Raw genomic sequence first — 57671 nt, 5'->3', positions numbered from 1 at the left:
TTGAATCTGGATGGCAGCGGAACCTCTCAATTGAATACAGGAATTGGTTTTTTTGATCACATGCTGGAGGGTTTTGCCCGCCATGGTTTCTTTGACTTAAAGGTTCAGGTAACAGGGGACCTGATTGTTGACACTCACCACACCATTGAAGACGCCGGGATTGTGCTGGGTAACGCCATCCGGATTGCCTTGAGGGATAAGAGAGGGATCAAGCGTTACGGAAGCTGCATTCTGCCCATGGACGAAACCCTGGTGCTCTGCGCCATTGATTTAAGCGGAAGACCCTATTTTTCCTTTGAAGGAGAATTTACCGTAGAGCGGGTAGGATATATGGATACTGAAATGGTAAGGGAATTTTTCTATGCTGTTTCCTACAGTGCAGGCATGAACCTGCATATGAAGATTCTTTCCGGCTCCAATAACCATCATATGATTGAAGGGCTGTTTAAAGCTTTCGGAAGGGCGCTGGATGAAGCCACCAGGAAAGATACCAGAATTAAAGATATTATGTCAACGAAAGGTAGTTTATAGGTGAGAATATGGAACATAAAAACCTGATTGCCACCATTTATCTGAAAAACGGCATGGCAGTAAAAGGAAAAAATAACCCGGAAATCGCTGGAGATCTGCGGGAACTGGCGAAAACATACAATGACAGCGGTGTGGATAAGCTTTATATTTTCGATTTGTCAACCAGTGACACGGAACATGAGATCAATTTGCATACGGTAAAAGAACTAAGCCGAATTGTAGAAATTCCCATCTACGGCGCCGGCTGCATTTCCCGGTTAGAGGATATTAAGAAACTGATTTACGCCGGCTGCAAAGGCATCATCTTAGACAGCGGCAGACATGAAACCATTGCATTGGCCAAAGAAGGCGCCAAACGGTTCGGACGGGACAAAATGCTGGTTTCCATGGAAAATGTAGATTTAATTTTTAAGCACAGAAAAGAAGTTACCGAGCATGTCCATAAACTTGTTGTGTTCAATGAAGGGATTATTGAATCCCTGGAAAATATTACAGACCTTCCCTTCAGCGTGATTATTGAGGGATATGACAAAGACCGCTGGGTGGAAATTCTGAAAAAGGATTCGGTAAGCGGAATCGGCGGGTCTTACATCAGCGATCCAAATACTTATGTCACCGAATTAAAGCAAACGCTTGCGGCAGAGGGCATTGAGACGAAAAAATTTGAAACTTCTATGGAATGGTCAGAATTCAAGCTGAATGCTGACGGCATGATACCGGTAATTGTGCAGGATTATCAGACGTCAGAAGTGCTGATGATGGCGTATATGAATGAAGAAGCCTTTCACACAACCTTATTCCTGGGTAAAATGACTTACTACAGCAGGAGCAGAAATGAACTTTGGATCAAAGGGGAAACCTCAGGACACTATCAGTATGTGAAATCTCTGACTATAGACTGTGACAAAGACACCCTTCTTGCCAGAGTCTCTCAGGTAGGCGCTGCCTGCCATACCGGAAATACAAGCTGTTTCTTCCAGGAAATTGTGAAAAAGGAGTTTACCACCAAGAATCCGCTGAAGGTCTTTGAAAGCGTTTATGATGTCATCAAAGATCGAAAAGAGAATCCCAAGGACGGCTCCTATACCAACTATCTCTTTGAAAAAGGAATTGACAAAATATTGAAAAAACTGGGGGAAGAGGCCACCGAGATAGTCATTGCCTCCAAGAATACGGAAAAAGAAGAGATTAAATATGAAATTTCTGATTTCCTTTATCACATGATGGTGCTGATGGTAGAAAAGGGCGTTACCTGGGAAGATATTGTAGAAGAATTAAGTCAGCGTTAGGCGAAGAGTTTCAAAACGGAAGGTTTACATAAATATATTATGTTGACCTTCCGTTTTTCAATTTTTAATATATTTTAAAACAGGAAGAAAACATGTATTTTTCCGGACATAAGATACTACAATAGAAATAAGAATAATATTCCAGGAGACATTATGACCAAACAAATGCAAGAGACAGTAGCCCAAAGAAGAGCCTATGTAGATGAAATCCGTTCTTCTTTTTATCCGGATCATCCGGAAAAACAGGGAAAAGAATCTTTCCGAAGATATTCCTCCTTTTCCGAAGAGCAGGAGGGAGAGATGAAATACTCAAGCTTGGGGATTCGCACGGTAATTGCAATTCTGATTTTTGCAGTTTATATATACTGTGATCAGAGACAAATTACTTTTCACCAGTATCAGACCCGGGATGTGCTGAAGCAGATTGAATGGAATCCGCTGCCTACAGAGGAGTTAGAGGATATGATAAAAATTTCGTTGAAATCAAAAGCTTGAACTGCCAGGAGATATCCGCTTGAAATTTTCCCTTAAAATGTATATAATATGGGGGATTAAGCAACACCCGACAACCTTCTGCAATTTGTGAATTGTATCAAAAAACCGAAAGGAAATATATGAAAAAACTAGCGTTAAATGATGAAATATTACTAACAATCGAAAAACCCGCAAGGTACATTGGGAATGAGGTCAACAGTGTGACAAAAACTCCCGGCAAAGCGGATATCCGTTTTGCCATATGTTTTCCGGATATTTACGAAATCGGTATGTCCCATCTGGGCATCCAGATTCTCTATGATATGTTCAATCAGAGAAAGGATGTCTGCTGTGAACGGGTGTATTCCCCCTGGAGCGATCTGCATCAGATTATGAAAGACCAGAAGATTCCGTTATTTACTTTAGAAAGCCAGTCTCCGGTAAAGGACATGGATTTTCTGGGAATTACCATCCAGTATGAGATGTGCTATACGAATATTTTACAGATTTTGGACTTAAGCCAGATTCCATTTCTGGACATAGAGCGTACCTGGGAACACCCCATTGTCATCGGCGGCGGACCCTGCACCTATAATCCGGAGCCTTTGGCAGACTTTTTTGACCTGTTTTATATTGGAGAAGGGGAAACCCGGTACGATGAATTGTTTGATTTGTACAAATCTTCCAAAGAAAGAGGCTGCACTAGAGAAGAATTTTTGCGCAAAGCATGTCAAATACCCGGAATCTACGTGCCTTCACTCTATGAAACAACTTATCAGGAGGATGGAATCATCGCTTCTTTTTGCCCCAAATACGAAGATGTTCCGGCAACAGTAAAAAAAGAAATTGAGATGGATCTCAGCCATACTGCCTATCCCCGCAAGCCGCTGGTTCCATTTATCAAGGCGACCCAGGATCGCGTAGTCCTTGAAATCCAAAGGGGCTGTATCCGGGGCTGCCGGTTCTGTCAGGCTGGCATGATTTACCGGCCCACCAGAGAACGCAGCCTGGATATGCTGAAGGAGTGCGCCTCTGAAATGCTTGAAAGCACTGGACATGAAGAGATTTCTTTAAGCTCTTTAAGCTCCAGTGATTACAGCAGCCTGGGAAGGCTGCTGGATTTTTTGATGGATTCCAAAGAACAGGGGGTAAATATTTCTCTTCCCTCCCTGCGGATTGACGCTTTTTCTTTAGAAGCAATGAAAAAGGTTCAGGATATCCGCAAAAGCAGCCTGACCTTCGCACCGGAGGCAGGTTCCCAGCGTCTCAGGAATGTGATCAATAAAGGACTGACAGAAGAAGTGATTTTAGAAGGCGCCGGACTGGCCTTTGAAGGAGGCTGGCAAAAGGTGAAGCTGTACTTCATGCTTGGGCTTCCTACGGAAACAGAAGAGGATCAGAAAGAAATTCCCCGTCTTGCAGATAAAATTGCCCGGCGGTATTATGAAATTCCCAAGGACAGGCGTAACGGTAAATGCCAGATTACCATAAGCACTTCATTTTTTGTGCCGAAGCCATTCACGCCTTTTCAGTGGGCTTCCATGCACTCCAAAGAAGAATATCTGGCAAAAGCCAGAATTGTCAATGAAGGAATGAAAGAACAGCTAAACCGGAAGAGCTTAAAGTATAACTGGCATGAAGCTGACGTTACGGTACTGGAAGGAGTGTTTGCCAGAGGCGACAGAAGAGTGGGGCAGGTTTTGCTAAAAGCATACCAGAAAGGATGTCTCTTTGACGCCTGGACAGAAGCCTTTGACAATCAGAAATGGATGGAAGCCTTTGAAGAATGCGGAATTTCCATTGATTTCTACAATCTGCGTAAAAGGAGCCCTGAGGAAATCCTGCCTTGGGATTTTATTGACTGCGGAGTGTCCAGAGAATTTTTACTGCGGGAATGGAAGCGGGCCCAGCAGGGAGAGATAACCTTAAACTGCAGGCAGCAGTGCAATGGCTGCGGCGCCGCATCTTTTGAAGGAGGCGTTTGTTATGAACATCAGAATTAAATTTCAGAAATACGGTGTAATGAAATTTATCGGGCACCTGGACATGATGCGGTATTTCCAGAAGGCAATCCGCCGGGCAAAGATAGATATTGCGTATTCCGGCGGCTACAGCCCCCATCAGATCATGTCTTTTGCCGCACCGCTGGGAGTAGGAATTACCAGTGACGGCGAATATTTTGACATTGAAGTAAACTCAGTCACATCCAGCCGGGAATCCATAGATGCCTTAAACCAGGCGATGGTGGAAGGGGTCTTCATATTGGAATACCGAAAGCTTCCGGATACTGCCAAAACTTCCATGTCACTGGTAGCCGCCGCCGATTACCTGATATATGTGAAATCGGGATATGAGTCTCTTTTTGGATCACTCGAGGAGTTTTCTGATAAGATTAGCGATTATTACGAAAAGCAGACTCAGATTCTCATTACCAAACAGACCAAAAAAAGTAAGCTGGAGATGAACTTAAAGAACCTCATCTATGAGATGAAAGGCATACCCTTACAGAACGTTCCCCTAAAGGACAGGCTCATCCCGGAATACGGCCTGTTCTTAAAGGTTTCCACCGGAAGCAGTGATAATGTGAAACCGGAGCTTGTGGTGGAAGACTTCTGCAGGTTCTGCGGAATAGATTATGATCCCTTGAGGTTTCAAGTGCACCGGCTGGAGGTTTATGCCAGATCCGAAGAGATTCCAGTAAAAGGAGAGCAGGAACGTAAGGATTACCAGAATTATTTAAACCAATTAAAAAAATCGTTTGCCCGGCAGGGGAAAATTTTTCCAGAATTTCTTCCTCTGGGAGAATTGGGAGAAGATATCCTCTGAATACAGGAATTTTCTATTCTTGTTTCTGTGGACGAAAAGATAACCTGAGCAAACCGAAGGAAATAGGTGATTCTCGTGAAAAATATATTATTAATAACCAGATTAAACCGTAACGACAGGGATTATATTGTTACTGCGCTTTATCAGGATAAGAAAATGCTGGAAGTGACATTAGAGTCTGTGGAACAGCAGAGCATCCTTGGAGATATTTATGTGGGAAGAGTGAAAAATATTGTCAAAAATTTAAATGCCGCTTTTATTGAAATCGCTCCTGGAATGCCCTGCTACTATCCTCTGGATGAAATGAAGCAGCCTTTATTTGTAAAAAAAATCAACAGTCCCAACATGGTTCAGGGAGATGAAGTAGTAGTTCAGGTCGCTCAGGAGAGCAGCAAATCCAAGCCTCCCAAAGTCACAACCAACATAAACCTGTCCGGAAAATATCTGGTATTAACCAGTGAAAACAAAAAAATTGGAATCTCAAAGAAAATATCCGAAGAAAAGCGAGAAAAAATAAAAGAGAATTTGAGTTCTGAGCATTTCGAAGAATTTGGAATTATTGTTCGTACCAATGCAGTTTCTGCATCAAAAGAGGAAATTCTGAAAGAATACGAAAAATTAAAACAGGAATATATTAATTTGAAGGAAACGGCTCCTTACCGTACGGTATTTTCTTGCCTAAAGGGAAGTATGCCGGAATACCTTCATATGCTTCAAAATGTCAATCAGTCCTGGCTTACCTCGATCCTTACTGACGACCGAGAGCTTCTGGAGAAAGCCCGGGAATATCTAAAAATCTTCCAGCCAGAAGATCTGGAAAAGCTTACTTATTATGAAGATGCAGGAATGAGCTTAAAGAACCTTTACCGTTTAGAACATTATCTTAAGGAAGCGCTTCTGGAAAGAGTATGGCTGAAATCCGGAGGCTATCTTGTGATTCAGCCTACGGAAGCGCTGACTGTTATTGACGTGAATTCTGGAAAAAGTATTTCAAAAAAGAAAGTACAGGAGCATTATTTAAAGATTAACCTGGAGGCAGCAGCAGAAATTGCCTGTCAGCTCCGTCTTAGAAATCTCTCTGGAATTATTATTGTAGATTTTATTGATATGAAATCCGACGATTCCAAAGAAATACTGATGCAGGCGCTGGAAAGCGCCGTATCCGCCGATCCTGTTCCTGTTCATGTAGTGGATATGACAAAACTGAACCTGGTGGAACTCACACGGAAAAAAGTGAGAAAATCCCTGGCAGAACAAATACAATAAAAATCCGGAAAATGATTGACTTATCCAGGCTTTTGTGGTATTCTTTATGAGTATGCCGCACAGTGAGGTTCAAAAGTCTGTATCAATACAGCACCGTAACTGGCGAGTAATGATAATAGGAGGTGCCATATGTACGCAATCATAGCAACAGGTGGTAAACAGTACAAAGTATCCGAAGGCGATATCATTACCATTGAAAAGCTTGGTCTGGAAGCTGGTGAGAAAGTTACTTTTGATGATGTTCTGGCAGTAAGCGACGGTTCTTTGAAGGTTGGAGCAGATGCATCCAACGCAACCGTAGAAGCTTCTGTAGTAGCAAATGGAAGAGGCAAGAAAATCATCGTTTACAAGTATAAGAGAAAAACCGGCTACCACAAGAAGAACGGACACAGACAGTCCTTCACCAAAGTTAAGATTGAAAAAATTAATGGCTGATTATTTGAATTGTTATGATTAAAATAACGATTTATGAAAACAGTGAACAGGAATATACCGCTTTTCATTGTATTGGACATGCAGAATATGCTGATGCAGGAGAGGATATTGTCTGTGCTGCAGTTTCTGTCCTGGTGCTTAATACCATTAATTCCATAGAAATGCTTCTATCGGATGAATTTGACCTTAGGACCAATCAAGAAAGCGGCTTGATAGATTTCTCTTTAGGAAAAGGATATTCCAGCGAATCTCTGTTATTGATTCGTTCACTGGTCTTAGGATTACAGGGAATTCAGAAAAGTTACGGAACCGATTATGTTACGCTTACATTTAAGGAGGTGTAGAACATGCTGAATATGAACCTTCAATTTTTCGCTCATAAAAAGGGAGTTGGATCTACCAAGAACGGAAGAGATTCCGAATCTAAGAGATTAGGTGCGAAAAGAGCTGACGGACAATTTGTAAAAGCTGGAAATATTTTATACAGACAGCGGGGAACTAAGATTCATCCGGGCATCAACGTTGGAAGAGGCGGAGATGATACTTTATTTGCTTTAGTTGACGGTGTTCTGCGATTTGAAAGAAAAGGAAGAGATAAGAAACAGGCTTCCGTATATCCAGTAGCAAGCAATGAATAACACTTGCTGTCCAAAAGCGACAAACAGATTTGCATGTAACGGATTGATAGACTCGACTGTATAGCCGAGTCTATTCTTGTAATTACAGGAACCGTACTGGTTTCCCTGTGAGCTATCATTTCACTATCATAAGAAAGGCGAAACTATGTTTGCAGACAGTGCAAAAATTATTATAAAATCTGGAAAAGGCGGCGACGGGCATGTCTCTTTCCGGCGGGAAAAGTACGTTCCCAACGGCGGGCCGGACGGCGGTGATGGCGGGCGGGGCGGAAACCTGATTTTCCAGGTGGATGAAGGCCTGAATACCCTGGGCGATTTCAGACACCGCAGAAAGTATGCCGCAGAAAACGGCGAAGATGGAAAGAAACGCAACTGTCACGGTAAAAACGGCGAAGACTTGATTGTGAAAGTCCCTGCCGGAACCATTATCCGGGATGCCAAAAGTGACAAGGTCATTGCCGATATGTCGGGAAGCAATACCAGTCAGATCATCCTGAAAGGCGGAAAAGGAGGCCTTGGCAATCAGCATTTTGCAACCTCCACCATGCAGGCGCCAAAATACGCACAGCCGGGACAGCCGGGAATTGAACTGGAAGTGAGACTGGAACTAAAAGTAATTGCAGATGTTGGATTAGTCGGATTCCCCAACGTTGGAAAATCCACCCTCTTATCCAGAGTCACGAACGCCCGTCCTAAAATTGCAAATTACCATTTCACCACATTGAATCCAAATCTGGGGGTAGTAGATCTTGATGATGCCGGCGGTTTTGTCATTGCAGACATTCCAGGGCTGATTGAGGGCGCTTCTCAGGGAGTGGGATTAGGACATGCGTTTTTAAAGCACATTGAACGTACCAAAGTCATGATTCATATTGTGGATGCAGCTTCCGTGGAAGGGAGAGATCCCATTGCAGATATCTATGCCATTAACCGGGAATTGGAAAATTATAACCAGGATCTGCTGAAAAAACCTCAGGTCATTGCAGCAAATAAAATTGACGCTATTTTTGAGGAATCGGAAAGCGCATTGCCCGCATTAAAAAAAGAATTTGAATCTCAGGGCATTCCAGTATTTCCCATATCTGCAGTCAGCGGACAGGGCATAAAAGAATTATTGTACCATGTAAATGAACTTCTGTCCCAGACAGATAATGCTCCTGTCATCTATGAGCAGGAATTTTTCCCGGAAACAACGGTATTCCAAGAAGAGTCTTATTCTGTAACATATAATGAAAAAGACAATGTTTATGTGGCAGAGGGGCCGAAAATTGAAAAAATGCTTGGATACACGAACATCGATTCAGAAAAAGGATTTTTGTTCTTCCAAAAATTTCTGCGGGATCAGGGTATTCTGGAAGAGTTGGAAAAGGCCGGTATTTCAGAGGGAGATACGGTGCGAATGTATGGCCTGGAATTCGATTATTACAAATAATCTCAGACAGAAAGGAAGCAACTATGACATTAACCAGTAAACAACGTGCATATTTAAAAACTCTTGCCAACAACATTACTCCTGTTTTTCAGGTGGGAAAAGCAAGCCTGACTCCTGAAATAGTAATTGCCGTTGACGAGGCGCTTGAAAAAAGGGAATTGATTAAACTGTCCGTACTGAAAAACTGCTTTGATGATCCTAATGAGCTTGCAGACACAATGGCAGAACGTACGAAATCACAGGTGGTTCAGGTGATTGGAAAGAAAATCATTTTATACCGTCCGGCAAAAAAGGCTCCGAAGATTCAATTGCCGCGGTAAAGGATCATAGAATGAGCAGAGGAACCACACAAAAAATAGGCATTATGGGAGGGGCTTTTGACCCTATCCACTATGGGCATTTAATGATTGCAGAGAATGCCAGAGAGCAATTTGATCTGAACCAGGTATTGTTTATTCCTACCGGACATTCTCCTCATAAGCTGAAGCAGTATGTAACGGAACCTGTCCACCGCTGCAGGATGGTTACTCTTGCAATTGCAGATAATCCTAAATTTGCTTTGGAACAAATAGAAGTGGAAAGCACAGATACCAGTTACACCTACCTGACTCTGGAAAAATTGAAAGATCGGTGCAAAGCAGCAGAACTTTTCTTTATTCTGGGGGCAGATTCCCTGTTTGATTTCGAACTTTGGAAAGAGCCGGAAGCCATATTGAAAAACTGCAGGGTTCTGGCCGCTTACCGGAAGCATAAACATCAGGAAAGATTCTTCCAGAAGATTGATGAATTAAATCAGAAATATCCTGGGAAATTTTTCCCGCTGGATACGCCAAACTTGGAAGTTTCCTCACAGGATATCCGGCGCCGTCTGCAATACGGAAGAACCATACGGTATCTTGTTCCGAGAGAAGTGGAAGATTATATCCGGATGTACCGTCTGTACGAAGGAGAAGACAGAATCCCAAATGAAGGAGAGGGCAGAACATGAAACGGGCAGAGATTGAAAAGAAATTAAAAAAGGAACTGGATAAAGAGCGGTATACCCATACCCTAGGCGTTATGTATACGGCGGCAGCCCTTGCAATGGCCCACCAGTGCAGCTTAGAGCAGGCAGTCTATGCAGGACTTTTGCATGACTGCGCAAAATGTATCTCAAACCATGACAAGCTGAAGCTGTGTAAAAAGCATAAAATCCCTGTTTCTTCCTCAGAAGAGCAGAGTCCGTTTTTGCTTCATGCCAAGCTGGGCGCTTATTTTGCCAAAAAACGATACAAAGTGGAAAATAAAGAAATTCTTCATGCTATCCAGGTTCATACAACCGGGGAACCTGGAATGAATACCCTGGATAAAATCATATATATTGCAGATTATATTGAACCCAACCGGGACAAAGCGCCGAATCTGGAACTGGTGCGGAAGCTGGCTTTTGAAGATTTGGATGAGGCTATGCTGAAAATCTTGTCAGATACACTGCATTATCTTGAAAAAAAAGGAGGGAAAATTGATCCTCTCACCCTGGAAACCTATCAATATTTCCAAAAGAAACTGTCAACATAATCTCATACAAGGAGGCACACTATGGATATATCCCGAGAAATGGCAAAAACTGCCTGCCAGGCATTAAACGGCAAAAAGGCAGAAGAAGTCCGTGTCATTGACATCAGTGAAATCTCACCCCTTGCCGACTACTTTGTAATCGCAACGGGAACAAATTCAAATCAAATTCAGGCTATGGTAGATGCCGTAGAAGAAGAACTGGGCAAACAGGGACATACCGCGAAACAAATTGAAGGAACCCGCAATTCCAGCTGGATACTGATGGATTACAAAGACATTATTGTCCATATATTTTCAAAAGAGGATCGTCTCTTCTATGATCTGGAACGGATCTGGACAGACGGTAAAAAAGTAGAGACAGAAGATTTGTAATTCCTGTGCCGAAAAATTATAAATGAAACAAAGGCTGCCGCTTTCTTTGATGATTGGGGCAGCCTTGCCGTATCATGAAGTATTTTCTCTGATGACTGGGCAGCTCTTGCCGTATCATAAATATGCCTCTTACTGAAAAAATCGGAATACGCCAAAAACTTTGCCAAGAATGGTACATTCCTCTACAATAATGGGTTCCATAGAATCATTCTCAGGCTGAAGGCGGTAATACCCCTTTTCCTTATAAAAAGTCTTGACAGTGGCAGAGTCATCGATCAGGGCAACTACCATATCCCCATTGGAAGCAGTGGACTGACGCTGAACCAGAATATTATCTCCGTCAAAAATGCCTGCATTCACCATGCTTTCTCCTTTCACCCGCAGCATGAAAGATTCCTCCTTCGGCATAAATTCTGAAGGAACTGGAAAATAGGATTCAATATTCTCTACTGCCAGCAGAGGCTGTCCTGCAGCAACATGCCCGATAAGAGGCACATTCACCACTTCACGCCGCACTAAATTAAACGTGTCATCAATAATCTCGATTGCCCGCGGCTTGGTGGGATCTCTGCGGATATATCCGTTCTTCTCCAGTGTTTCCAGATGAGAATGAACCGAAGAAGTAGACTTCAGATGAACTGCTTCACAAATATCCCGTACTGCCGGCGGATATCCCCGGTTTAAAATTTCACTCTTAATATATTCTAAAATCTCTTTCTGTTTATCACTTATTTTTCCATATGCCATACTCTTAACCTCCTGAACACTTATCCTGATTATCTGATATATTTATCATAACACAAATTTTCTAAAAATTCAAACACATATTCCGAAAATTTGTTCGCAAATTTTCTTGACAAATATATGTTCTTAAATTATAATCCATATAAACAGATGTTCGGAAAAGATGTTCGTTCTGAAAGAAGGGAGGAGGAAAATGAACAAAGGAAATGGCGGAAGCCGTCCGGAACTTGCCGTAAACTGGAAAACAATTAGAATATGCTTATTTCTTTTCATTCTTTCTGCCGGCTTTATTCTGGCATGGAGATATGCAGTGTATGTTAGAAATACAGCGGCAGAAGAGGGGAACTGCAAATCCTATACCAGTATTGAGATACGCCCGGGAGACAGTTTATGGAGCATTGCAGCAGAATATATGACGGAGGACTATGACAGTGTTCAGGACTATGTGCAGGAGATTAAAATATGGAACGGACTGGAAACAGACGAAATTCATGCAGGCAGATTTTTAATTGTCCCGTATCATTTTTCGCAGTAATTCAGAACCTTTAGAGTTTCTGAATAATTATCCGTTCTTATTTTACGCTGTAATTGTCAGAAGTTTTCGAACTTCTGAATGTTTTTCCGCCGTTTTCTACAGGCAGAAACATTACAGATTTGTTGTTTTTTTCAAAAATTTAGATTATAATAAAGAGGATGTCTGTACACAGGAGAATGATTATGATAAGATTTTTTTATGTTATTTTTATGAATCTGTTTCCGGGCGCCTTATATGATTCCAAAGACGCGTTATCAGGCAAACCATCCGGAGAAGTATTCTGACAAAAAGCGTTATGGACTGGTGCGCCATGCCATTAAACTAATGAAGCACAGCGGCCATATTTACACGAAACAATACGGAGAAGAGAATCTTCCGCAGGACGGCGGCTATATCATGTATTCCAACCATCAGGGGAAATACGATGCACTGGGAATTATGAGCGCTCATGACACTCCATGTTCCTTTGTAATGGATAAGAAGAAGTCCTACATGATTCTCGTCCGGGAAATAGTAGACTTTGTTCAGGGAAAGCGTCTGGATCGCAGTGATATAGGCCAGGCAATGACAATTTTGAATGAAGTGGCCAATGAGGTGAAGGAGGGGCGGAAATATATCATATTTCCGGAAGGAGCATACAAATTTAACAATAAGAATCAAATGGAGCCTTTTAAAGCCGGCTGTTTTAAGTGCGCCCTCAAGTCTAAGGCTCCGATTGTACCATATGATCAAAATCTATAGAATGGAGACAGTTATGAAATTTATCATCCAGCGGGTTACCCATGCAGAGGTAGCTGTTAATCAGGAGATTATTGGAAAGATCAGAAAGGGATTCCTGGTTTTTATTGGCATCAGCCAGGAAGATAATCAGAGCATTGCAGATAAGATGGTTCGCAAATTGATCAATATGCGCATTTTTGAGGATGAACAGGGAAAGACCAATTTATCACTACAGGATGTTTCCGGAGAATTATTGATAATTTCCCAATTTACCCTGTATGCTGATTGTAAAAAGGGAAACAGGCCTTCCTTTACGAAAGCCGGAGATCCGGTTCTGGCGAATACTTTATATGAATATATCATATCGGAATGCCGGAAAGAACTTCCCATTGTACAGACTGGTTCCTTTGGAGCTGATATGAAAATTTCTTTATTAAATGACGGCCCGTTTACCATTATATTGGATTCAGAAGAAATCTGTTGAATTTGGCGAAATGAAGTTTTGAAAAAGTCTTAAGCTAACAGAGAAAGAGAAGTTAAGTTTTTATGTATTTCTATAGTTATCAGTTCGCGAAATGTTGATTTTACGAACTGATAAGCCGGAATATGAAATAGTCTGGCTGTTCTTGGTAATTCGTATTTCAGCAGGCTCATTTTTTAATTAGCTTAGCAGGCTCATTTTAATCAACTTTTCATCAGCTTAACTTCCAACGTCTTTTATTTTTTATATAGAAAGGAATTTCTTTTATGGATTATGTTGAAAGAATAAATTTGGAGAATAAACGTAAATTACAGGGATTATTAAAAGAACTTCCTAAATTCTGCGGAGATTTTTTCCGTTATCTGGATACCAGAAATACAGCTTCCAGAACCAGATTATCTTATGGATATGATATCCGCATTTTTTTTGAATTTATACAGGAGAATAATCCGATGTATGCGAAAATGTCCATGCATGACATACCAATTTCTGTATTGGACGAAATGACTCCGGTAGATATCGAAGAATATCTTGCCTACTTATCCTATTATGAAAAAAAAGACGGACAGGCTGTCACCAATGGGGAAAAAGGCAAATCCCGGAAATTATCTGCTATCCGGACCATGTACAATTACTATTTTAAAAAGGAATTTATTACCACAAATGCCCCTTCCATGATTGAGACTCCGAAAAAGCACAAGGAAAACATCATTCGTCTGGATAAGGATGAAGTTGCAGAACTGATTTCCGCAGTAGAAAATGGCAGCTCTCTCACCGCCAGGCAGCTTGCTTCCCATCAGAAGACAAAGTATCGTGATATTGCCATTATGACGCTGCTGCTTGGAACAGGAATTCGTGTATCAGAATGTGTGGGATTGGATCTGAATGATGTGAGCTTTAAAAATTACGGCCTTAGGGTTGTCCGAAAAGGCGGAAATGAATCTATGGTCTATTTTGGAGAAGAGGTAAGCAATGCGCTTTTGGACTATCTGGAAATGGAACGTCCCCTCTTGGCAGAAAAAGCGCTGCCAGAACATGAAAATGCACTATTTCTTTCCTTAAAGTACAGCCGTCTCACCACCCGGGCGGTAGAGAAACTGGTAAAAAAGTACACTGGGGCAGCAAAAATCAATAAAAAAATTACCCCTCATAAGCTGCGAAGTACCTATGGAACGAATCTCTATAAAGAAACCGGCGACATTTATCTGGTGGCCGATGCACTGGGACATAAGAGTGTTGAGACAACGCGTCAGCATTATGCAGCGATTGATGATGACCGCCGCAGACTTGCAGGGAAATTCTCAGGAAGCATTTTTCAGGAGGATTCTTGATCTAGTGTACCGGCACGTTGGCATTTGAACTAACAGTGTGAAGTACCATCTCCTTTGCATTAAGTGCAATAGGGGAATGAAACCCGTAAAAGACTAAAATACTGCCTGCCTGCAGGTATTTTGCAGGCAGGCAGCGATACGAATTACTTCCTATTATTTTTACGAATATCCATGTAGTCCAGAATCATTTTGCTGCAGCCCTGCAGCCCCAAATGGCCGCTGTCTAACGTCAAATGATAGCTTCTGGAATCTCCCCACTTTTTACTGGAATAATAGTTATAATAGCTTGCACGCTTTTTATCTGTTTTATGAATCATATCGGCCGCTTTTTCTTTGGACAAATCATATGTTTGCATAATATGATCCACCCGGAACTCCATATCTGCATGAATAAACACATTCAGGCAATTGGGATGTTCTGCCAATGCATAATCCGCACAGCGTCCCACAATAATACAGGACTCCTTTGCTGCAAGATTCTTAATTGCTTCAAATTGTGCCAGAAAAACCTTGTGGTTTAACGGCATATCTAAAAAAGGAGCCGATGTATAACCACTGACAGAATAGGTATCCATTACCAGCGAATACAGAAAACTGCTGGTAGGCTTTTCGTCATGATTTTCAAAAATCTCCTGGCATAATCCGCTTTCTTTGACAGCCATGGAAAGGAGTTCCTTGTCATAACATTTTACTCCCAATTTATCAGAAAGCATTCGTCCTACATCCAAACCGCCGCTTCCAAATTCCCGGCCAATCGTAATTACAAAATTTCCCATATTAATTCCACCTTTCTGTCGTTCCTGCATTCTCTCAGGTCTTATCACAATTATTATATCATATTTTATTTGAAAATGTATATACAATTTCAAATTTTTACTGAATTTACACCTGTGAGCCAATTGATTTGCCAATAGGTTTTCACTATTTCAGGAAGTACAGCAAATCAATTGGCAACGTATAATTGCGAGGATAACTACAAATCTTTTTGTAAAAGCTCTGAAAAATATTCTGGCAAAGGCGCTGTTACCTCAAGATATATGCCCGTAACGGGATGAAGAAATCCCAGTGTAGCAGCATGCAGAGTCTGTCCCTGCAGCTTCCAGGGAGTTTTTCCGCTGCCGTAAAGATCATCGCCGAGCATGGGATGTCCGATACTTGCCATATGAACCCGGATCTGGTGTGTCCGTCCGGTTTCCAGTTCAAATTCCATATAAGTATGTCTGGAAAAACGCTGAAGCACCTTGTAGTGCGTCACTGCTCTCTTGCCGTTTTTTACATTAACCGCCATTTTTTTCCGTTCCACAGGATGTCTGCCAATAGTTCCCTCAATGATTCCGCTATCCTCTTTCACCCTGCCTTTTACGATTCCCAGATAACGCCTGGTAACAGAATGCTCCTTGATTTGCTCTGCAATTTTAATATGGGCATTGTCATTTTTACAAACGACCAGTGTTCCAGTGGTATTCATGTCGATCCGGTGAACGATGCCGGGGCGGATTTCCCCATTGATGCCGGAAAGACTGTTTTTGCAGTGAAACAATACTGCATTTACCAGGGTGCCGGTAAAATGGCCGGCAGATGGATGCACTACCATTCCTTTGGGCTTGTTAACAATCAATAGCTCTGAGTCCTCGTAAAGAATATCCAGAGGTATATTTTCCGGTAATATCTCGGCTTCCTGTGCAGGAGGAACAGCGATACGGACCATATCATTTTCAGATACACGATAATTTACCTTCTGCTCTTTGTGGTTTACAAGCACCTGCCCCTCTTTTACCAATTTTTGCAGAAAGGATCGAGAACACTCTGGACAGACCGCTTGGAGAAATTTATCCAGCCGTTCCCCTGAATGTTCCTGGGTTACCCGGTATTCCTGAATCTCCAACTCTCTCACTTCTTTTGCTCCTTTTTTGGAAAAGGCCAGAGTACTTCCAGTTCCTCTTCCTTATAATAAAAGAGAACCAGTACAATCAACAGAGCCATGCCAAGGGTTACATAAATATCTGCCATATTAAATACAGGAAAATTAATTAATTCAAAATAGAAAAAATCGATCACATAATTCAGCCGCAGCCGGTCAATCAAATTGCCAATTGCTCCTGCCGTCAGCAATACCAGAATAAAACGAATCCAGCGATACTTTTTTTCCATGGGAATACGGTAATATACCAGAAGCATAAGCAGAAGCATAAGCAATGTGATAGTTACAAACCAAAGCTTCTGTCCCTGCAGCAAACCGAATGCCGCTCCCCGGTTTTCCAGATAATGAAGCTGAAACACGCCTTTTATGATAACAAGGGATGAACCTCCTTTTAAATAAACAGACGCCAGATATTTTGTGAACTGATCTAAAATCAGCAAAATAGCTGCGCCGACACCGTACAAAATATAGCTGTTGCTTTTTTTTTCTTTCATAAATATCCTCTTTTCATTTTGCTTAATGAGAAGCTGCCGGAAAGCGTCTGCTTTCAAGCATGTTTGGACAGAACCTGCGCGAATTAATAGCGGGTTTACTGTAAAATATAACGAATTCCAGCTAAAATTTCGGAATCTGTTAATTCCTTTGTAATATATGCCTCTCCAAGATTTTTCAGCAAAATAAATTTAATTTTTCCGGACTCCATTTTTTTATCTAATCTGGTGGTTTCCAGAATCTCTTCCGGCGGGTATGGAAAGTCTTTCAGCCTGACAGGAAGTCCATAGCTTTCCAGTATTTTTTCTATTTCTTCCAGGGCCTCCAGGGACAGATTTCCCTGCTTCCAGGAAATGTATCCGGCGCTTACCATGCCAAGGGCCACACATTCTCCGTGATATAAGGTAAAATCCGATAATTTCTCAATGGCGTGTCCAATGGTATGTCCGAAATTCAAAAGTGCGCGTTCTCCCTGTTCTTTTGGATCCTGCTCCACCACATCCCGTTTAATCCTGCAGCTTCTATCGATCATTTCTTCCATTGTCTCATAATCCTGAACCATAATTGCTTTGCTGTGGGTCTGAATGAATTCGGTATATTTCTGATCTTTGATAAATCCATGCTTGATTACTTCCGCTGTTCCGGCAGAAAACTGACGTTTGGGCAGTGTTTTTAAGGCAGAAATGTTCATGTATACCAGCTTAGGCATATAAAATGCTCCAACCATATTCTTGTATTGCATAAAATCTACTCCTGTTTTTCCGCCAATGCTGCTGTCCGTCTGGGCCAGTAAAGAAGTAGGCACCTGTACAAAATCAATCCCCCGCAGATAAGTGGCGGCTGCAAACCCTGTCAAATCTCCCACTACTCCGCCGCCCAGGGCAATTAATACATCCTTGCGGTCAAAGGAATTCTGTATCAGATGCTCATATACTTTTCCAACTGTATCTGTATTTTTACTGGCTTCTCCGGCTTCAAATACATAAGAGGTACAACAGGAAAACATATGAGACAGCAATGCTTTCAGCTCTTCTAAATAAAAGCTTCCCACTGTATTTTCTGTTATAATACATACACGGTTCCTGCCGTATCCCAAATCTTTTAATTTCTCCGGAAGAAGCCGGAAATCTTTTTGAATCTCAATATGATAAGAAGGTTTGCCTTCGTAAGACACACAAATTGTTTTTCCCATAACAGTTCTTGATATGCTGCCATATCTTTCCTTTCTATATGTTGTATCATTGATTGCTTATGATTGTTACTTATACTTCTCATACTGTATTTTCAGACGGCCTTTTCTGGTTTCCCCCTGACAGTTCAGAAAACGGAACCGCCCCACAGAACGCACGGAAATCAATTCTCTGGGTTTGCATTCATAAGTAATTTGAAGCGTTTCTTTATTGTTGATAAATACTTTGCCGCCGCGGATCCACTGGCTGGCCTGGGAACGGGAAATTTTGCAGAGACAGGCAATCACACTGTCCAAGCGGTTGGTGGTAATAATTCCCTCTGCCGTTTCCAGTTCTGGTTCAATGTGCATCTCATCCGGCAATGTCTGCACTGCAAGTACCGTTGTACGCCGGATTCTTGTTAGATTTTCAATGATATATTCTGCAATCTTTTCCTGGCAGAACACGTAGCTTTCTGCTCCTTGAACCAGAATATCTCCCAGTCTGGAACGTTCAATTCCAAGGTTCATCAAGCTTCCCAGCACATCCCTATGACTTATCTTTTCTGCAAATTTTTTATTTACTGGCATGATTTTCAGACAACTAATTGGAAATTTCCAGTCATAACAAAGAGCATCAGGTAAAAATGCAATCATCTGACGCTCACTTAATTCATATCCGCCATACAGTTCAAATCCGGAATACAGCTCCGAGCTTTGCTGACGAAAAATATTCAATTCATTTAAATTCAAAAAATCACTGAATACAACAATATCTCTTTGCTGTGCCTGTCTGGATAAATCAATCAAATGCCTGCCCATTAATGCTTCGTCTCTTGTCATATCTGTCATTCCTTAAAATTCCGTCTTAATTGGCGGTACATCAAATGCATCCATAATATTTGCGAAATCACCGGAAATATCTACACTTGGCGGAGTGATAATAAATATGTAATTGGAAATCTTCTGCAAATTGCCGTTAATGGCAAAACAGGAACCAGATGTGAAGTCTATAATACGCTGGGCAATGTCAACGTCCAGCCCCTCCACATTCAGCACAACAGTACGGTTTAGAAGCAGCGTCTCTGTGATTTCCCGGGCATCCTCCACATTGGTGGGCTTGATCACACATACTTCCATGCCGTTCCCCTGCTTCTTGTAGGAACGCATCGGCGTTACCTTCTGAGTCTTTACCGGCCGGGGACGCTTTTCTTCAAATTCCTCTTCTTCATCCTCGGGCTCCTTATCTTTCAAAAAACTCTTTCTTTTGGGTTTTTCTTCTTCATAATCGTCGTCATCATAATAATCGTCGTCATAAAAATCGTCATCATCTGAATTCAATCTCATGACATCTAAGAATTTATCAAGCATTCCCATAATAATCTCCCTTGTTTCTTTCTCCAAAAATGCCGGTTCCAACCCGAACCATAGTAGCGCCTTCCTCGATTGCTACCATATAATCGCCTGTCATGCCCATGGACAGCACAGACATATTTACATTATCAATGTTTTTCTTCCTTATGTCAACAGATAATTCCCTGATTTGGCGAAAATATTCCCGATTGTCTTCTGGATTCTCCACAAAGGGAGCGATTGTCATAAGTCCCTGGATATGGATATGGGGAAGTTTGGCAATTTCCTCCACCAACTGAACCGCTTCCTCTCTGGAGGTTCCGAATTTGCTTTCTTCCTGAGCAATGTTCACTTCTACCAGAATATCTATTTCCACCTGTTTCTTTTCAGCCTGACTGCTGATTTCTTCTGCCAGGCGCAGGGAATCTACAGAATGAATCAGGCAGACCTTGTCAATGATGTATTTTACCTTATTTCTCTGCAAATGTCCTATCATATGCCAGCGGATATCAGTGGGAAGCTGGGGATATTTATCCATAATTTCCTGCACCTTATTTTCTCCGAACTCACGGCTTCCAGCCTGATACGCTTCTTTCAGCATGGAAACCGGCTTCGTCTTGCTGACAGAAATCAGCGTTACCTCCTCTGGTTTTCTTCCGGATTTTTGGCAGGCTATTTTAATATTCTCATGCACTCTGGCTAAATTTTCCTTTATCATACAATTTTCCTTTGTCATATAAATCTCCTTATCCGTTTTTGTGATACAAATTTCTTTAACGTATAATTTCATTTTCTTTCATTGCAGAGGAATCCAGTGCAATATGATCGTAAAGAGAAATTCCGTAATTTGTTCCGGTATTCACAATGGTATATTCCTGATTTTGAAATAAAATTTCTACTTTGCGGAATACCGCATAGCCCCTGTTAATATTGTATACTCCCTGCAGAGAGGCAGTCTCTTCCAGGGTATATTTCTCATTGGAGTCTGCCTTGATAATCACATTCCCTTTTTCCAGCCCTGACCCTGTAATATAATACATGTCTTCCGTCTCTTCCGCCACAGAAACAGCGGTAAATTCCATCACGGTTTTTCCCTTGTCATCTTCATATTGACGCGTTACTCCGTTGGTATTGTCATCTCCACCTTTTGTGAGGAATTCCTTGGGAATCAGGAAAAAAGACTTCTTTGTTAACGCTGTATTGGGAATCTTCAGCCCGCTGGTATCTGACAGGAGTAATTCAATATCAAGATACCGATCTGTGGCAAACCGGGCGGCTGAATTCTGAAAATTCAGAATTAAATACCAATTGTCATCCTGATTCAGGATACGGGAAGCGCCCCATGCGGTCGAATTGTCTTTTTTAAATTTCACCTGTATATTGCTTTCCTTCGCCAAATCCTCTGCCAATTCTTGTTCAATGGGAACCACCAGATTCCATATCTCACTGGTTATCAGTTTAAAAGCGGGCTCTCCGGCTGCCGCTTGTTCTCTGGACAGCAGATTATTCTTTGTGTGAGCGGCAGCATCAAAAATATCTTCTGTAAAATTTTCCACTGTTACATTTTCCAAACCATCTGTATTATATACAACAATTCCCGGTTCTGGCGCCAGATACGCGTGAAAGCCTGCAGAAGAACCCTGATAATGGTCCAGATTTGACAAAGCATTAGAACCGATCGCTTCCAACAATTCTGCCTCCATATCATATTGAAAGGTGTATACATGATAAAAATTCATATTGGAATAATCCAGTACATAATTGGCGGCAGTTTTTTCCAGTTCATCATAAGAGCCTTTTTCCTCAAAAAGCTGCCCGTCATTCTGGCTGGCAATTTCCTTATAAAAATCTCCCGTTTCGTCAATAGAATACACATAAGAACTTACGCCAACCTTGGCGCCATCTTTGCTGTAATAATTAATGTAACCTGATTTTTCTGTCTGAAATATTTTTTCCTCCCTTAGAACTACTCCAGTGAACGTATTATTCTGGGTGATGGTTCCCTGAGTTACTTCATATACTGCAATCTGCTTGGCAGTAAAATACTGAAAAATATTATAGAGCATATACACAAAAATAATAAGGAATACAATAACGCCTATATTCAGATGAGACATTCTATGAAATTTTACAACTTTTTTATTTTTTCTATTTGCCATATTATTTTAGTCCTGTTTGTATAAATATTATACTGCTGAGCTGATGACATCCGTGAGTCTAATGAATGCCAACAATTTATGATTGAAAGAAGAACAGCAAATTTCTTGCAACTACGTATGCTCGAGCATAAAAGTATTCTAACACTTTAAAAGCATAAACTCAATACTACTCCCATAAACTTCCAACATGAATTTTTCCCGGATGGAAATACTAAATTCATGTAAAAGGAGGAATGCATATGAATACCAAAGGTTTAGATTACACACTACTGGCACTGGTAATTATTGGCGCTGTCAACTGGGGATTAATTGGATTATTCCGTTTCGACCTGGTATCATTTTTATTTGGCGATATGAGCTGGCTCACTCGGATTATCTATGGAATTGTAGGAATTGGCGGTCTTTATCTCTGCAGTGTGTTCGGACGTATCCGCTCCATCAACGAAGCTTAGTATCATTTTGAAAATAAGAGAATGGGGCTATCGAATTTATTGCGATAACCCCTTTTCTTAAATGTAACATATCTCTGTTCATGCACTTATAATGATACGATAACCTTCCCTTTGGTACATTCCGGCAAATCACTTTCATTCCTGGAAATGCTTAAAACAAAATTAACATGGAATTTCTCGCTGATAGACTCCAGCTTTGTTATTGTATGGCTGATATCGCTGTCTTCCAATTTGGCAATCGTAAGGAAACTGTCTAAATACATCTCTTCCAAATCGTGATCCTGAGAAATTATTCCGGAAAGAAATCCTAAAAATTCATCACAATTGGAAATCATATAATCTGAAACATTGATCAGGCGAACTTTATTACTTAATTCATACATATGCTTCTGGCTCTTATCCAGATATACAAGATTACCGGTCGCTGACTTAACCGATTCATTCACCTTCTCTAACAAATGCTTTGTTTTTCCTTTTCCCTTTTCTCCAGCTATAATTTGTACCATGACAATCTCCTCCTAGTCTCAACCGTATTTGTACAAAATAGATAAATGCTTTCTGTAAATTCTCCGTTCCATCCCCTATTTTGTATGACAACAGTAATATTCATACCGTAATTATAGTATATATTCACGAAGAATTCAACTGCTATTTCAAATTTCTTTTAGTAATTGTGTCATCTCTTCATAAAGTCCGTCTGAATTCTCCGCTTTAAAAACAATGGAAATATAAGGTTTTTCCCCTTTCTTGCTGTACAAAACCAAGCAGGAACCGGCATTGCTGGTAGTCCCTGTTTTTCCGCCTATTACCTGGATTCCTTCCGGCTGATCTTTTTCTCCGGTCAGAAATTTGTTGGTGGTGATCCACTCTTTTGTCATTGCCTCTCCGGAAGCATTAGTAAACTCTTCAGTATGATTCCGGGTGCCGATAATTTTTTCAAATTCTTCATTTTGGATTGCAGTGTTAAATATCAGGTACATATCATACACTGTGGTATAATGTTCCTCATTCTGCAGTCCATGAGGATTTACAAAATTGGAATTGGTAGCGCCTATGGCTTTCGCTTCCTGATTCATCAATTTGGCAAATTCTTCTGAACTTCCGGAAATCATGTCTGCAATGACATTTGCCGCATCATTTCCGCTGCAGAGGATCAGGCCGTACAGCAAATGCTCCAGTGTAGTGGTGTCTCCCACTGCAAGGCCGCAGGTGGATGAACCGGCTTCTAACTGAAGCTCCTCTTCTGTCACAGTTGCAGTGGCTTTCAGATCTCCGTATTTTAACGCAACATAGGCAGTAAGGATCTTGGTAGTGCTTGCAGGATAGAGCCGCTCATGAACATTTTTGCCAAATACCATATTTTTTTCATTCAAATCGAACAGTCCGGCTGCCTGTGAAAGAGAATCTGTCACATTTTCACTCAGTATATTTTCATTTCCTGCCACACAGAGGTCTTTTGAAAAAAAGTCATATTCACTGTTTCCACTGCTTTCGCTGTTTCCTGCCGCTGTGGTCAGACCATAGATTTTGGTGCTTTCTGTGATATCATAAGCATTTTCTATGTTTACTGGTTCACCGCACCCGCAAATTAGTGCAAAAGACAGAACCAGACCTGTAATTCCTGTAAATTTCTTTTTATTTATACATTTCACGCCACTCTAAATCTCCTCTGTCCAATGATTTGATTAACAATTCTGCTGTGGCAAGATTCGTTGCCAACGGAATATTATGGGTATCACATAAATGAACCACATTGTTTACATCCGGTTCATGGGATTTAGGCGTTAAGGGATCCCGCAAAAAGATCACCAGGTCAATTTGATTGTGTTCAATCTGAGCTCCCAACTGCTGAGCTCCTCCCAGATGCCCGGCCAGGTACTTGTGAATTGACAGATTCGTCACTTCTTCAATCAGCCTTCCCGTAGTGCCTGTTGCAAATAAATCATTTTTGCAGAGAATTCCCCGATAAGCAATGCAGAAATTCTGCATCAGTTTCTTCTTTGAATCGTGTGCAATCAATCCTATATTCATTCTAAAAACCCTCCATTCTGTACTTCAGCGGCTGAAGCCCCACATTTAATACAAGTCCAACTCCGATAAAGAGACTTACCAACGACGTAAGCCCGTAACTGACAAAGGGCAGCGGCAATCCGGTATTGGGCATCAGTCCGGTTACCACACAGATATTGACAAAAGTCTGAAAACCAATCCAGACTGCAACCCCGCCGCATATCAGACGGCCGGATAAGTCCTTTGCTTTTCTTCCAATCAGGATACATTCAATGACAATCAGTAATAACAATAGCAATATTACAATGCTTCCTACAAATCCCAGTTCTTCTCCTGCCACTGCAAAAATGAAATCAGTCTGAGGCTCCGGTATATAATTTCCATTTTTCACAGAAAATGCTGTGTTATTATTCAGTCCCTTTCCCCACAGCTGTCCGGAACCGATTGCCATAATAGAATTCTGCTGCTGATATGCGTCTGTTGCATATTTCTCCGGCTGCAGCCATGCCATAATACGCCGCCATTGATAGTCATCAAGAATCCTCTGATTCGGCTGCAGAATCAAATAAATGAACAAGCTCCCTGCAGGTACCAAAACGGCCAGCACGCCTCCTATTATTTTATAACTTAATCCGCTTAAAAACAAGAGTGCAATAAAAATTACTGCTACAACAATACTGGTAGACAAATCCGGCTGCTCCTCAATCATAAACCAAGGAACAAAAATTAATGCACCAGAAATCAAAATAACAGGCAGAGTATTTATTTTTTCATGATATTTTCCAAAAAACCAGGCAAAAAACAAAATCAGCAGTACTTTAGACAACTCGGAGGGCTGAAAACGGAACCCAGCCACTTCAATCCAACGTCCGGCTCCCTTGGCCTGACTTCCGAATACATGGAATGTAATCAGAGAAAGCAGCCCGATGTTGAAAATGTAAATCAGCCAGTTGAAACGCAAAATAAAGGAGTAGTCAATTAGGGAAACAACTGCCATTACAAGCAGGCCCAACAGCAGTCCGAATACCTGTTTACTCTGAACTGATTTCTGCGCACTTCCAATGATGCTGATCCCAAGCATGGTAAGCGCAATCACATAGACAACCAAACGAAAATTGTAATTTTTAATCTGATATTGTTTTAACATAATCACTGTTCCTTATAATAATAGTCCCTCATAATCACCCCGTCTGTAAGATACTGCCTATCTGGAAGCATTGGGATGCTTCATATCCTTAATCGGAATATTGGCATACAAAGCAGGTACATTCCCGTTATTTCCCTCTGATTCTGTCTGGGTAATCTGAATGTCCAAGCCTTCCGCATCAATCTCCATATATTTCGAAATAACCTGGATAATATCATTTTTAATCATTTCCATCACATCCGGAGAACAGTTTGCACGGTCGGAAACCAACACTAACTTTAATCGGTCTTTGGCAATGTCCCCGGAGGATTTTCTTTTAAATAAATCCATTAAACCCATAGCGGTTTCCTCCTAATTTTTTTTGAATATCTCTTTCAGTTTCCCCCATACACTGGATTTTATTTCCAAATCCAGAAACGGCACTTCTTCTCCCAGAATTCTGTGGCAGATATTTTCAAATGCTTTTCCTGCAAGACAGTCTGAGCCTACCAGGGGTTCTCCCTGATTTGTGGAAATTACAATCTGTTCATCATCCGGCACTGCGCCAATCAGATCAATGGCAAGAATATCTGTTACATCATTAATATTCATCATATCGCCCCGTTTTACCATGTCCATCCGAAGGCGGTTGACTATCAGCTCCGTCTGCTTTACCTCATTGGCTCCCAGAAGCCCAATAATGCGATCCGCGTCACGGATGGCGGAAACTTCCGGTGTGGTTACCACCAGAGCCCGGTCTGCCCCTGCAATGGCGTTTTTAAAGCCCTGCTCAATTCCTGCCGGGCAGTCCAGCAGAATATAATCAAATTCTTCCCTTAATTCGTCGATTAATTTAATCATCTGCTCCGGAGACACAGCAGACTTATCCCTTGTCTGCGCAGAAGGAAGCAGGGAAAGGTTCGGATAACGCTTATCCTTAATCAATGCCTGTTTCATCCGGCAGTTTCCTTCTATTACATCTACCAGATTATACACAATTCTGTTTTCTAACCCCATCACCACATCCAGATTCCGAAGGCCGATATCGGTGTCAATCAGCACAACCTTTTTGTTCAACTGCGCCAGGCCTGTCCCTACATTCGCTGTGGTGGTGGTTTTCCCCACGCCGCCTTTTCCTGATGTTATCACAATTACTTCACTCATCCTACCTATCCTCCTGATTTTTATATACTATTCAAAAGCCCCTTTGTAATCGGCTCAATGTAAATATTCCCGTCTTTGACAATGGCTACCTGGGGTTCTGCCGGTGCCTGCTGTTTTCTGCCCCGCTTCTTTACGGCAAGAGGCGCTTTATCCGCACTTCTTCCAATGACGTCTCCAATTTTGATCTGTATTGGGTCCATCTCCAGCGCTGCTACAAATGCCTGTTCATTTCCATTTGCCCCCGCATAGGCATTGCCCTTCAGCGCTCCCAGCACTACGATATTTCCTTTGGAAATCACTTTCGCCCCCGGATTGATATCCCCCAGGATAATAATGCTGGTTTCACAGTCCAGTACCTGACCAGAACGAAGCGTGCCTTTGTAGAATTCTCCGGTTTTTCCTGCCTGTTCCTCTTCAAAACGTTCTATCTTCTGCCGAATCAGTTCCTCCTTCAAAGCGTCATTATCCAGAATACAGATAATATTCACCGAGGTGTTATCCGTAATGGTCTCCACAATCCGGAATTCTTCTTCCTGAGTTAAGTTCCTTCCCTCAAAAGAAATGGCCATTTTGGCGTTTTTAAAAAATCCTTCTGCATCCTTAAACCGTTCTAAAATGCAATTCAGCAGTTCTTCAAAATCCATGTTACTGTCCAGTATCAGATTAATGCCGTATTTATTGCTTTTTAACACTACTGGCTTCGACAAATTCATCCCTCCAAATTCTAATCTGTAAATCCATTGGCAGTACTCTCGATCTCTTCTGCCTGTCCGTTTAACAGAGTACCTTCATCTACAAGTTTAAAATAATATTTTAAGATATTACTGGATACTTCCGCTGCATTGGCAGAGGTATATCCATAAGCAATACGTGTTGCAATGGCAATCTCTGGATTGTCAAAGGGCGCATAGCCGATAAATAAAGCATGGTTTGCCCGGGTGGTAATCTGCTGTGCCGTACCAGTTTTACCTGCAACCGCAATGGGGAAATCCTTAAAGGATTTGTTATTCTCCGCAACCATACGCATTCCGTTTTGAATTGCATTCCAAGATACAGGCGCAACTTCTGTAATTTCCCGTATAATTTCCGGTTTGAATTCCTTCACCAGTGTTCCGTCTGAGGTGGTTTCTTTATCCAGAAGGGTTAATTTGTAAATCTTGCCGCTGCTGGCTACTGCCGTCAGATATCTGGCAATCTGAGTAGTGGTAAAGTTATGGTTACTCTGCCCGATGGATGAAGTAATCGGATACTCATCTGCAATATGCGGTTCATTTTCCGGTATCTCAATTCCGGTTTTCTCATTTAATCCAAAAAGCTCCGCATATTTCTGTATGGTGGAAATTCCCTTATTCTCATTATAAACGCCGCTGGCAGAGCTCATACGGTATCCCAATTCATAGAAGAAATAGTTGCAGGAATCCCGAATTGCTTCTGAAACATTGATGGAGCCATGGGTGCTTCCCGGATAAATCCAGCATTTAGGCGATGGATTGATTTCTGTAAATTCTCCCTTGGTGGCAATGGATTCACTGACACTGACTGCGCCTTCTGTAAGAGCCGCTGCCGCCGTTACCGGTTTAAAAGTTGATCCGGGAGCCGTCTGCTGCTGAGTGGCGTTGTTATACTGGGGAATGGATAAATCAGCCTGGAGACTGGCAAAATATTCCGAATCTACAGAATTTGCCAGCCGGTTGGTATCATATCCCGGATAAGTGACGCAGGCCAATAGCTCCCCCGTCTGCGGGTTAATCATGACACAGCTTGCCGTACAGGGATCTAATGCAAGCTGGGCAGGAGTAATCTGAAGGTTTTTGATTTTGTCTTTCATAAAATTATAAGCACTTAAATTGCCGCTTTGAAGCGCGGTCAAATCACCTTCGCTTTCCTGCAGAACTCCCTGTTCAAACAACAAAAGGCAAATCTGAGTACCGGATATTATTTCCTGATTAATCATATATTTATAAATTCGTTTGCTGAATTCCCGGTCTTTTTCCAATTCTGCTGTAATATAATTTACAAGTGCATTGTATATTTCCGTGGAATCAGAATACCTGGATTCCGTATCAAACTTTGTAATATCAATCCAGTCCATGGAAATAGCGCGCTTGAGATATTCGCAGAGACTGACGGTATCATTTTTCCAGCCTTCGTAAACTTCATCCTCGGTATCTACCTTGTCGGATAAAAAGATTTCATTTTTCTCCAGCATGGAGAGAATATAGCTCATGTACATCTGCTGTTCTTCCTCCAACTCTCCATAAGGCATAGGAGCGGCAGAAGAAAACTGCTGCTGCAGAGAGCTGAGCACAGACGCCTGCTTACTTAAAAACGCACCGTATACCTGTCTCTCAACTTCTTTGGCATCTTCCTGGCTTAAATGGTTAATATCAATAATATTGTTATTAATCAGCGCAAAATAGACATCATCAATTGGTATCTTAATATCGGAGGCGGAACCCGTGCTGGTATCATATTCCTTGATGTTTTCAATTGTGGCATATAAAATACCCGCCAACTCCTGTTCCAGCATACAGTAAACCGCTTTCTGCAAATCTGCGTCCAGCGACAGATAAATATCCATTCCAGAGGAGGCGTCTACCTGTTCTATCATCTCGGTAATCCTTCCCACACTGTCTGCATAGAACTTTTCAGTTCCCTTGGTTCCCTGCAGCTCCTGATCCATCACCTGCTCAATTCCAGACTTGCCGATGACATCATTTAAGGTATAGGAATCATTTTCTTTCGACAGCTCATCGTATTCCGTCTGGGAAATCTTGCCAGTGTAACCAATAATATGGGAAAAATAAATGCTGTCCACATATTTGCGGATACTGTCTTCCACTACGTCAATTCCCTGTAAACTCTCAGAATTCTCTTTGATTACAGCTACCGTCTCATCACTGACATTCTGGGCAACTGTGGTTTGCACATATCTCTGATAGCTGTTCTGGGAAATGGCGTACCTAAGAATCATAATCTTATATGCTTCTTCTTCTGTATAAAAATCAGGTTCTCCTTCAGGCTTCTCCTTGTCATCCCTGCCTTCCACATAGATGGAAAACTTTTGCTGAAGATATTCTATCACCTGTTCCGGCGTGGCAGAGCCTTCATTATAACCTAACCGTTTATTGTATTTTAATTCGTCTACTTTGTTGTGCCCATAGACATCTGCAAGAAAGCGCTTTAATGCCTGGCCGGACACATTAAAATCATAGACTCCGTTTTCATTTTTCTGAATGCCAAAGGTATTGGTAATGGCGTCGCCTTTATCTTCAATCATATGAATCACGGTATTCAATTCCTGATTCAGCATTTTATTTTTCTGCCTGTTGCTCTCGTAGATTCCGTTATCCTCAATGGTAACAGAATAGGACAGCTCATTGTAGGCTAAAAGCTTTCCATTACGGTCATAAATGCTGCCTCTGGTTCCGGAGGTTACCCTTTCCTTCTGAATGCGCAGGGTATAATTATCCATATATTCCTCTCCGTTGATAATCTGCAGCACAAAAATCCGTTGTACCAATATGGCAAACAAACCAATCATAACCATACTGAGCACAAATAATCTGGAACCTATTAATTTTTTTGTGAAATTTTTGATATACTCAAACAAATTTACTTGCACTCCTTCTTTCGATGTTCTCTAATTTCTGATTAATTCTCAGAATTATAAAATAGAGTATAATGGTTACCAATATCGTATAGACCAGTTCTGGCAGCATAATGTGCACCAGATAATAGTAAAAACGGAATTTTCCCCGCAGGAAAAATAAAAACAGATACACCAGAAGATTATAGGAAAAATCGCTGACTGCAATTAAAATCAGCGGCAATTTAATATCATCCGGAAAAAACATTTTGCGGAAAAATCCATTAATATATCCCAGATACGCATAAATCAGAGCATAAAACCCTATTACGCTGCCAAAGAAAATATCCAACAGAAGCCCGCAGAAAAAGCCGGTCCACATCCCCTCTTTTCTTCCCCGCATAAATCCAAAAGATGATGTTACCACAATCAGAAGGTTCGGTGAAATGGAGGCAAAGGACAAGGTTTGAAACAACGTACTCTGCAGCAGGAAACTTACGGTAATAATTACAAATACAGCAAATTTACGTCTCAGCTTCATTTTATTGCTCCTTTTTTTCGTCCTGAACTGTCTTCTTGTCCAGAATTACCAGCACTTCTTGTAAATGACGGAAGTCAACTGCCGGCGTTATAGTGCCGGAATAAGTCAGATTGTTGGCGTCCCGTTCAATATCACTGACATATCCAATCAAAATTCCCTCCAGGTACTTATCACTGATATGGGAAGTTACCATTTGTTCCCCAGCGGCCACTGCATCATCTTCACACTTCAAATCAGAGAATTCAATGACCTGATGTTCATTCATCGTAGCCAGATTTCCATTGATAATGCATCGGTCTGCCGTAGACAGGGACATACCGCTTACATTACTGGCGTCATCAATGATAGAGCGGACCTTGGCATAATTGGGTCCTGTATCAATGACAATTCCCACCAGCCCGCTTCCGGCAATGACATTCATATCTTTTTCAATTCCGTCGTTGGTTCCTTTGTCGATGGTAAAAATATTAAACCAGTTGCCTCCGTCGCTGCCGATGACCCGGGCTGCAACTTTCTCGTAACTGGGATATTTCTGATCCAGCTCCATCAGCTCCCGCAGATTCTCCAATTCGTACTGCTCCAGCTTAATGTTGTTTATTTCCTGGGTAAGCCGGTCTACTTCTTCCTGCAGTTCTTTATTTTCTGCCATCACATCCCGCAGAGATTTCAAATCATCTGCTTTCGACAGAAACCAGGTTCCAACAGTATTGATTCCTTTTTGCATGGGCACAAACACATACCCTGCCACGGTATTCAGAGGACCTCCTGAAAGATTCAGCGTAAAACTTACGAACATGACTATAATACAGAAAACCGTTAGAAACAGCAGTGTATATTTGGTTGGAATCGAATGTTTTGTTGATTTACGTCTCATAAATGATTACACCTTTATTTATAAATTCTGCTCTTCATGCTAAAAGCCAGTTTCCGGAACTTTTCATCGGAAACAATTTTATTTAAGCCTCTGACAGCGCTCTCTTCCGGTAATTCACAAGTATTTACCCGAATATTGGTAATCTGTGTGAACAGTTCATCCAAACGTTTGATTTTGGATGAACCTCCGGTAATATAGATACCGGAATGAATAATATCCCTGGCCAGTTCCGGCGGCGTTTTCTCCAAAATCATTTTAATGGAATTGCAGATGGAATTCAGATTATCCTTGATGGCCTCATATATGACAGGAGATGAGATTTCCATCTCAATGGGAAGGCCGCTAACCACATCACGCCCTACAATCACTGCGCTTGTCTCTTCTTCTTCCGGCAGCGCACAGCCAAGGGTTTCTTTTAAATACATGGCCGTCTTCTGTCCAATCACTAATCCAAAATTACGTTTTAAATGATTGATAATGGATTCATCAATGCGTTTTCCGCCAAAATGCAGCAAATCGCTTAATACCAGACCTCCCAGGGAAATCACAGAGATCTCGGTAGTGTCTGCGCCGATATTGACAATCATAAATCCAGTAGGAGAATTCACATCCAGATCAAGCCCCACTGCATCTGCAATAGGCTTTTCACAAAGCAGCACGCTCTTTGGCTTAAACCGGCTTTTGTAAAACAGGTCAAAAAACGCCTTTTTCTCCACTTCTGTAATGTCCGTGGGCACGGCAACAATAAATTCTGCTCCCTTGATATGATTCTTCACATGCTTGTCCAACACCTCTCCGATCATGGTCTGCATATTGTTATAATCTGCAATCACTCCATTGACCACCGGAAATGAAACTTTGATGGTATCCGGAGATTTTTCATACATGGCATATGCATCATTTCCAAACGCATACAACTGGTTCTTGTTCACAATCGCAATGGTATTTTTCTCATTGATTACTTTGCCGGTTCCTTTGCAAAATACTTTTAAATTGCAGGTACCCAAATCAATTCCATAAACATTTGTTGACATAATCTACGTTCCTTTCCTCAACCTAAAAGGCCATTTTCTCTAAAGCTGATATATCTGTTATCACCAATGATAATGTGATCCGCAAGGGCAATTCCCAGAATCCTCCCGCTTTCTGCCACACGACTGGTAACCGCATGATCCGCTTCGCTGGGCGTTGGATCCCCACTGGGGTGGTTATGGAGAAGCACAATATGGACTGCTCGGTATTCCAGCGCTTTCAAAAAAATTTCCCTTGGCGATACCAGAGAATTTGTCACAGTTCCCACCGAAACAATCTTATCCCCCAGCAGATTGCTTTTGGCGTCGAACATGGCTAATAACAGATGTTCTTTTGTCTTGTGCCGAAGAGATTCCATATAATAATCTGCAATACTGGACGGCTCATTTAATCTTACGTTCTTAAGTCGGCTGGTTCTGGCAATACGCTCTGCCAGTTCAGCAATACACTTTAGCTGCGCCGCCTTCACCTGCCCGATTCCAGGAATCATCTGCATTTCCTCCGGCAGCATACTGCTCAGATTCAGAAGATTTTTCTCTTTCCGGGATAGAAACAGCTGAGCAAGCTGCAATGCTGTCAGGTTTCTTGTGCCGGTTTTTAATATAACTGCCAGCAGTTCCGCATCCGACAAGGCCTGTGCGCCATAACGGAAACATTTTTCCAATGGCTGTTCAGATTCCGGCATTTCTTTCATTGTAATATGTGTATTCATAAGCTTCCTTTCACTCTCTCAAAGCAAAGGAAAAAAATTTTACATTTTATTTTAGCACAAATATATGGTTGTGTATACTAATTTATTGTTAAAAATTCATAAACATTGCCATAATAATTTGTCACAACTGTACCAGACCGGCTTCGTATAATTTCTGCAGAGACATTAAAATGCCCAGCTTGCCGTGATACCAGGTAAGCCCGCCCTGAAAATAGACGGCGTAAGGTTCCCGCAGGGGTCCGTCTGCGCTCAGCTCAATGGAAGACCCCTGAATAAACGCCCCAGCGGCCATAATGACTTCATCGTCATACCCCGGCATCGCCCAGGGTTCCGGGCTTACATGGCTGTCCACCGGGGCTGCCGCCTGAATGCCCTGGCAGAATGCAATTAAAGCTTCTTCAGAATTTAAGGTCACTGCCTGAATAATGTCGTGGCGACTTTCTGTACCGTTTGGTATCACTGGAAAACCAAGGCCTTCATAGATATTTGCGGCAAAAATTGCGCTTTTTAATGCAGAAGCGGTTACCGTCGGCGCCAGGAACAAGCCCTGATAAAAAGATTGAATCACTCCAAGGGAGGCTCCCACCTCTTTTCCCAGTCCCGGAGAAGTCAGCCGGTATGCGGCGTGTTCCACACATTCTTTCTTTCCCACAATGTATCCTCCAATGGGGGCAAGGCCGCCGCCGGGATTTTTAATGAGAGATCCCACAATCATATCCGCTCCTACTTCCAAAGGCTCTTTTTGTTCTACAAATTCTCCATAGCAGTTATCCACCATACAGATGACATCCGGCTTTTTCCCTTTGATAAAAGAAATTAATTCCCCAATCTGTTCCACAGAGAAGGTGGGCCTTGTCTGATAGCCCTTGGAACGCTGGATGGTAACCAATTTTGTTTTATCTGTCAGCGCTTTTCGGATGTTTTCATAGTCAAAGGTTCCATCGGAAAGCAAATCCACCTGGCGGTAGGTAATTCCATATTCCGCCAAGGAGCCTTTGGAGGGACGGATGCCGATTACTTCCTCTAACGTATCATAAGGCTTTCCCACCGGAGATAAAAGTTCATCTCCCGGCCTGAGATTGGACATAAGGGCCAGGGCCAAGGCATGGGTGCCGCAGGTAATCTGGGGGCGAACCAGAGCTGCTTCTCCCCGGAAACATTCTGCATATACCTCTTCCAATGTATCTCTTCCCAAATCATTATACCCATATCCGCTGCTTCCCATGAAGCATTCTGCGCTGACTTTGCGGGACTGCATGGCTTTTATCACCTTTAACTGGTTATATTCTGCAATATGATCGATTTCCTCAAAACGTTCCTTTAATTTTTTCTCCTGCTTCTGTCCAAAATCATAGACTTTTTCACAGACGCCCAATTCCTGATATATCTTTTTCATTGCCTGTTCCTTTTCATCAGTTCCGATCCTCCGGCAATCTCATTGTCCGGAAAATATCTGAAACCATCCTGCTCCTTTCTGAATATTCGCTGAATTTTTTTGTTTTCTGACAAATACCTGAAACTGCTCACGGGTATATCTGCTTTTCTTTCAGAATTTTTTTCATATAGGCTAAAATTCTGTCATTTTGATCATCAAATTCCGGCTTGGAAATCCAGATTACCTCCCGTTCCCGCCGAAACCAGGTCAGCTGCCGCTTGGCAAAATGCCTGGTATCCCGCTTGATTCTGTATACAGCCTCTTCCAGCGTGCAATTTCCTTCCAGATAATCCAGCAGTTCCTTATATCCAAGCCCCTGCATGGACGTCATATGCTTGCGGCATCCCATTTCCTTTAACTTCGCAACTTCTTCTAAGAGCCCTTCTGCCATCATCTGATCCACCCGCTGTTCGATTCTTTCATAAAGGCGGTTCCTGTCATCATTCAGCACAAAATAGGCGAAATGATAGGGGGAACACCGCATTCTTTCCTGTTCATTGTGCTCTGAGATTTTCTGGCCTGACAGATGATAGAATTCCAGGGCGCGGATTACCCGCCTGACATTATTTTCATGAATGATTTCCGCGGATTTTTCATCTATCTGGGCCAACATTTCATGAAGCGCTGCTGGCCCCCGTGTGCGGGCAATCTGCTCTAAATATTTTCGGTATTCCTTATCCTCCTGCTGGCTGGTAAAATCAATTCCATACAGCAGCGCCTGAATGTAGAATCCCGTGCCGCCTGTAACAATTGGAATCTGTCCCTGTTGATAGATTTTTTCCATACAAGCTTTCGCATATTCCTGAAACCGCACCACATGAAATTCTTCTTCCGGTTCTAAAACATCCACCAAATAATGGGGAATTCCCTGCATCTCTTCCGGTTTTATCTTGGCAGAACCGATATCCATATGCCGGTATACCTGCATGGAATCTGCAGAAATCACCGCTCCGTTTATCATTTTGGCCAGGCCCAGAGACAGCTCTGTTTTTCCCACCGCCGTAGGCCCTGTTAAAATAATTAATGGTCTTTTCATCACAACACCCGCTTAAATTTCTTTTCTAGTTCATATTTTGTCATAGAAATAATGGTTGGCCGCCCATGAGGACAGTGATATGGATTTTCTAAGGTCAACAGCTCGCCGATTAAGGCCTCTACCTCCGGCCTGGAGATGCTTTGGTTCCCTTTTACTGCCGCTTTGCAGGACATGGAAGCTATTTTTTCTGTAATCATCTGCGGAGTTTCCCTTCCATGAAAATCGGCCAGGCTGTCTAATATTTCAATGACCAGTTCCTGTCCGTTCAGTCCAAAAAGATTGCCTGGAACAGCAGTCACGGAATATTCTTTTCCTCCGAAATGTTCTATTTCATAGCCCAGCTTTTGGAAATATGGCATATATTTTTTCAGCAGGGACTCTTCCTGCATATTCAAAGTCAGCAGAATCGGCGGATAGATGACCTGAGAAGTAAATTCTTTCTGTTTCAGAGCCGCCAGGGTACGTTCATACAATACCTTTTCGTGGGCTGCATGTTGATCGATAATGTAAAGCTGGCTGTCAAATTCCACCAGCCAGTAAGTATCAAAAAGCTGTCCGATTATTTTGTGGGCTTTCCTGGAGGCTTCCTCCAAAAGCTTAGGAGGCTGCTTCTTTGTCTCTGCAGGAGGTTTTGGCTGCGCTGCCGTTTTATGCGGGGACGGTCCAAACATAATTTCTTCCGCCGCCAGTTCTGGCGCCATCTGGCCTGACGGCTCCTGCAGGGCAGGTTCTGTCTGAGAAACAGGCTCTGTTTGAGGAAAATCTGCAGCAGGCTTCTCATATTTCGGTTCATAGGGACTGTCCTTTCGGATGGACTGTTTCACAGCCTGAAGCCGCTTGGCCTCAAAAGGCTCCGGCGCCTTGCGGCCAGACCCCATCCTTTCCTTTTTTTCCTGTTTATGCCTTGCTTTTTCTTCCTGCTCCCGTTCCAGACTTACCTGATAAACCAATTCGTTCCGGTTAATGGCCTCCCGAATCAACTGGGTAAGAAATTGATAAATCTCTTCCCCGTTGCTGAACCGCAGTTCCATTTTGGTAGGATGAACATTCACATCCAGTAAACTGCCGTTAATGGAAATGTGCAGAACTGTAAAAGGATATTTATGCTGCATGACAAAAGATTTATACCCTTCCTCAATGCATTTAGCAATCAGGCCGCTCTTAATATAACGTCCATTGATAAAATAATTCTCAAAATTCCGGTTTCCTCTGGAAATCAGTGGTTTTCCGATAAATCCCTGAATGGAAAAACATTCATTTTCTCCCTGAACTTCAATCAGATTTGCGGCAATGTCACGTCCATAAATATGATAAATCACTTCCTTCAGATTAGAGTTGCCGGAAGTATGCAGTTTTGGCTGGTTATTTACAATCAGCTTAAAGGAAATTTCCGGATGGGACAGCGCCAGACGCTCTACCAAATCTCCGATATATCCGGCTTCTGTCTGAGGGGTTTTTAAGAATTTTTTCCTGGCGGGGGTGTTGTAAAATAAGTTGCGCACCAGAAAGGTAGTGCCCTCCGGCGCCCCAATTTCTTCGGAAGATTTCTCTTTTCCCCCTTCGATGACATACCGAACGCCGCTGAAGTCGGAAACCGTCTTGGTAATCAGTTCCACTTGCGCCACTGCCGCAATACTGGATAACGCCTCTCCCCGGAATCCCAAAGAGGATACCGTCAGCAAATCTTCCACATTGCGGATTTTGCTGGTGGAATGGCGGAGAAAAGCCAGAGGAACCTGTTCTGCTTCCATTCCGCATCCATTATCTGTAATGCGGATAAAAGAGATTCCCCCTTCTTTGATTTCTACCGTAATAGCGCTGGCTTTGGCGTCTATGGCGTTTTCCACCAGTTCTTTTACTACCGAGGAGGGACGTTCAATGACTTCTCCTGCTGCAATTTTATCAATGGTCTGCTGATCTAATATTTCTATCTTTGGCATAAGCGCTCCTTTGGTTATCTGAAATAGCGGAAAGTTATTAGTGGGAACATTGCATTCATGATAAATAGTCATTTTCCTTTAGTTTACATAACATTCTTATGTAAACCGCCACCGGTTTTTAATCTTACTCTGAAGCTGATAGAGTTTATTCATCGCATCAATGGGCGTCAGATTCCCCAGATCTAACTCCCGCACTTCCTGAATAATATCATCATCTTTTACTGTATCAAAGAGAGACATCTGTGTCAAATCCACTTCATCCAGTTTTTCCTTCTTTTTTCGGGGCTTATGGGGCTCCGAAATCAGATTTCCGGTCAGTTCTGTAATGTCATGGGCGCTTAATTCCTCTGAAATCTCTTTGGCTCGTTCAATGACGCTCTCTGGCACTCCCGCAAGCTTTGCTACCTGGATGCCATAGCTTTTATCTGCGCCGCCGGGGACTATTTTCCTTAAAAATACAACGTCGTCCCCTTTTTCTTTGACAGCAATACAGTAATTATTCACATTATTCAGCTTGCCCTCTAACTCTGTCAGTTCATGGTAATGGGTGGCAAACAAGGTCTTGGCTCCCAAAAGCTTTGGATTGCTGATATGCTCCACCACAGCCCAGGCAATGCTTAATCCGTCAAAGGTACTGGTTCCACGGCCGATTTCATCCAGCACCAAAAGGCTGTTGCTGGTGGCGTTGCGCAGAATATTTGCAACTTCTGTCATTTCCACCATAAAAGTGCTCTGGCCGCTTGCCAGATCATCTGACGCCCCCACACGGGTAAAAATCCGATCCACAATTCCGATTTTCGCATGTTCCGCCGGAACAAAGCTTCCGATCTGCGCCATTAATACAATCAGCGCTGTCTGGCGCATATAAGTGGATTTTCCTGCCATATTTGGGCCTGTAATAATGGAAATGCGTTTCTTGCTGTTATCCAGATACGTATCGTTGGAGATAAACATCTCATTGTTAATCATCTGTTCCACCACCGGATGGCGGCCGTCCTTAATATCAATCACACCGTTTTCATTGATGGAGGGACGGCAGTAATTATTCCGCTCTGCCACAAGGGAAAGAGCAGACAGTACATCAGTTTTTGCCACTGCCTTGGCGGTTTTCTGAATCCGCAGCACCTCATTCGCTATGCTGTCCCGAATTGCCCGGAAGGTTTCATATTCCAGCGTTACCAGCTTATCCTCCGCCCCCAGAATAATGTCTTCCAGTTCCTTCAACTCTGCGGTAATATAACGTTCTGCGTTGGCAAGGGTCTGCTTTCTGGTATAATAATCTGGAACAAGATTCTGATAAGAATTGGTTACTTCCAGATAATAGCCAAAAATCTTATTGTATTTAATCCTCAGGTTCTTAATGCCGGTTTTCTCCCGTTCCCGGGTTTCTAATTCCATCAGCCAGGTTTTTCCTTCTGTTTTGGCATGACGGAGTTTGTCAATTTCCTCATTGTATCCTTCTTTAATAATGCCGCCGTCCCGGATGGAAATAGGAGGATCTTCCTGAATGGAAGACTCAATTAACTGATAAATGTCTTCCAGAACATCCAGCTCCAACCGAGTTTCGGCAAGCATAGGCGTATCAAATTCTCCCAAAAGGCTATGGATATAGGGAAGCATTGCCAGGGAACTTTTAAAAGCTGTTAAATCCCTGGGATTGGCTGTTTGATAAGTAACCCGGCTGATCAGACGCTCCAAATCGTAGACGGGATTTAGATATTCCCGGATTTCTTCCCGGGTCATGGCATTTTGATTAAAAGCTTCCACTGCGTCCAGCCGTTTTTCGATTTCTCCCCTGTCTATAAGAGGCTGTTCCACAAAACTTCTGAGCATTCTGGCGCCCATGGCGGTTTTTGTCTTATCCAGCACCCACAGCAAAGATCCCCGCTTCTGTTTTTCCCGCAATGTCTCCACCAGTTCCAGATTGCGTCTAGTGGAACTGTCAATAATCATATATTTTCCTGTTATATAAATCTGCAGGGAGGTCATATTGGCCAGAGAATTCTTCTGTGTCTCATATAAATATTTCAAAAGAGCTCCTGCAGCAATGGCGCCGCACTCATAATCCTTAATGCCAAGCCCTTGAAGATCCGATATTTTAAAATGCTCCAGTAAGGTATTCCTGGCTGTTTCATCGCTGAAATACCAGGAATCCAATGCATAAACGGCAATGGAAAGACGCTGCTTTAAATCTTCAAAATCCATTCCTGCCATATAAAAGGCTTCATTGCAGATAATTTCAGAAGGGGCAAATTTATGTATTTCATCCATCAGCTTCTGCTCCTGATCCACTTCCGTCACAAAATAATCCCCTGTGGTTACATCCGCAATGGAAACGCCGTAGCGATCCTCCATATAGACTACGCACATAATATAATTATTCTTTGTTTCGTCCAACGCCTGGGTATCCAGGTTGGTTCCCGGAGTGACAATCCGCACCACTTCCCGGCGCACTAAACCTCTTGACATTTTCGGATCTTCCACCTGTTCGCAGATGGCAACCTTGTATCCCTTTGCCACCAGCCGATTCAGATAAGATTCCACCGAATGATAAGGCACGCCGCACATGGGCGCTTTTTCTTCTTTCCCGCAGTTTTTACCAGTCAGCGTAATTTCAAGCTCCTTAGAGGCTGTCTTGGCGTCCTCAAAAAACATCTCATAGAAATCCCCCAGACGGTAAAAAAGAATACAGTCCTTATAATCTTTTTTGGTATCTATATATTGCTGCATCATTGGCGTATATTCTGACACGATACTGCTCCCTCCTATTTTCTTCTGTATTTTTGGGCAATTGCCTCTGCAACTTTCATTCCATCCATAGCTGCCGACATGATTCCTCCGGCATACCCCGCGCCTTCCCCGCAAGGATATACCCCTTTGATATTGCTTTCAAATTCCTCGTTCCTGGTAATTCGGATGGGGGAGGAAGTTCTGCTTTCCACGCCGGATAAAATAACATCCGGACGGTCAAATTCCGGGATAGAGCGGGAAAACTTATGCATTCCCTGACAGAAAGAATCATGAATCTCTTTTGGAAATAGCTGATGCAGATTTCCAAATTCCCGCTGTCCCATAGCCGCAGAGGAAAATCCGCCGTAAGAGGTTGAGGTTTTTCCCTGTTCAAAATCACCGAAAAGCTGCTGGGGAATCCTGCCGTTGCCCAGCCGAAACGCCTTTTCCTCCAATTTGCGCTGGAAAGTTACGCCGCTTAAGGGGGAAGAACCAAAATCCTTTGGCGTTACGGTTACAATAATGGCGCTGTTGGCGTTTTTCCCATCCCGCCTGCTGTAACTCATTCCATTGACCGCAAGCCGTTCCTGCTCAGAAGATGCATTTACCACATAACCGCCGGGACACATACAGAAGGAATACACCCCTCTGTGATTTTCCAGATTTGCCGTTAATTTGTATGGCGCAGCCGGAAGCTTTCCGGCTGCTTCCTCTCCGTATTGGCTCTGATTGATCAAAGACTGGGGATGTTCCACCCGCAGTCCCACAGCAAAGGATTTTGCCTCCATCTGAAAGCCTGAACGATACAGCATTTCAAAGGTGTCTCTGGCGCTGTGGCCGATAGCCAGCACAGCAAGTTCTGTTTCGAACTGCAGAACTTCTCCGTTCCGAATACAGGTTACTCCTGTTAACGCCCCCTGATGAAATTCCATTCCGGTGACACAGGTTTCAAAAAAGCAGGTACCGCCCCATTGTTCTATCTGGCGGCGCATATCTGTCACCACATGTTTTAGCAGATCCGTTCCAATATGAGGTTTGCTCTGATATCCGATTTCCTCCGGTGCGCCGTGATGGATAAAAATATCCAGCGCCGCCTGATTCCTTCCCTTCACATCCTTCACCAGCGTATTCAGCTTCCCGTCTGAAAAGGTTCCAGCGCCGCCTTCTCCGAACTGCACATTGGATTCTGGATGAAGCCGGTTCTCCATCCAGAACTGTTCCACATCTTTGGTGCGCTTGTCTATCGTCCTGCCCCGCTCTATCAGAATGGGAGCGTATCCGTGCCGGGCCAGCAAATAGGCGCAAAACAGACCTGCCGGGCCGCTGCCGATAATGATAGGAGGATGCGAAAGCGGCCTGGCTCCCCCGGAAGGAAATTGATAACGTACGTCTTTTGCCAGAGTAATCCGGCTGCTTTTTGCCCTGCGCAGCACATTAGATTCCTGTTTTACTTGTACGTCAATGGTGTAAACATAGGAAATCTGACTTTTTTTCCGGGCGTCTATAGACTGCTTTCGAATCCGGTACTCCCCCACTGCTTCTTTCTTTATTCCCAAATCTTTGGCAATTTTTTGCACCAGCTGTTCCTCTGTATGGGAAATTGGAAGCTTTAACTGCTGTATTCTTATCATTTTCTGCCTCTTTCTCTTTGCTTCTGCATGCTGTCATCCGCTGCAGGATGCTTTTTTTGTCCCTTTTCCAACCCAGAGGAAAAAATCTCGTGCTTTGCTGCGTATTTTCCGGCGGTTGCACCGCTTGTCCATGCCCACTGCAGATTATAACCGCCGCACATACCGTCAATGTCCATCACTTCCCCTGCAAAAAAAAGCCCGGGCACCAGCCTGGATTCCATGGTATCGGGACAGATTTCATTCGTATCCGCGCCGCCGGCTGTCACCTGCGCATGATCAAATCCTTTGGTTCCGATAATTTCCGATTCTAAATGCTGTATGAGAAAAGACAGATGATCCAGTTCCTTTTTGCTGCAGCAAACTGCCGGTTTTTCCAGATGTATTCTGCTTTCCTTTAAAAATACAAGGTTCAGCTTCTGCGGAAACAGCCCAATCATCGCTTCCTTTGCCGTTTTCCCTTCCCCGTATCTAAGAAACTGCTTCCGAATCAAATCTTTTGCCTGACTCTTGGAAAAATCAGGAAGGAAATCCATACTGACCTGGACTTGTTTTCCCTGGAGAAGCCCATAGGCGGCATAACGGCTGACCTGAAAAGCAGGAATTCCTGATACGCCGAATTCTGTCAATTGCAGTTCCCCCAAATCTTCCGAAATTTTCTCCTTTTCTATGTAAAGCTTCAAACGGCACTCTGCACGAATTCCTGCAACTTCTTTGAAAAATGGCTGTTTTCCCTGCAATTGAACCAAAGCAGGCGCAATCTCTGTCATTTTGTGTCCAAAGCCTGCAATATATGGAATTCCGCTCCCATCGCTTCCTGTCTTTTTTGCTGCTTTTCCTCCGGTGGCAATGATACATGTATTGCCGTAAAAATTCCCCTGCTTAGTATCAAAGCAAAAAATCCCGTTCTCTTTTTGAATGGAGCGGATGCCGATTTCATATGCAATCCTTACCTTCCGTTTTCGGCATTCCATCAGCAACGTCTCTAAAACGGAAGAAGCCTGGCCGCTGGCCGGATAATAATATCCACCCCGCCGGCTGACCGGGCGGATGCCCAGTTCTTGAAAAAACTCCAAAGTTTCTTTCAGCCCGAACTGTTCGAAAGCCGGCAAGACAAAGGCAGGGTTCTTGCCTCTGTAATACGCAATGCCCTGCTTTTCATTGGTAAAATTACATTTTCCGTTTCCTGTTGCCAGAATCTTTTTTCCAGCCCGATCCATATGTTCCAGAATCAGAACCTCTGCACCGTATTTTGCAGCCTGTATTCCTGCCATAAGGCCTGACGCGCCGGCCCCTGCAACAATTACATCGTATGTCTGCTTCATCCTAACACTCCAAATCACAATTTTTCAATCTGCTAGCTTGTATAATTTTCCAGAAAATTATACAGCTGCGCTTCATCGCCGATAGATTTTCCCTGCTGGATTTCTTCCTGCAAATCATCCGGAAGCTCCTCCATGCGAATATCTGTTACTGCGTACAATGTTTTCCCGTCAGCATAATAAACTGCCACATAACCATCCTCTGCAAGCAGCAGATATTCATAGGGCTCCACCAGGTTCAGGCTTTCGGCAAGCTCTTTTTCCTCTTCCGCCGCTTTCTGCATGGCCAGCAGATTTTCATTCTGCTGTTTTAACAGAACGATACGTTCTTCATAGATTTTCCGGGTTCTGTGATTTCCCGCAAAAAAACCGATACAGAGACAGAATGCTGCACTGATTAAAATTCCAGACAAAAATAAGCGAATACTACATTTTTTTTCCATGACAAACTCCTTTTTCTGGTAGTATTTGCTATTTTTGCTATTTTATACATATTCTTTGTAATCTGTCCCTGCCGGGGTTCTGCCTGCTACATCAAATGTAGTTTTTTTGCAATTTTAATAATCAAATTTCCCATCGGAAAGCTGCGCAGTTCATTTTCCCTAAGTCCTCGCATTAACAGCAGAAGAATCCCATAGACAATAACGCCTGTGATGATGGAAATTCCAGTGGAAACCGCATTGATTTTTATAGTTTTCATCAGGAAATAGTAAATACCGAACACAACAGCGCCCATAACAGCGGCAGCGATTCCCGGAATAATAAAAGTACGCGTAATTTCCTGGCGGTATTTTAAATATTTCCGGATTGCCATTCCGTTTAAAATGCACATCAGAAAGGAAAAAAACATATTCGCCCATACCACTGCGTAAATATTCAAATCCAGCCCGTACATCAGCGCCGCTAGCACGCCAATATGTAACGCCAGTGCAATCACTGCATTTTTTACGGGAACATTCATGCGATTTATTCCCTGCAGGATTCCATTGCTTAACGTTGACAGGGAATAAAATACAATGGTAACTGCACCAATCTGCATCATTCGGGCAGTCATTGTCCTGTCATCCTGAAAGAGAAGCTGCAAAATCGGAGATGCAAGCACTCCCATGCCTACTGCACAGGGAATTGCAATTACCATAATAAAACGTATGGAATAGGCTACCTTCCGCTTTACATGAGAGATATCTTTGGCTGCAAAAGCTGTGGAAATACTGGGTACACTGGAGGCGGATATGGAAGATGCGATGGCAATCGGCACATTGACCAGCACCTTATATTCCCCTACATAGACGCCCCACATGGTGCTGTAATCCTGCGCCTTATATCCCTGCAGCGCAGCAATATGCTTAAACACGCCCATATCCAGAAAAGAAGTAATATTATAAATTGTGGTACTGAGCAGCACAGGGATAATCGTCATAATCAGGACACGGAAAATAGTTCCGTAGCTCTCCACCTTTTTTCCCTTATCCTTCTGGGTTATTTTCTTAAATACCGGCCGGTAAATAGCCAGTACAAACAAGGTGAACAACAGCGCTGCAACAGCGCCGGCGCCAGTGCCGATGGTTCCTCCTGCTGCACCGTAGGCTTCTGCATAGGTGGCAGGATTGCCTAATACGGCTCCAATTTTTGTGCCGTACTGATACAGCATATAAGCAGTCCATACACTGACGCCTGCATTGATTACCTGTTCAATCAGCTGTGACACGGCACTTGGCATCATGGTGCCCATTCCCTGGAAAAATCCGCGGATAACGCCAAGCAATGCCACAACCAGAAGGGTAGGCGCCAGCACCTGCAAAGCAAAAATGCTTAAAGGCGTCCGCACAATATAGGTTGTAATGACGCCTGCGCCAAAGAAAATAATCAAGCCGGCAGCCGTCCCGGATATCAGGGCAAAAATCAGTGCACCTTTGAAAATTCTATATGCATTTTTCCGCTGTCCCTTTGCCATTCTCGTAGAAACCAGTTTGGAAACAGCCAATGGCAGGCTGTACGAAGATATCAGCAGTAAAATACTGTATATCTCCATCGCCGTGCCATAGTAATCATTTCCAATATCGCCGATAATTGACTTTAAGGGAATCCGGTACAGCAATCCTATAATTCGGCTGATAATGGAAGCAACCGCCAGAATGGAACCCTGTACCAGAAAGTTGGATTCACGTTTTTTCGTTTTACTCATAAAAATTCCTCAATACTGCCTTCCCATGTATGCCGGATACGCTTCCATAGCTGCAATCTGCCTATTCTTCCGTTGCCCTGGCCTGAGACAATTCCTCCTGAGTTGCATAAACGCCGAAACGATCCTGGTAATCCTTTCTTGCAATGCATACCCAGGTCTTCCCCTGGTTCAGGGTAATCTCTTCCCCTGCCTCATTGTAATAACGGGCCGGAGAATCTTCGTTGTCCTTACTCCAGGTTACCCGTTCCATTTTGCCGTTGGTAATATAGATTCCCGCTCCGCCAGATGTGGTATTGATATCCATATAACCGTTCTCATCCAGCTTTGACCAGTCGCAGTACTGGATCAGGATATTCTTTGCGGTAAGCTGTCCTTCTGTAGCGCCGTCGATTTGCTTATCCTTAAATTCATAACGGTAATACAGCCCGTCCTCGCTGTTATATACAAACCAGGGCTTATTGACAAAATATCCCGGACTTACCACGATGGCGTCTTCCCCGGAAGGAGTCACCTCTGCATCGTCCTCTGCAAATTTGTAATGTCCGCTGTAGGTATCCGCAAGTTCTGTGCGGTATCCTTTCTTCTCCAGGCCTGCCTGAATGCCCTCTGCGCTGGTAAATGCATTGTGGGGCGCCTTCCGGTTGGCGTCACGGTAGAACATAATCGTCTCAATGGCGGAATCCATTCCACTTAAATTATGCACGTCTTCCCGTTCCAGCACCGGCTCTGCATAGGCAGCCTGGCCGTAATGGGTGTAAATTGCATCAAACTCTCTTGCAAAATAAATAAAATAATGGCGGCAGCTCCGCACGGAACCGATTTTCTCTAATCCGGAATAATCCTGGAAAATTGCCATTAAACGTGTATAAGAACCTTCCACCGGCACTTCATAGATAATGTCTGCAGATGAAATTCCATACTGGGGCAATGCATCGGAAGTGTTGCCAATCATAATGGCTATGGGCCGCTTCTTTGCCAGTTCCCCGTCAATCCACTGTCCGGTCAGATAGCTTCTTGCCATTCCTTCCGGCACCTCTGGCGTTGGTTCCGGAGTAGGCGTTTCCGGTTCGGGAGTAGGGGTCTCTTCCTCCACTGCCGGTGTCTCCTCCGGTTCTTCCTCTTTCTTGCCGCAGCCGGCAAACATGCTCAATGCCAGAGCGGCCAGCAGCAGCCATACGATACGTTTTTTCATTGTCAATTCCTCCAAATTTTCTTTGTAGCTGCAGGCAGTCAAAGCCGCACTGCAAATTTATCTTAAAATTCCCATCTGATTCAGGATCCTTCTCTGCTTTTCTTCCATTACAGCAGCATCCTCCTTGGTCATATGGTCATATCCCAGCAAATGCAGCATACTGTGCAGGATTAAGAAAGCATATTCCCGCTCTGGGCTGTGACCAAATTCTGCCGCCTGCTCCCATACCCTGTCCACACACAATACAATATCTCCAAGCATTGCCTCATTGGTATCCGGATTAAAATTGTCTTCCTCCTGCTCTATCCAGGTAAAATCCCCTGGAGTTTCATAGCTTATCAGGGGAAAGGAAAGCACATCGGTAGCCGCATCAATTCCGCGATATTCCAGATTCAATTCCTGAATAGCTTTCAAAGGAACCAGCAGAAGGCTTACTTCTGCTTCAAAGGGAAATCCCTCTGCTTTCAAAGCCCCGTCAATTACCTGTTCCGCCAGTTTTTTATAATCAAAAGGAAATGAAACCTCTGTTTCTTCTTCCAGTGTCACTGTCAAAACAATTCTGCCTCCTTTATTAAATAATCTCTGATTTTTAAAAACATATTCATGCTGAAGCCGGATTTGTCATATAGTCCTGAAGCGGAATTCTCATTCAAAGTCTGATATACCAGCATATCCTGATTCCAGGAACTGGAAAGGGTGGCGCGATCCAACACGTCAAACTTTGCCACAACGCTGTCCACAATATGCACAATGGCCGATTCCAGTGTTGAGGGAAGCTGCTGTTCTCCATTATATTCCCGTAATATTCCTACCACTTCTCTGGGCAGATGATTGCTTCTGGCAAGAGCCACTCCATTTTCCACATAGGGTTCCCCTTCCATTCTTCCAAGGCGGTAATAAAAACCTCCGGCCGCTGCCACATCCGGATCAGCCTCTACAAGACTGGCGCATTTTCTGGCGATTTCCGATACTTTTCTTCCATGGTTATAATCTGCTTTCGAAAAATTAGAGACTGCCTGAACCAGTCCAAAATCTGATTTCAGTATCCGCTCCAGCTCCAACTTTCTGGAAGCATGCAAATACCGGTGCAGAGTCTGATAGAGAACCCATGCCCCTAAGGAAGAAACAAGTCCGTTACAGGCGCCGTATAACAATACGTTCCAGTCCAGCTGTCCCGTCTGGACAAAGGAAAAAATCGTAACGCTGTCAAAAATATAGAGAAACAGGAAAATAATTCCCCACCGCCGGCTCCTGATTTCTTTCAGGAACGTAACTGCCAGGCATCCTCCCATCAGGAGAAAAATATCGCAGAGCAGAATATAAACATTTTCCTGGCCGCAGATGGCAAATACGGAAACATGAAAAATTCCTGCCATCATTCCGAAAAAAGAATTGCTTACTATTGCCATTCCTGCGGACAGCAGAAGCACCGGCCTTGCATATTCCGGCAGATATAGAAACAAAACTGCCGCCCCGCAGGAAAGCATATACCAACTGGCAATATGCCTGTAATCTTTTGCCCTTTCATAAAACCAGTCCTTCTGTATCCGATACAATTCCATTCCTGCAAGAAACGCCACAGAATATAATATTCCGAAAAAAACCAGTACGGCCATCCGGTCCGGTTCCCGATTTCTTATTATTCCTGAAAAGATACACTCCAGAATCCCGCATGCCGCCATGCCGAGAAAAATAAAATTTCTGCGCCCTCTGCTGTAATCTCTGAAACCATTGTGTTTGTCTGTCTTTTTTGCTTTCTCTTTTGCCATTTCCGGAGCTTTTTCTTTCATGTTTTCAAACTATCCCTGCCGTTTCTTTCTTCTTTGGTAATCAGGAACCTGACTGACCTTTTTTTCTGCTTCTGCTTTCTCAAACGCCTTAACGATATCTTTGACAATTTTGTTGCGGACTACGTCGCGGTTATTCAGATGTATCACAGATATCCCTTCAATGGGCCCTACGATGGCTGCGCACTTCTCCAGCCCTGAATCTGTCTTATGGGGAAGATCGATTTGTGTAACGTCTCCTGTCAATACCATTTTGGAACCTTCCCCCAACCGTGTCAATGCCATCTTAATGGTATAAATAGAAGCATTCTGGCTTTCATCAATCAGCACTTTGGCCCTGTTTAACGTGCGGCCCCGCATATATGCCAGCGGAGCAATCTCGATTGTCCCGCGTTCCCGAAGCTTTTCTGCTTTCTCCGCACCGAAGATATCGTATAACGCATCATTCAGCGGGCGAAGATAGGGGTCCACCTTCTGAGACAAATCACCGGGCAGAAATCCAAGACGCTCTTCCCCGGCTTCAATGGCCGGCCGGCTCATAATAATCCGGTCGATGTCTCCTCTCTTTAATTCTTCAGCAGCCTGCGCCACTGCAAGATAAGTCTTTCCCGTTCCTGCAGGCCCAATACAGATTGTAATGGTATTTTCTTTCATGGCCCTGATATAATTCTTCTGCCCGGGGGTTTTGCACTTGATGGGAGCGCCGCGGTTGGTAAGAGTAACAATACTCTCCATTGCCTCTACTGTCTCTTCTAAAGAGCCTTCCGTAGCCTCATCGATCAGACGGTAAATCATGTCCTCATTGATCCTATCCCCTTCTCCCTGGTCATAGATCTGCTGTAAAGACTGTATCACGGATACAGCATTGGAAACTCCTGAGATATCTTCTCCCTTTACTTCCACCTTGGATTCCCTCAGCCCGATCAGCACAGAAAAAGCCTTTTCCAACATTCGCACAAAATGATCCTGACAGCCGAAAACAGCCTGCTGCTGTTCCATCGTGCTTATCTCTATATATTCTATCTGCAAATAATAATACCTCACTTTCTCAGGGGAATATACACATACTGGAATTTATTATATCAAAAACTTTTCCGCTTTTCAAGATTTCGAAAAAAAATCCTTGACAAGCCAGAAAAAACAGGAAAATCCTCTGAAAAATCAGCTGTTTTCCTGTTTTTTCTGTTCTGTATGATTCGTTTGTGAGGATGTCGGCTCACATGCCATCCGGTATTTCTTCCTGAGGGGTATCTGCGGCAACGGTCTCTTTTCTGCTTCCAATCGGCTCAATCACCTCTATTGTGCCAAAAGCAGCACAGGTTTTTCTGTCTGCCGTGATTGCAACACGGTTCTCCATAATCTGAATTCCATTCTGGGTCAATTCTTCGCAAAATTGCTTTAATTTTTCTTCTGCCGCTTGTCTGGCTTCTTTCTCGGTGTACTGTTTCTTCTCCAGCCGGTATTCCCGATGGGTTTCTTTTGTCAAAGCCAGGGGCAGATAAAAGGTATCTCCAATTTTTACGTCATATTCATCCGTAATCATATCATAGTCTGAGAATTTCCGGGACAGATACGGCAGCCGGATCTGAAAGTTAAAAAAACGAATCCCGTAAGTTTCACGTTCTTTTCCAGTATATACCTTCTCCTCATACCACATGGAAAACCGATCTTCATAAGTATATTCCGTAATGCCCAAAATATCTGCGTCTGCAACGCAATACTGCCAGGAGGCAATTTCCTCATTGTCATTGTACACCGGATTCTTTCCTTCCACCAGCATATCGCCGGGATGGACTTCTGTTCCTTTTTCTACATAAGGCGTGCCCTGGCGGGTTAATATGCTGTAAATTACCGCATCTTTGTCCGCCACCAGGTCACCGGGAAGATCCTCTGTTTCCCCTTTTGCGGCTGCCTGCTGGTTGGTGACAAGGTTTTCCTGCACATCAATAATCAGCATGGTTCCTTCTAATTTTGCAGAAGCCCAGATAATATCTTCATAGCCGGCTCTTAATTCCTCTTCTATTTTCTCACAGTTTATTTTGCTTTTTAACAGTCCGTGGTATACTTTGTGCTCTTCCAGAAATTTGAGGATGCTACTGTCCGTTTCATGAAGATTTCCATTAATCTCAATTCTCCAGACAAACAGGGACATAGTATATAAAAGACCGCAGCACAGAAAAATTCCTGCAAAAAACAGCTTGCGTTTTCGGTACCTGCGCATGACAAAGGGAAGCCCCACACGCTCTAATATCACAAATGTTGTCCTTGTTTTTTTCAGAATCGGCTTCAGCCTTTTAAGCCCTCGGATGCTGATACAGAACACATAATGATCCTCTTCATATTCCAGATTCCAAATCAAAATGTCGTGATTGCTGCACAGATTCAGAAACCGCTCCGGCGCATAACCAGAAAGCCTGATTTTTACATAGCCCTGCAAATATTTTAATTTATCAATTAACAAATGCCCTGCTCCTTATGAGTCATATAATATTCCTTGAATACAGCCAGTAATTTTCATTTCCTCATTGGTGTAGTATTCCACAAGCAGCCTCTTGCCCTGAATGGTCACCTGGCATGTTTTGGTCTGCAGACGGATCTTTTCCTGTGTGTATTCAATAATTCCCTTATAATTCTCTACCAGGACCTGCCCCCTGCCCATGGCGGTTATGATCACCGCGCCGTACATAATGTCCATGGGCAGTTCCAGCGATTCCACAATATTTGATTTTACGTTTTCTTTGACCTGATCCAGTCTTGTTCGTCTTCCTTTTCCCATATTGCATTATATGAAAAAGAAGCAGAAATTATGACCGCAGGATCTGTTTTTGCATCGGTGTGCGGCAAAGCAATTTATGATCGCAGAATTCCCTTAACCATCAGCAGTTCCTCCGGAGCCTGAGGCTGAATGCGGTAAGCGCCTACGATTTTTCCATATGCTTCTTTGGCCTGTTCCATATCGTTGGCGTAAATCGTGGCAAGGGCTTCCCCAGGCTGCAGGGCCTGCCCCCGCTTTTTATGGAGAAGAATGCCCACTGACAGGTCAACCGGACTGTCCTTCGTATTGCGGCCTCCGCCCAGAATCAGATTTGCCAGCCCAATCTCTTCTGCCAGGATTCCCCCCACATAGCCTGTATCCGTATTTATCACCTGCATCTGTATCCCTGCCGCCGGCAGAAGCTCCGGTTGATAGACATATTGCTTCTCTCCTCCCTGGGTCTCTACAAATTCTGCAAATTTATCCAGTGCGGTTTTCTCACGAATTGTTTGTTCCAGCAAGTTTCGGGCTTCTTCTTCAGTAGCTGCTTTCTCAGCCGCCAGTACCATCTCTGCGCCAAGCGCATAGACCACATCCATCAAATCTTTGGGACCCAGTCCGTTGAGGGAAAGTATGGCTTCTTTTACTTCCAGAGAATTTCCCACTGCATTCCCCAATGGCTGCTCCATGTCCGTGATCACTGCCGCCATTCGCTTTCCGGCGTTTTTTCCGATTTGGACCATTTCCCTGGCAAGGGCAAAGGCGTCTTTTTCCTCTTTCATAAATGCTCCGTTCCCGGTCTTTACGTCCAATACAATGGCGTCTGCCCCTGCCGCCAGCTTTTTGCTCATAATACTGGAAGCAATCAAAGAAAGCTGTTCCACTGTAGCCGTTACGTCCCGCAAGGCGTAGAGTTTCTTGTCTGCAGGGGCAAGATCTGCCGTCTGTCCCATGATTGCCATTTTGATCCGGTTTACATTCTGACAAAACTGCTCCTTCGTCAATTCAGTGGAAAAGCCCGGAAAGCATTCCAGCTTGTCAATCGTTCCGCCCGTATGGCCAAGACCTCTGCCGGACATTTTAGCCACCGGAATGCCAAGAGCCGCTATCATCGGCGTCAGCACAAGGGAGGTCTTATCTCCTACTCCGCCGGTGCTGTGTTTATCCACCTTAATTCCTTCAATTTCGGACAAATCCAGGACCTCTCCGCTGTCTCTCATTGCCAGGGTCAGCGCCAGAGTTTCCTCCTCTGTCATGCCCTGAAAACAGACTGCCATCATCAGAGCTGACATCTGGTAATCCGGAATCTCCCCTTTTGTATACCCTTCTGTCATAAAACGGATTTCTTCCTGGGTCAGGACGCAGCCTCTCTTTTTCTTATTGATAATATCATACATTCTCATACTATGTTTCCTCCAGCCTTATTTTTACTCTTCTTTGTCTGCAAGATCTCTTTCCATTAACAGCAATATATTCTGATTCAGGGTAGCCATATCATTTTTGCGCAAAGGAAAGCCTCCTATTTGTAATGCTTGGATATAAATAATTTCCACAAATATTTTCAGCACATCCTCCTCCGTAATCCTGATTAAATTTTTCACAATCGGATTATTGTAATTGAGATAAAGCATTGATACGGCGTCCTCGCCTTTTAATTCAGAGGAAATCATATTCAGCATCTCTCGGAATATGGAATTTGCTTTGTTCTTAGAGATTGCAATCTGCCGGTTTAATACAGCTTCCTCATCCATCAGGAAAAACGCCGGCTGATTAGCTGGTTGGAAACATTTTAATTCCGCCCGGCAGTCACGGTCTTTAAGAATCTTATTTGCTTTGTTTAAAAATTCTAATCCTTTCTCCTGTTCTTCCGCAGCAAGCTCTTCCATCAAATCTTCGATTTCCTCTTCTTCCACCTCGCTGACGCTTATGCCGAACATATACCCAAGGCCTTCCAGCAGTTCTAAGGCATGCACATAGGTCACATTGATTAAAAGCTGATCTTGGGCGAAAAATAACTGGGACAATTGCTTATATTTTTCTCTGGTAGGCGCATAGAGCAGATCCTCCCCGCACATCCTGAGGTCATATCCTGTCAGAGTGCCTCTGGTGGTCTCAAATTCAAAATAGTCAATCAAAGTCCGGAATAATTTAGGGTTTGCCAGAGCCAGTTCCATCAGGGTAAGCTGATGCACCCGAAAGAATTTTCCAAACAGCTCCGGCTGATCGTCTGCCATAGTGTCTATGTACGCAATCAGACGGTTTTCTATAGTTTCTCTTACGGCATCTAAGGTTTCGTCTTCGTAAAAGCCTTCCCGGGAAGCTGTGGGCTTTAAATCCGTTGCATGCACAATGCATTTGGTAAATACCGCCCAATCCGGAAGCAGGCCGTCCCCCTTTTCCGTCAGCATCATATGCTTTAAATAAATCCGGTGGGCAGGCTTGGCAGAGGGAAGCACGGTGTAATTTAAGATATAGGCAACGCCGGACACATTGCCTTCTTCCGAACGGAAAGTAAGGCAATCCAGAAAAAGCTCCCCAAACAGCATTTGCCCGAACAGCAAAAGCTCCTGTTTGTTGGTATTTCTGCCTTCCCAGGGCAGATACACAGGATTGATTTGCTTTTCTTTCCCATTCTGACGGATGATTACAGGGAAAGGAAGCAAAAGTCCGTAATAGGTAATCAGATTTTCAAGGATTTCTCTGGTGAAATACTCCTCCATTCCCTCTTTTGCAGCCAAAATAATTTTCGTGCCGGGTGAGGGCAGGGCTTCCTTGTCCTGCTGCTGCAGTGTTTCTATGGTATAGGTTCCGTCTGGTCTTCCCCGCCATACCAGCGATGGCGCATCCTTGCTTTGACAGGATTTTGTAATCAGGCAGATCTCATCTGTAACCATAAAGCAGGATAACAGACCGATTCCAAACTGTCCGATATAATCTCTGCGGACGCTTCTGTCCGTCAACTCACGTTTGGAGGATTCTCCAATAATCGCCAGAAACCGATGGATTTCTTCTTCCATAAGCCCCTGTCCGTTATCTGCGAAGATCAGCTTCTCCTTTTCTTCTATTTCCAATGTAATGGAGCCCTCAAATTCTTTCTTCTGTATCTCTTTTCTTCTTGTAATGGCGTCTGCCGCATTTTGCAGCAGTTCCCGGATAAACACATCCGGACTGCTGTAGAGATGCTCTGATAATATTTCAATCATGCCTCCCAAATTCACCTTAAAACGATAATCTTCCATTGCTGATAACCCCCTGTTCCCGGAATAACGCATTCACTGCGGCTTCATAATTCTGAAGCGTTTCCGCTTTCTTTATTCTCTTTGCATAAATTCCATGATTGGAAAACGACTGTATCATATAAGACCAGATTTCTTTCATTTTAAACAGCACATTGCGGTTTCCGGACAGAATTTCCTGATAATCCCTGTAAATTCTGTCATGAAATTCCCGATACTGTCTCTTTTTCAGTGTCTCCCCGATTTCAGGCCCATTGGATGGGCCTGCGGCAAGAGAATCGGCGCCGGCAGGATGCTTTTTCGCCGTTTCCCCGGTTTCAAGCGCAAACTCTGGATCACAGGCTAACATACATTCCCTGCGCAAATCAGGATTTGCAATAATTCCCCGCCCGGTCATCACAGATGCAAGCCCTGGAAATCTGCGCAGCAGGTCTTTAAAATCCTGCCCAGTGAAAATATCTCCATTGTAACATAGCGGATTGGCGCTGTTTTCCAATGCTTCTTGAAATACCTGATAATTGGGCAAATTGCTGTAATAATCTTCCCTCACTCTGGGATGGATAATCAGTTCTTCTAGCGGATACTGATTAAAGAGCTTCAGAAGTGTTTCAAATTCATCCGGATCTTCCATACCGATCCGGGTCTTAATAGAAATGCGCAGCGTAAGTTTTGAAAAAATCTCATCCAAAAACTGGTCTAATTCTGTGGGATGGGATAAAAATCCCGCCCCTTTTCCTTTCGCAGTTACCGTGCCGGAAGGACATCCCAGATTCAGGTTGATTTCTTCATATCCAAACTCCGCCAGAGTATTCGCTGCCCGGATGAAATCCTCCGGTCGGTTGGTTAAAAGCTGGGGCACAAGAAAAATCCCCTTGTTATGTTCCGGCAAAACGTCATTTTTTTCCCGGCTGCTTAGCCCCTTTTTCTGCTTTGGCACAAGAAAAGGGGTAAAATATTTATCCATGGGAGTAAAAATACTGTGATATGCATTCCGATAAATATATGTAGTAATGCCCTCTAACGGGGCCAGATATTGTTTCATCACCTGCTCCTTGCCTGCTTTTTTTGCCGGAACTCACAATGCGTCCTGGTCTGAAAAAAGCATTTCACTTTATTTTCCTGCCGTTTCATTTCTTCTATCAAATCCGGCCGCTGTTTTCCAATAGAGGTCATGGCCTGGGCGCCGGAAATCGCAATGGCAACCTCATAGTATCCAAACCGCGCCATTCTTTCAAAACCGCCCTGTCATGGAATGGATACGATCTATTTTACCGCCTTTCTAAACATATTTTACCAATCATAAAGCAGTATAACACTTCCTGTATGATAAAGCAATATTCCAATCACTGCACCATTTTCCCCTTTCTTTCATATTGTATTAAAAAGCAAACCAAAAAAGAGAGGATTACCAATATGGCTAATTATCATACAGCATCTGACTGCGGCTGCAGCCAGAATACGCCACAATGCCCTATGCCTGAAAAACCCTGTCCGGCTCCCATGCCCGGACGGCAGATGATGCAAAAACCCTGCCCGGCAGATATGCCCGGACGGCAGATGATGCAAAAACCCTGCCCGGCAGATATGCCCGGACGGCAGATGATGCAAAAACCTTGCTCAGCAGGGATGTCCGGACGGCAGATGATGCAAAAATCCTGCCCGGCAGATATAACGCAGCCGAAAGTGCCGGACTGCCCTTCCATGCCAGGAAACTGTCGTGGAGATTCCGATCCGTTATCCGATATGCCCATTGCAATGGCTTACGTTCCGTGGCAGTTTTTCCATGAGACATTTGATGTGGATAAGGCATTGCAATGCGGAACCATTTTCCCGGAATTAAGCAAACCGTTCTTAGGGAAAGGAGGCTGCCCGAAATGAAAGGAAACCAGATGGAACAAATGAAATTATTTCAATGGATTAATATGGTAAGCTTCGCAGTGAATGATATTGTTCTCTATCTTGATACCCATCCAATGGATCAGGAGGCAATTGCCTATTTCAATCATTTCCGGGAAGTGCGCATGAATGCGTTGAAGGAATATGAAAATTACTACGGACCCCTTACAATTGACACCGCTAAGCCAGATCAGAAATGGCTGTGGGCAATGCAGCCCATGCCCTGGGAAGGAGGGAACTGTTAATGTGGAATTATGAAAAAAGATTGCAATATCCTGTGAATATTACCCAGACAAATCCCCAGATTGCCCAGGTAATCATCAGTCAGTTCGGCGGGCCTGACGGAGAGCTTTCCGCTTCCATGCGTTATCTGTCCCAGCGGTATACCATGCCTTATCGGGAAGTTGCTGGACTGTTAACCGATATAGGTACCGAAGAACTGGCTCATATGGAAATGATTTGCGCCATTGTCTACCAGTTAACCAAAGATTTGTCTCCGGAAGAAATCAAAGCCTCCGGTTTTGATAAATATTATGTGGATCACACGTTGGCGTTGTGGCCCCAGGCGGCAGGAGGAATTCCATTCAATGCCTGTGAATTCCAGTCCAAGGGTGATCCCATTACCGATTTGACGGAAAATTTGGCTGCAGAACAGAAAGCGCGCAGCACCTATGACAATATCCTGCGTCTGGTGAAAGATCAGGAAGTTGCAGATCCAATCCGGTTTTTGCGCGCCCGGGAAATCGTTCATTTCCAGCGTTTCGGTGAAGGCCTGCGGATTGTTCAGGATCACCTGGATTCCAGAAACTTCTATGCAGCGAACCCAGCATTTGACTGCCGGAAATAGCAGCGGAAAAAAAGCATCATAAATTGTTAAAAGTATGGTCGGACAGGAAAAGAGTCGTATCTCTTCTACTGCCCGGCCATATACATGGGTAATGTAATCTTTACACAAAAACCATTATATGAGCTATGCTCAATGGCTAAACCGCCGCCGTGAGCCTCTATGATTTGTTTTACAATAAGCAGCCCTAAACCGTGGCGCTGTTCCGTCACATTTACATCACACACCATATAGTGCGGAGCATTATTGAGTTTTTCTATTTGCTCGTTCGTAGCCCCTATACCGTCATCGGCAACAGTTATCGTGCAGCTGCTATTTTCAGCAGAAACGCTGACATAAATTTTACAGCCCTGCTCATTATGGTTGATACAATTCTGAATTAGATTGCCAATTGCCCGTTTTATCACAATGTCATTAACTTAAGGAAAAGAACAATACCGGATGTCTTTACACCCATTCAT

Annotated in this window: 62 protein-coding genes (1 of these 62 running past the window's edge); 22 read left to right on the top strand and 40 right to left on the bottom strand. The window is 43.3% G+C overall.

The features are described from left to right. The 14 genes from hisB to rsfS form a co-directional block, all read left to right on the top strand. Positions 1 to 531 carry the 3' portion of an imidazoleglycerol-phosphate dehydratase HisB gene (gene hisB / locus E5329_RS08260; protein WP_135989097.1) on the top strand. 63 nt of this gene lie to the left of the window's left edge, so only the last 531 of its 594 coding nucleotides appear in the window; the start codon falls outside the window, past its left edge; it ends in the stop codon at positions 529 to 531. Between the two features lie 8 nt (positions 532 to 539). Beyond that, positions 540 to 1820, top strand: coding sequence for a bifunctional phosphoribosyl-AMP cyclohydrolase/phosphoribosyl-ATP diphosphatase HisIE (gene hisIE / locus E5329_RS08255; protein WP_135989096.1), 1281 nt, complete (start codon positions 540 to 542; stop codon positions 1818 to 1820). A gap of 153 nt (positions 1821 to 1973) precedes the next feature. Further along, positions 1974 to 2315 carry a hypothetical protein gene (locus E5329_RS08250; protein WP_135989095.1) on the top strand — a complete coding sequence of 114 codons (342 nt, stop codon included), beginning with the start codon at positions 1974 to 1976 and terminating at the stop codon, positions 2313 to 2315. Positions 2316 to 2434: 119 nt separating this feature from the next. Next, positions 2435 to 4297, top strand: coding sequence for a TIGR03960 family B12-binding radical SAM protein (locus E5329_RS08245; RefSeq protein ID WP_135989094.1), 1863 nt, complete (start codon positions 2435 to 2437; stop codon positions 4295 to 4297). Beyond that, the gene (locus E5329_RS08240; protein ID WP_135989093.1) at positions 4281 to 5120 is read left to right on the top strand and encodes a TIGR03936 family radical SAM-associated protein; all 840 of its coding nucleotides are present in this window, start codon (positions 4281 to 4283) and stop codon (positions 5118 to 5120) included. Before E5329_RS08245 ends, E5329_RS08240 begins: the two co-directional genes overlap by 17 nt. Positions 5121 to 5195: 75 nt before the next feature. Beyond that, a complete protein-coding gene (locus tag E5329_RS08235; protein ID WP_135989092.1) occupies positions 5196 to 6386 on the top strand; it encodes a ribonuclease E/G in 1191 nt (396 codons plus the stop codon). Between the two features lie 129 nt (positions 6387 to 6515). Then, positions 6516 to 6821 carry a 50S ribosomal protein L21 gene (gene rplU / locus E5329_RS08230; protein ID WP_135989091.1) on the top strand — a complete coding sequence of 102 codons (306 nt, stop codon included), beginning with the start codon at positions 6516 to 6518 and terminating at the stop codon, positions 6819 to 6821. A gap of 14 nt (positions 6822 to 6835) precedes the next feature. Further along, positions 6836 to 7165, top strand: a complete 330-nt coding sequence (locus E5329_RS08225) for a ribosomal-processing cysteine protease Prp (RefSeq protein WP_135989090.1) — start codon at positions 6836 to 6838, stop codon at positions 7163 to 7165. 3 nt (positions 7166 to 7168) lie between these two features. Further along, complete coding sequence (gene rpmA, locus E5329_RS08220; protein ID WP_135989089.1) at positions 7169 to 7459, top strand: 50S ribosomal protein L27; 291 nt, start codon at positions 7169 to 7171, stop codon at positions 7457 to 7459. Positions 7460 to 7604: 145 nt separating this feature from the next. After that, on the top strand, positions 7605 to 8891 hold the full coding sequence (gene obgE / locus E5329_RS08215; protein ID WP_135989088.1) for a GTPase ObgE: 1287 nt from the start codon (positions 7605 to 7607) through the stop codon (positions 8889 to 8891). A gap of 23 nt (positions 8892 to 8914) precedes the next feature. Beyond that, positions 8915 to 9211, top strand: a complete 297-nt coding sequence (gene yhbY / locus E5329_RS08210) for a ribosome assembly RNA-binding protein YhbY (RefSeq protein ID WP_135989087.1) — start codon at positions 8915 to 8917, stop codon at positions 9209 to 9211. An 11-nt stretch (positions 9212 to 9222) separates the two neighbouring features. Further along, complete coding sequence (gene nadD / locus E5329_RS08205; protein WP_135989086.1) at positions 9223 to 9879, top strand: nicotinate-nucleotide adenylyltransferase; 657 nt, start codon at positions 9223 to 9225, stop codon at positions 9877 to 9879. After that, positions 9876 to 10448, top strand: coding sequence for a bis(5'-nucleosyl)-tetraphosphatase (symmetrical) YqeK (gene yqeK, locus E5329_RS08200; protein ID WP_135989085.1), 573 nt, complete (start codon positions 9876 to 9878; stop codon positions 10446 to 10448). Before nadD ends, yqeK begins: the two co-directional genes overlap by 4 nt. Before the next feature lie 21 nt (positions 10449 to 10469). Further along, the gene (rsfS, locus tag E5329_RS08195) at positions 10470 to 10820 is read left to right on the top strand and encodes a ribosome silencing factor (RefSeq protein WP_135989084.1); all 351 of its coding nucleotides are present in this window, start codon (positions 10470 to 10472) and stop codon (positions 10818 to 10820) included. 129 nt (positions 10821 to 10949) lie between these two features. Here rsfS and lexA read toward each other — a convergent pair whose 3' ends face one another. Then, positions 10950 to 11567 carry a transcriptional repressor LexA gene (lexA, locus tag E5329_RS08190; RefSeq protein ID WP_135989083.1) on the bottom strand — a complete coding sequence of 206 codons (618 nt, stop codon included), beginning with the start codon at positions 11565 to 11567 and terminating at the stop codon, positions 10950 to 10952. A gap of 190 nt (positions 11568 to 11757) precedes the next feature. Between lexA and E5329_RS08185 the strand changes: the two genes are divergently transcribed. The 4 genes from E5329_RS08185 to E5329_RS08170 all read left to right on the top strand — a co-directional run bounded on the left by E5329_RS08185 (position 11758) and on the right by E5329_RS08170 (position 14631). After that, positions 11758 to 12099, top strand: a complete 342-nt coding sequence (locus E5329_RS08185; RefSeq protein WP_168356556.1) for a LysM peptidoglycan-binding domain-containing protein — start codon at positions 11758 to 11760, stop codon at positions 12097 to 12099. A gap of 234 nt (positions 12100 to 12333) precedes the next feature. Further along, entirely contained in the window at positions 12334 to 12840 is a 507-nt protein-coding gene (locus tag E5329_RS08180; RefSeq protein WP_275443115.1) for a lysophospholipid acyltransferase family protein, read from the top strand. 13 nt (positions 12841 to 12853) lie between these two features. Beyond that, on the top strand, positions 12854 to 13303 hold the full coding sequence (gene dtd, locus E5329_RS08175) for a D-aminoacyl-tRNA deacylase (protein ID WP_135989081.1): 450 nt from the start codon (positions 12854 to 12856) through the stop codon (positions 13301 to 13303). Between the two features lie 263 nt (positions 13304 to 13566). Next, positions 13567 to 14631, top strand: coding sequence for a tyrosine-type recombinase/integrase (locus E5329_RS08170; RefSeq protein ID WP_135989080.1), 1065 nt, complete (start codon positions 13567 to 13569; stop codon positions 14629 to 14631). A gap of 143 nt (positions 14632 to 14774) precedes the next feature. Here E5329_RS08170 and E5329_RS08165 read toward each other — a convergent pair whose 3' ends face one another. The 8 genes from E5329_RS08165 to E5329_RS08130 form a co-directional block, all read right to left on the bottom strand. Beyond that, entirely contained in the window at positions 14775 to 15407 is a 633-nt protein-coding gene (locus E5329_RS08165) for a cytidylate kinase-like family protein (RefSeq protein ID WP_135989079.1), read from the bottom strand. Positions 15408 to 15604: 197 nt separating this feature from the next. Beyond that, on the bottom strand, positions 15605 to 16516 hold the full coding sequence (locus tag E5329_RS08160) for an RluA family pseudouridine synthase (protein WP_275443127.1): 912 nt from the start codon (positions 16514 to 16516) through the stop codon (positions 15605 to 15607). Positions 16517 to 16521: 5 nt separating this feature from the next. After that, positions 16522 to 17046, bottom strand: coding sequence for a signal peptidase II (lspA, locus tag E5329_RS08155; protein WP_135989077.1), 525 nt, complete (start codon positions 17044 to 17046; stop codon positions 16522 to 16524). Between the two features lie 95 nt (positions 17047 to 17141). After that, positions 17142 to 18236 carry a 3-dehydroquinate synthase gene (aroB, locus tag E5329_RS08150; protein ID WP_135989076.1) on the bottom strand — a complete coding sequence of 365 codons (1095 nt, stop codon included), beginning with the start codon at positions 18234 to 18236 and terminating at the stop codon, positions 17142 to 17144. A 66-nt stretch (positions 18237 to 18302) separates the two neighbouring features. Further along, entirely contained in the window at positions 18303 to 19055 is a 753-nt protein-coding gene (locus E5329_RS08145; protein WP_135989075.1) for a YlmH/Sll1252 family protein, read from the bottom strand. Between the two features lie 12 nt (positions 19056 to 19067). Further along, the gene (locus E5329_RS08140; protein ID WP_135989074.1) at positions 19068 to 19589 is read right to left on the bottom strand and encodes a cell division protein SepF; all 522 of its coding nucleotides are present in this window, start codon (positions 19587 to 19589) and stop codon (positions 19068 to 19070) included. Beyond that, positions 19576 to 20283 carry a YggS family pyridoxal phosphate-dependent enzyme gene (locus E5329_RS08135; protein WP_135989142.1) on the bottom strand — a complete coding sequence of 236 codons (708 nt, stop codon included), beginning with the start codon at positions 20281 to 20283 and terminating at the stop codon, positions 19576 to 19578. The genes E5329_RS08140 and E5329_RS08135 overlap by 14 nt, the downstream gene beginning before the upstream one ends. A 55-nt stretch (positions 20284 to 20338) precedes the next feature. After that, on the bottom strand, positions 20339 to 21724 hold the full coding sequence (locus E5329_RS08130; RefSeq protein ID WP_135989073.1) for an HlyD family efflux transporter periplasmic adaptor subunit: 1386 nt from the start codon (positions 21722 to 21724) through the stop codon (positions 20339 to 20341). 239 nt (positions 21725 to 21963) lie between these two features. Here E5329_RS08130 and E5329_RS08125 point away from each other — a divergent pair, with 239 nt between their 5' ends. Next, positions 21964 to 22176 (top strand): DUF378 domain-containing protein, encoded by a 213-nt coding sequence (locus E5329_RS08125; protein ID WP_016214887.1) that lies wholly within the window; start codon positions 21964 to 21966, stop codon positions 22174 to 22176. A gap of 86 nt (positions 22177 to 22262) precedes the next feature. On the opposite strand, the gene E5329_RS08120 is transcribed toward E5329_RS08125, so the two are convergent. The 30 genes from E5329_RS08120 to E5329_RS07975 form a co-directional block, all read right to left on the bottom strand. After that, a complete protein-coding gene (locus E5329_RS08120) occupies positions 22263 to 22682 on the bottom strand; it encodes a twitching motility protein PilT (protein WP_135989072.1) in 420 nt (139 codons plus the stop codon). 147 nt (positions 22683 to 22829) lie between these two features. Continuing rightward, positions 22830 to 23828, bottom strand: a complete 999-nt coding sequence (locus E5329_RS08115) for a D-alanyl-D-alanine carboxypeptidase family protein (protein ID WP_135989071.1) — start codon at positions 23826 to 23828, stop codon at positions 22830 to 22832. Continuing rightward, positions 23812 to 24207: a methylglyoxal synthase gene (gene mgsA / locus E5329_RS08110; RefSeq protein ID WP_016305836.1), complete on the bottom strand. Its 396-nt coding sequence runs from the start codon at positions 24205 to 24207 to the stop codon at positions 23812 to 23814. The genes E5329_RS08115 and mgsA overlap by 17 nt, the downstream gene beginning before the upstream one ends. Before the next feature lies 1 nt (position 24208). Beyond that, on the bottom strand, positions 24209 to 25333 hold the full coding sequence (locus E5329_RS08105; RefSeq protein ID WP_135989070.1) for an FtsW/RodA/SpoVE family cell cycle protein: 1125 nt from the start codon (positions 25331 to 25333) through the stop codon (positions 24209 to 24211). A 57-nt stretch (positions 25334 to 25390) separates the two neighbouring features. Then, positions 25391 to 25672, bottom strand: coding sequence for a cell division topological specificity factor MinE (gene minE, locus E5329_RS08100; RefSeq protein WP_135989069.1), 282 nt, complete (start codon positions 25670 to 25672; stop codon positions 25391 to 25393). Between the two features lie 12 nt (positions 25673 to 25684). Continuing rightward, positions 25685 to 26476, bottom strand: a complete 792-nt coding sequence (minD, locus tag E5329_RS08095; protein WP_135989068.1) for a septum site-determining protein MinD — start codon at positions 26474 to 26476, stop codon at positions 25685 to 25687. Between the two features lie 20 nt (positions 26477 to 26496). Then, on the bottom strand, positions 26497 to 27189 hold the full coding sequence (locus E5329_RS08090; RefSeq protein ID WP_334295739.1) for a septum site-determining protein MinC: 693 nt from the start codon (positions 27187 to 27189) through the stop codon (positions 26497 to 26499). Between the two features lie 11 nt (positions 27190 to 27200). Continuing rightward, complete coding sequence (locus E5329_RS08085; RefSeq protein ID WP_135989066.1) at positions 27201 to 30089, bottom strand: penicillin-binding transpeptidase domain-containing protein; 2889 nt, start codon at positions 30087 to 30089, stop codon at positions 27201 to 27203. Beyond that, positions 30082 to 30606, bottom strand: coding sequence for a rod shape-determining protein MreD (mreD, locus tag E5329_RS08080; RefSeq protein WP_330572032.1), 525 nt, complete (start codon positions 30604 to 30606; stop codon positions 30082 to 30084). Before mreD ends, E5329_RS08085 begins: the two co-directional genes overlap by 8 nt. A 1-nt stretch (position 30607) precedes the next feature. Continuing rightward, positions 30608 to 31480 (bottom strand): rod shape-determining protein MreC, encoded by an 873-nt coding sequence (mreC, locus tag E5329_RS08075; protein ID WP_135989065.1) that lies wholly within the window; start codon positions 31478 to 31480, stop codon positions 30608 to 30610. A gap of 14 nt (positions 31481 to 31494) precedes the next feature. Beyond that, positions 31495 to 32514: a rod shape-determining protein gene (locus E5329_RS08070; RefSeq protein WP_135989064.1), complete on the bottom strand. Its 1020-nt coding sequence runs from the start codon at positions 32512 to 32514 to the stop codon at positions 31495 to 31497. A 17-nt stretch (positions 32515 to 32531) separates the two neighbouring features. Beyond that, a complete protein-coding gene (gene radC, locus E5329_RS08065) occupies positions 32532 to 33224 on the bottom strand; it encodes a RadC family protein (protein ID WP_135989063.1) in 693 nt (230 codons plus the stop codon). A 121-nt stretch (positions 33225 to 33345) separates the two neighbouring features. Continuing rightward, the gene (locus tag E5329_RS08060) at positions 33346 to 34620 is read right to left on the bottom strand and encodes a methionine gamma-lyase family protein (RefSeq protein WP_135989062.1); all 1275 of its coding nucleotides are present in this window, start codon (positions 34618 to 34620) and stop codon (positions 33346 to 33348) included. Between the two features lie 127 nt (positions 34621 to 34747). Beyond that, on the bottom strand, positions 34748 to 35695 hold the full coding sequence (miaA, locus tag E5329_RS08055) for a tRNA (adenosine(37)-N6)-dimethylallyltransferase MiaA (protein ID WP_135989061.1): 948 nt from the start codon (positions 35693 to 35695) through the stop codon (positions 34748 to 34750). Continuing rightward, on the bottom strand, positions 35695 to 37635 hold the full coding sequence (mutL, locus tag E5329_RS08050; RefSeq protein ID WP_135989060.1) for a DNA mismatch repair endonuclease MutL: 1941 nt from the start codon (positions 37633 to 37635) through the stop codon (positions 35695 to 35697). Before mutL ends, miaA begins: the two co-directional genes overlap by 1 nt. 96 nt (positions 37636 to 37731) lie before the next feature. Continuing rightward, entirely contained in the window at positions 37732 to 40386 is a 2655-nt protein-coding gene (mutS, locus tag E5329_RS08045; protein WP_135989059.1) for a DNA mismatch repair protein MutS, read from the bottom strand. 14 nt (positions 40387 to 40400) lie between these two features. Continuing rightward, positions 40401 to 41996 carry an NAD(P)/FAD-dependent oxidoreductase gene (locus E5329_RS08040; RefSeq protein WP_135989058.1) on the bottom strand — a complete coding sequence of 532 codons (1596 nt, stop codon included), beginning with the start codon at positions 41994 to 41996 and terminating at the stop codon, positions 40401 to 40403. Then, the gene (locus tag E5329_RS08035) at positions 41993 to 43318 is read right to left on the bottom strand and encodes a BaiN/RdsA family NAD(P)/FAD-dependent oxidoreductase (RefSeq protein WP_135989057.1); all 1326 of its coding nucleotides are present in this window, start codon (positions 43316 to 43318) and stop codon (positions 41993 to 41995) included. The genes E5329_RS08040 and E5329_RS08035 overlap by 4 nt, the downstream gene beginning before the upstream one ends. Positions 43319 to 43350: 32 nt before the next feature. Next, positions 43351 to 43758, bottom strand: a complete 408-nt coding sequence (locus E5329_RS08030; protein ID WP_135989056.1) for a hypothetical protein — start codon at positions 43756 to 43758, stop codon at positions 43351 to 43353. Positions 43759 to 43844: 86 nt separating this feature from the next. Beyond that, a complete protein-coding gene (locus E5329_RS08025; protein WP_135989055.1) occupies positions 43845 to 45500 on the bottom strand; it encodes a putative polysaccharide biosynthesis protein in 1656 nt (551 codons plus the stop codon). Positions 45501 to 45561: 61 nt separating this feature from the next. Next, the gene (locus E5329_RS08020; protein WP_135989054.1) at positions 45562 to 46692 is read right to left on the bottom strand and encodes a DUF3048 domain-containing protein; all 1131 of its coding nucleotides are present in this window, start codon (positions 46690 to 46692) and stop codon (positions 45562 to 45564) included. A 57-nt stretch (positions 46693 to 46749) separates the two neighbouring features. After that, the gene (gene ybeY, locus E5329_RS08015) at positions 46750 to 47244 is read right to left on the bottom strand and encodes an rRNA maturation RNase YbeY (protein ID WP_135989053.1); all 495 of its coding nucleotides are present in this window, start codon (positions 47242 to 47244) and stop codon (positions 46750 to 46752) included. Continuing rightward, entirely contained in the window at positions 47241 to 48482 is a 1242-nt protein-coding gene (locus tag E5329_RS08010) for a hypothetical protein (protein ID WP_135989052.1), read from the bottom strand. Before E5329_RS08010 ends, ybeY begins: the two co-directional genes overlap by 4 nt. A gap of 9 nt (positions 48483 to 48491) precedes the next feature. After that, on the bottom strand, positions 48492 to 49508 hold the full coding sequence (locus E5329_RS08005) for a PhoH family protein (RefSeq protein WP_275443107.1): 1017 nt from the start codon (positions 49506 to 49508) through the stop codon (positions 48492 to 48494). Between the two features lie 187 nt (positions 49509 to 49695). Beyond that, on the bottom strand, positions 49696 to 50940 hold the full coding sequence (yqfD, locus tag E5329_RS08000) for a sporulation protein YqfD (RefSeq protein ID WP_135989051.1): 1245 nt from the start codon (positions 50938 to 50940) through the stop codon (positions 49696 to 49698). 12 nt (positions 50941 to 50952) lie between these two features. After that, entirely contained in the window at positions 50953 to 51255 is a 303-nt protein-coding gene (locus E5329_RS07995; RefSeq protein WP_135989050.1) for a YabP/YqfC family sporulation protein, read from the bottom strand. A gap of 74 nt (positions 51256 to 51329) precedes the next feature. Next, positions 51330 to 52637 carry a pyrimidine-nucleoside phosphorylase gene (locus E5329_RS07990; protein WP_275443106.1) on the bottom strand — a complete coding sequence of 436 codons (1308 nt, stop codon included), beginning with the start codon at positions 52635 to 52637 and terminating at the stop codon, positions 51330 to 51332. 24 nt (positions 52638 to 52661) lie between these two features. Next, complete coding sequence (locus E5329_RS07985) at positions 52662 to 54473, bottom strand: HSP90 family protein (protein ID WP_168356555.1); 1812 nt, start codon at positions 54471 to 54473, stop codon at positions 52662 to 52664. Further along, positions 54454 to 55512 carry a tRNA dihydrouridine synthase gene (locus E5329_RS07980; RefSeq protein ID WP_135989048.1) on the bottom strand — a complete coding sequence of 353 codons (1059 nt, stop codon included), beginning with the start codon at positions 55510 to 55512 and terminating at the stop codon, positions 54454 to 54456. Before E5329_RS07980 ends, E5329_RS07985 begins: the two co-directional genes overlap by 20 nt. Further along, positions 55512 to 55697 carry a response regulator gene (locus E5329_RS07975; protein ID WP_135989047.1) on the bottom strand — a complete coding sequence of 62 codons (186 nt, stop codon included), beginning with the start codon at positions 55695 to 55697 and terminating at the stop codon, positions 55512 to 55514. The genes E5329_RS07980 and E5329_RS07975 overlap by 1 nt, the downstream gene beginning before the upstream one ends. 186 nt (positions 55698 to 55883) lie before the next feature. On the opposite strand from E5329_RS07975, the gene E5329_RS30555 reads away from it, so the two are divergent. Genes E5329_RS30555 through E5329_RS07960 form a run of 3 tightly spaced genes read left to right on the top strand, consistent with a single transcriptional unit; the run spans position 55884 to position 57213 of the window. Next, on the top strand, positions 55884 to 56348 hold the full coding sequence (locus E5329_RS30555) for a spore coat associated protein CotJA (protein WP_275443105.1): 465 nt from the start codon (positions 55884 to 55886) through the stop codon (positions 56346 to 56348). Then, the gene (locus E5329_RS07965; RefSeq protein ID WP_135989046.1) at positions 56345 to 56611 is read left to right on the top strand and encodes a spore coat protein CotJB; all 267 of its coding nucleotides are present in this window, start codon (positions 56345 to 56347) and stop codon (positions 56609 to 56611) included. Before E5329_RS30555 ends, E5329_RS07965 begins: the two co-directional genes overlap by 4 nt. Further along, on the top strand, positions 56611 to 57213 hold the full coding sequence (locus E5329_RS07960; protein ID WP_135989045.1) for a manganese catalase family protein: 603 nt from the start codon (positions 56611 to 56613) through the stop codon (positions 57211 to 57213). The genes E5329_RS07965 and E5329_RS07960 overlap by 1 nt, the downstream gene beginning before the upstream one ends. 65 nt (positions 57214 to 57278) lie before the next feature. On the opposite strand, the gene E5329_RS07955 is transcribed toward E5329_RS07960, so the two are convergent. Beyond that, the gene (locus E5329_RS07955) at positions 57279 to 57617 is read right to left on the bottom strand and encodes a sensor histidine kinase (protein WP_275443104.1); all 339 of its coding nucleotides are present in this window, start codon (positions 57615 to 57617) and stop codon (positions 57279 to 57281) included. Between the last annotated feature and the right edge of the window lie 54 nt (positions 57618 to 57671).

The organism is Petralouisia muris, from assembly GCF_004793545.1.
Classification (GTDB): Bacteria; Bacillota; Clostridia; order Lachnospirales; family Lachnospiraceae; genus Petralouisia; species Petralouisia muris.
Note: the sequence above shows the minus strand (reverse complement) of the source record. Positions and strands in the feature narration are given on the sequence as shown.

Excerpts from the sequence above, each read along its gene's own strand:
- hisIE (WP_135989096.1), top strand. The coding sequence starts at position 540 with ATGGAACATAAAAACCTGATTGCCACCATTTATCTGAAAAACGGCATG.
- E5329_RS08250 (WP_135989095.1), top strand. The coding sequence starts at position 1,974 with ATGACCAAACAAATGCAAGAGACAGTAGCCCAAAGAAGAGCCTATGTA.
- E5329_RS08245 (WP_135989094.1), top strand. The coding sequence starts at position 2,435 with ATGAAAAAACTAGCGTTAAATGATGAAATATTACTAACAATCGAAAAA.
- E5329_RS08240 (WP_135989093.1), top strand. The coding sequence starts at position 4,281 with ATGAACATCAGAATTAAATTTCAGAAATACGGTGTAATGAAATTTATC.
- rplU (WP_135989091.1), top strand. The coding sequence starts at position 6,516 with ATGTACGCAATCATAGCAACAGGTGGTAAACAGTACAAAGTATCCGAA.
- E5329_RS08225 (WP_135989090.1), top strand. The coding sequence starts at position 6,836 with ATGATTAAAATAACGATTTATGAAAACAGTGAACAGGAATATACCGCT.
- rpmA (WP_135989089.1), top strand. The coding sequence starts at position 7,169 with ATGCTGAATATGAACCTTCAATTTTTCGCTCATAAAAAGGGAGTTGGA.
- obgE (WP_135989088.1), top strand. The coding sequence starts at position 7,605 with ATGTTTGCAGACAGTGCAAAAATTATTATAAAATCTGGAAAAGGCGGC.
- yhbY (WP_135989087.1), top strand. The coding sequence starts at position 8,915 with ATGACATTAACCAGTAAACAACGTGCATATTTAAAAACTCTTGCCAAC.
- nadD (WP_135989086.1), top strand. The coding sequence starts at position 9,223 with ATGAGCAGAGGAACCACACAAAAAATAGGCATTATGGGAGGGGCTTTT.
- yqeK (WP_135989085.1), top strand. The coding sequence starts at position 9,876 with ATGAAACGGGCAGAGATTGAAAAGAAATTAAAAAAGGAACTGGATAAA.
- rsfS (WP_135989084.1), top strand. The coding sequence starts at position 10,470 with ATGGATATATCCCGAGAAATGGCAAAAACTGCCTGCCAGGCATTAAAC.
- lexA (WP_135989083.1), bottom strand. The coding sequence starts at position 11,567 with ATGGCATATGGAAAAATAAGTGATAAACAGAAAGAGATTTTAGAATAT.
- E5329_RS08185 (WP_168356556.1), top strand. The coding sequence starts at position 11,758 with ATGAACAAAGGAAATGGCGGAAGCCGTCCGGAACTTGCCGTAAACTGG.
- E5329_RS08180 (WP_275443115.1), top strand. The coding sequence starts at position 12,334 with ATGATTCCAAAGACGCGTTATCAGGCAAACCATCCGGAGAAGTATTCT.
- dtd (WP_135989081.1), top strand. The coding sequence starts at position 12,854 with ATGAAATTTATCATCCAGCGGGTTACCCATGCAGAGGTAGCTGTTAAT.
- E5329_RS08170 (WP_135989080.1), top strand. The coding sequence starts at position 13,567 with ATGGATTATGTTGAAAGAATAAATTTGGAGAATAAACGTAAATTACAG.
- E5329_RS08165 (WP_135989079.1), bottom strand. The coding sequence starts at position 15,407 with ATGGGAAATTTTGTAATTACGATTGGCCGGGAATTTGGAAGCGGCGGT.
- lspA (WP_135989077.1), bottom strand. The coding sequence starts at position 17,046 with ATGAAAGAAAAAAAAAGCAACAGCTATATTTTGTACGGTGTCGGCGCA.
- aroB (WP_135989076.1), bottom strand. The coding sequence starts at position 18,236 with ATGGGAAAAACAATTTGTGTGTCTTACGAAGGCAAACCTTCTTATCAT.
- E5329_RS08145 (WP_135989075.1), bottom strand. The coding sequence starts at position 19,055 with ATGACAAGAGACGAAGCATTAATGGGCAGGCATTTGATTGATTTATCC.
- E5329_RS08140 (WP_135989074.1), bottom strand. The coding sequence starts at position 19,589 with ATGGGAATGCTTGATAAATTCTTAGATGTCATGAGATTGAATTCAGAT.
- E5329_RS08135 (WP_135989142.1), bottom strand. The coding sequence starts at position 20,283 with ATGATAAAGGAAAATTTAGCCAGAGTGCATGAGAATATTAAAATAGCC.
- E5329_RS08130 (WP_135989073.1), bottom strand. The coding sequence starts at position 21,724 with ATGGCAAATAGAAAAAATAAAAAAGTTGTAAAATTTCATAGAATGTCT.
- E5329_RS08125 (WP_016214887.1), top strand. The coding sequence starts at position 21,964 with ATGAATACCAAAGGTTTAGATTACACACTACTGGCACTGGTAATTATT.
- E5329_RS08120 (WP_135989072.1), bottom strand. The coding sequence starts at position 22,682 with ATGGTACAAATTATAGCTGGAGAAAAGGGAAAAGGAAAAACAAAGCAT.
- mgsA (WP_016305836.1), bottom strand. The coding sequence starts at position 24,207 with ATGAATATAGGATTGATTGCACACGATTCAAAGAAGAAACTGATGCAG.
- E5329_RS08105 (WP_135989070.1), bottom strand. The coding sequence starts at position 25,333 with ATGTTAAAACAATATCAGATTAAAAATTACAATTTTCGTTTGGTTGTC.
- minE (WP_135989069.1), bottom strand. The coding sequence starts at position 25,672 with ATGGGTTTAATGGATTTATTTAAAAGAAAATCCTCCGGGGACATTGCC.
- minD (WP_135989068.1), bottom strand. The coding sequence starts at position 26,476 with ATGAGTGAAGTAATTGTGATAACATCAGGAAAAGGCGGCGTGGGGAAA.
- E5329_RS08090 (WP_334295739.1), bottom strand. The coding sequence starts at position 27,189 with ATGAATTTGTCGAAGCCAGTAGTGTTAAAAAGCAATAAATACGGCATT.
- mreD (WP_330572032.1), bottom strand. The coding sequence starts at position 30,606 with ATGAAGCTGAGACGTAAATTTGCTGTATTTGTAATTATTACCGTAAGT.
- mreC (WP_135989065.1), bottom strand. The coding sequence starts at position 31,480 with ATGAGACGTAAATCAACAAAACATTCGATTCCAACCAAATATACACTG.
- E5329_RS08070 (WP_135989064.1), bottom strand. The coding sequence starts at position 32,514 with ATGTCAACAAATGTTTATGGAATTGATTTGGGTACCTGCAATTTAAAA.
- radC (WP_135989063.1), bottom strand. The coding sequence starts at position 33,224 with ATGAATACACATATTACAATGAAAGAAATGCCGGAATCTGAACAGCCA.
- E5329_RS08060 (WP_135989062.1), bottom strand. The coding sequence starts at position 34,620 with ATGAAAAAGATATATCAGGAATTGGGCGTCTGTGAAAAAGTCTATGAT.
- miaA (WP_135989061.1), bottom strand. The coding sequence starts at position 35,695 with ATGAAAAGACCATTAATTATTTTAACAGGGCCTACGGCGGTGGGAAAA.
- mutL (WP_135989060.1), bottom strand. The coding sequence starts at position 37,635 with ATGCCAAAGATAGAAATATTAGATCAGCAGACCATTGATAAAATTGCA.
- E5329_RS08040 (WP_135989058.1), bottom strand. The coding sequence starts at position 41,996 with ATGATAAGAATACAGCAGTTAAAGCTTCCAATTTCCCATACAGAGGAA.
- E5329_RS08035 (WP_135989057.1), bottom strand. The coding sequence starts at position 43,318 with ATGAAGCAGACATACGATGTAATTGTTGCAGGGGCCGGCGCGTCAGGC.
- E5329_RS08030 (WP_135989056.1), bottom strand. The coding sequence starts at position 43,758 with ATGGAAAAAAAATGTAGTATTCGCTTATTTTTGTCTGGAATTTTAATC.
- E5329_RS08025 (WP_135989055.1), bottom strand. The coding sequence starts at position 45,500 with ATGAGTAAAACGAAAAAACGTGAATCCAACTTTCTGGTACAGGGTTCC.
- E5329_RS08020 (WP_135989054.1), bottom strand. The coding sequence starts at position 46,692 with ATGAAAAAACGTATCGTATGGCTGCTGCTGGCCGCTCTGGCATTGAGC.
- E5329_RS08010 (WP_135989052.1), bottom strand. The coding sequence starts at position 48,482 with ATGAAAGAAAAAGCTCCGGAAATGGCAAAAGAGAAAGCAAAAAAGACA.
- E5329_RS07995 (WP_135989050.1), bottom strand. The coding sequence starts at position 51,255 with ATGGGAAAAGGAAGACGAACAAGACTGGATCAGGTCAAAGAAAACGTA.
- E5329_RS07990 (WP_275443106.1), bottom strand. The coding sequence starts at position 52,637 with ATGAGAATGTATGATATTATCAATAAGAAAAAGAGAGGCTGCGTCCTG.
- E5329_RS07985 (WP_168356555.1), bottom strand. The coding sequence starts at position 54,473 with ATGGAAGATTATCGTTTTAAGGTGAATTTGGGAGGCATGATTGAAATA.
- E5329_RS07980 (WP_135989048.1), bottom strand. The coding sequence starts at position 55,512 with ATGAAACAATATCTGGCCCCGTTAGAGGGCATTACTACATATATTTAT.
- E5329_RS07975 (WP_135989047.1), bottom strand. The coding sequence starts at position 55,697 with ATGGCGCGGTTTGGATACTATGAGGTTGCCATTGCGATTTCCGGCGCC.
- E5329_RS30555 (WP_275443105.1), top strand. The coding sequence starts at position 55,884 with ATGGCTAATTATCATACAGCATCTGACTGCGGCTGCAGCCAGAATACG.
- E5329_RS07965 (WP_135989046.1), top strand. The coding sequence starts at position 56,345 with ATGAAAGGAAACCAGATGGAACAAATGAAATTATTTCAATGGATTAAT.
- E5329_RS07960 (WP_135989045.1), top strand. The coding sequence starts at position 56,611 with ATGTGGAATTATGAAAAAAGATTGCAATATCCTGTGAATATTACCCAG.